General features: G+C 71.2%; 53 protein-coding genes and 2 pseudogenes (1 of these 55 running past the window's edge). 17 read left to right on the top strand and 38 right to left on the bottom strand.

The genetic code is table 11. The features are described 5' to 3' along the window. From ACWEN0_RS41140 to ACWEN0_RS41100, 9 genes are all read right to left on the bottom strand, one after another. A protein-coding gene (locus tag ACWEN0_RS41140; RefSeq protein ID WP_451985914.1) for a 3-isopropylmalate dehydratase large subunit crosses the window boundary here: on the bottom strand, positions 1-594 show its start. The gene continues 654 nt to the left of window position 1, outside the view; 594 of the gene's 1,248 nt are visible here — the first part of the coding sequence; its start codon is at positions 592-594; the stop codon falls past the left edge of the window. Between the two features lie 3 nt (positions 595-597). Further along, positions 598-1,470, bottom strand: coding sequence for an isocitrate lyase/PEP mutase family protein (locus ACWEN0_RS41135; RefSeq protein WP_451985912.1), 873 nt, complete (start codon positions 1,468-1,470; stop codon positions 598-600). Positions 1,471-1,487: 17 nt separating this feature from the next. After that, entirely contained in the window at positions 1,488-2,879 is a 1,392-nt protein-coding gene (locus tag ACWEN0_RS41130; RefSeq protein WP_451985910.1) for an MmgE/PrpD family protein, read from the bottom strand. Positions 2,880-3,382: 503 nt separating this feature from the next. Then, positions 3,383-4,315 carry a hypothetical protein gene (locus ACWEN0_RS41125; RefSeq protein WP_451985908.1) on the bottom strand — a complete coding sequence of 311 codons (933 nt, stop codon included), beginning with the start codon at positions 4,313-4,315 and terminating at the stop codon, positions 3,383-3,385. A 547-nt stretch (positions 4,316-4,862) separates the two neighbouring features. Continuing rightward, the gene (locus ACWEN0_RS41120) at positions 4,863-5,582 is read right to left on the bottom strand and encodes a hypothetical protein (protein WP_451985906.1); all 720 of its coding nucleotides are present in this window, start codon (positions 5,580-5,582) and stop codon (positions 4,863-4,865) included. After that, on the bottom strand, positions 5,579-5,932 hold the full coding sequence (locus tag ACWEN0_RS41115; protein ID WP_451985904.1) for a hypothetical protein: 354 nt from the start codon (positions 5,930-5,932) through the stop codon (positions 5,579-5,581). The genes ACWEN0_RS41120 and ACWEN0_RS41115 overlap by 4 nt, the downstream gene beginning before the upstream one ends. A 16-nt stretch (positions 5,933-5,948) precedes the next feature. Next, entirely contained in the window at positions 5,949-6,227 is a 279-nt protein-coding gene (locus tag ACWEN0_RS41110; RefSeq protein ID WP_451985902.1) for a YbaB/EbfC family nucleoid-associated protein, read from the bottom strand. A gap of 26 nt (positions 6,228-6,253) precedes the next feature. Continuing rightward, positions 6,254-6,583, bottom strand: a complete 330-nt coding sequence (locus ACWEN0_RS41105; RefSeq protein WP_451985900.1) for a YbaB/EbfC family nucleoid-associated protein — start codon at positions 6,581-6,583, stop codon at positions 6,254-6,256. Positions 6,584-6,660: 77 nt separating this feature from the next. Next, positions 6,661-9,525, bottom strand: coding sequence for a BTAD domain-containing putative transcriptional regulator (locus ACWEN0_RS41100; protein WP_451985898.1), 2,865 nt, complete (start codon positions 9,523-9,525; stop codon positions 6,661-6,663). Positions 9,526-9,669: 144 nt separating this feature from the next. On the opposite strand from ACWEN0_RS41100, the gene ACWEN0_RS41095 reads away from it, so the two are divergent. Then, positions 9,670-10,332, top strand: a complete 663-nt coding sequence (locus ACWEN0_RS41095; RefSeq protein WP_451985896.1) for a hypothetical protein — start codon at positions 9,670-9,672, stop codon at positions 10,330-10,332. A gap of 301 nt (positions 10,333-10,633) precedes the next feature. Continuing rightward, the gene (locus ACWEN0_RS41090; RefSeq protein ID WP_451985894.1) at positions 10,634-10,933 is read left to right on the top strand and encodes a hypothetical protein; all 300 of its coding nucleotides are present in this window, start codon (positions 10,634-10,636) and stop codon (positions 10,931-10,933) included. Between the two features lie 245 nt (positions 10,934-11,178). On the opposite strand, the gene ACWEN0_RS41085 is transcribed toward ACWEN0_RS41090, so the two are convergent. Then, complete coding sequence (locus ACWEN0_RS41085; protein WP_451985892.1) at positions 11,179-12,159, bottom strand: amidohydrolase family protein; 981 nt, start codon at positions 12,157-12,159, stop codon at positions 11,179-11,181. A 57-nt stretch (positions 12,160-12,216) separates the two neighbouring features. On the opposite strand from ACWEN0_RS41085, the gene ACWEN0_RS41080 reads away from it, so the two are divergent. Next, positions 12,217-12,888: a TetR/AcrR family transcriptional regulator gene (locus ACWEN0_RS41080; RefSeq protein WP_451985890.1), complete on the top strand. Its 672-nt coding sequence runs from the start codon at positions 12,217-12,219 to the stop codon at positions 12,886-12,888. Between the two features lie 438 nt (positions 12,889-13,326). Here ACWEN0_RS41080 and ACWEN0_RS41075 read toward each other — a convergent pair whose 3' ends face one another. The 3 genes from ACWEN0_RS41075 to ACWEN0_RS41065 all read right to left on the bottom strand — a co-directional run bounded on the left by ACWEN0_RS41075 (position 13,327) and on the right by ACWEN0_RS41065 (position 15,598). Then, a complete protein-coding gene (locus tag ACWEN0_RS41075; protein WP_451985888.1) occupies positions 13,327-13,773 on the bottom strand; it encodes a hypothetical protein in 447 nt (148 codons plus the stop codon). 513 nt (positions 13,774-14,286) lie between these two features. After that, positions 14,287-14,988 carry a nitroreductase family protein gene (locus ACWEN0_RS41070; RefSeq protein WP_451985886.1) on the bottom strand — a complete coding sequence of 234 codons (702 nt, stop codon included), beginning with the start codon at positions 14,986-14,988 and terminating at the stop codon, positions 14,287-14,289. Between the two features lie 31 nt (positions 14,989-15,019). Continuing rightward, positions 15,020-15,598, bottom strand: a complete 579-nt coding sequence (locus ACWEN0_RS41065; RefSeq protein ID WP_451985884.1) for a TetR family transcriptional regulator — start codon at positions 15,596-15,598, stop codon at positions 15,020-15,022. Positions 15,599-15,711: 113 nt separating this feature from the next. Between ACWEN0_RS41065 and ACWEN0_RS41060 the strand changes: the two genes are divergently transcribed. After that, on the top strand, positions 15,712-16,899 hold the full coding sequence (locus tag ACWEN0_RS41060; protein WP_451985882.1) for an acyl-CoA dehydrogenase family protein: 1,188 nt from the start codon (positions 15,712-15,714) through the stop codon (positions 16,897-16,899). Continuing rightward, a complete protein-coding gene (locus ACWEN0_RS41055) occupies positions 16,896-17,921 on the top strand; it encodes a phosphotransferase family protein (protein ID WP_451985880.1) in 1,026 nt (341 codons plus the stop codon). Before ACWEN0_RS41060 ends, ACWEN0_RS41055 begins: the two co-directional genes overlap by 4 nt. A 44-nt stretch (positions 17,922-17,965) precedes the next feature. Here ACWEN0_RS41055 and ACWEN0_RS41050 read toward each other — a convergent pair whose 3' ends face one another. The 16 genes from ACWEN0_RS41050 to ACWEN0_RS40975 form a co-directional block, all read right to left on the bottom strand. Beyond that, positions 17,966-19,003 carry an alcohol dehydrogenase catalytic domain-containing protein gene (locus ACWEN0_RS41050; RefSeq protein ID WP_451985878.1) on the bottom strand — a complete coding sequence of 346 codons (1,038 nt, stop codon included), beginning with the start codon at positions 19,001-19,003 and terminating at the stop codon, positions 17,966-17,968. After that, entirely contained in the window at positions 19,003-19,755 is a 753-nt protein-coding gene (locus ACWEN0_RS41045; RefSeq protein ID WP_451985876.1) for an enoyl-CoA hydratase-related protein, read from the bottom strand. Before ACWEN0_RS41045 ends, ACWEN0_RS41050 begins: the two co-directional genes overlap by 1 nt. Beyond that, positions 19,748-21,235, bottom strand: coding sequence for a class I adenylate-forming enzyme family protein (locus ACWEN0_RS41040; RefSeq protein ID WP_451985874.1), 1,488 nt, complete (start codon positions 21,233-21,235; stop codon positions 19,748-19,750). The genes ACWEN0_RS41045 and ACWEN0_RS41040 overlap by 8 nt, the downstream gene beginning before the upstream one ends. 10 nt (positions 21,236-21,245) lie before the next feature. Beyond that, complete coding sequence (locus ACWEN0_RS41035) at positions 21,246-21,566, bottom strand: EthD family reductase (RefSeq protein WP_451985872.1); 321 nt, start codon at positions 21,564-21,566, stop codon at positions 21,246-21,248. 26 nt (positions 21,567-21,592) lie between these two features. Beyond that, a complete protein-coding gene (locus ACWEN0_RS41030) occupies positions 21,593-21,964 on the bottom strand; it encodes a hypothetical protein (protein ID WP_451985870.1) in 372 nt (123 codons plus the stop codon). Next, positions 21,961-22,329 carry a nuclear transport factor 2 family protein gene (locus ACWEN0_RS41025; protein ID WP_451985868.1) on the bottom strand — a complete coding sequence of 123 codons (369 nt, stop codon included), beginning with the start codon at positions 22,327-22,329 and terminating at the stop codon, positions 21,961-21,963. Before ACWEN0_RS41025 ends, ACWEN0_RS41030 begins: the two co-directional genes overlap by 4 nt. A gap of 113 nt (positions 22,330-22,442) precedes the next feature. Beyond that, positions 22,443-23,084: a TetR family transcriptional regulator gene (locus ACWEN0_RS41020; protein WP_451985866.1), complete on the bottom strand. Its 642-nt coding sequence runs from the start codon at positions 23,082-23,084 to the stop codon at positions 22,443-22,445. 112 nt (positions 23,085-23,196) lie between these two features. Continuing rightward, entirely contained in the window at positions 23,197-24,273 is a 1,077-nt protein-coding gene (locus ACWEN0_RS41015; RefSeq protein ID WP_451985864.1) for an acyl-CoA dehydrogenase family protein, read from the bottom strand. Next, the gene (locus ACWEN0_RS41010; protein ID WP_451985862.1) at positions 24,270-25,559 is read right to left on the bottom strand and encodes an acyl-CoA dehydrogenase family protein; all 1,290 of its coding nucleotides are present in this window, start codon (positions 25,557-25,559) and stop codon (positions 24,270-24,272) included. Before ACWEN0_RS41010 ends, ACWEN0_RS41015 begins: the two co-directional genes overlap by 4 nt. Before the next feature lie 9 nt (positions 25,560-25,568). Next, positions 25,569-26,714, bottom strand: a complete 1,146-nt coding sequence (locus ACWEN0_RS41005; protein ID WP_451985860.1) for a thiolase family protein — start codon at positions 26,712-26,714, stop codon at positions 25,569-25,571. Beyond that, a complete protein-coding gene (locus tag ACWEN0_RS41000) occupies positions 26,707-27,120 on the bottom strand; it encodes a Zn-ribbon domain-containing OB-fold protein (RefSeq protein WP_451985858.1) in 414 nt (137 codons plus the stop codon). The genes ACWEN0_RS41005 and ACWEN0_RS41000 overlap by 8 nt, the downstream gene beginning before the upstream one ends. Next, a complete protein-coding gene (locus tag ACWEN0_RS40995) occupies positions 27,117-27,914 on the bottom strand; it encodes an SDR family NAD(P)-dependent oxidoreductase (protein WP_451985856.1) in 798 nt (265 codons plus the stop codon). The genes ACWEN0_RS41000 and ACWEN0_RS40995 overlap by 4 nt, the downstream gene beginning before the upstream one ends. Beyond that, positions 27,911-29,140, bottom strand: a complete 1,230-nt coding sequence (locus ACWEN0_RS40990; protein WP_451985854.1) for an acyl-CoA dehydrogenase family protein — start codon at positions 29,138-29,140, stop codon at positions 27,911-27,913. The genes ACWEN0_RS40995 and ACWEN0_RS40990 overlap by 4 nt, the downstream gene beginning before the upstream one ends. After that, entirely contained in the window at positions 29,137-29,904 is a 768-nt protein-coding gene (locus tag ACWEN0_RS40985) for an SDR family NAD(P)-dependent oxidoreductase (RefSeq protein WP_451985852.1), read from the bottom strand. The genes ACWEN0_RS40990 and ACWEN0_RS40985 overlap by 4 nt, the downstream gene beginning before the upstream one ends. Then, on the bottom strand, positions 29,901-30,908 hold the full coding sequence (locus ACWEN0_RS40980) for a phosphotransferase family protein (protein ID WP_451985850.1): 1,008 nt from the start codon (positions 30,906-30,908) through the stop codon (positions 29,901-29,903). The genes ACWEN0_RS40985 and ACWEN0_RS40980 overlap by 4 nt, the downstream gene beginning before the upstream one ends. Positions 30,909-30,923: 15 nt before the next feature. Next, on the bottom strand, positions 30,924-31,712 hold the full coding sequence (locus ACWEN0_RS40975) for an enoyl-CoA hydratase/isomerase family protein (RefSeq protein WP_451985848.1): 789 nt from the start codon (positions 31,710-31,712) through the stop codon (positions 30,924-30,926). Positions 31,713-31,931: 219 nt separating this feature from the next. Here ACWEN0_RS40975 and ACWEN0_RS40970 point away from each other — a divergent pair, with 219 nt between their 5' ends. Genes ACWEN0_RS40970 through ACWEN0_RS40960 form a run of 3 tightly spaced genes read left to right on the top strand, consistent with a single transcriptional unit; the run spans position 31,932 to position 35,036 of the window. Next, entirely contained in the window at positions 31,932-33,218 is a 1,287-nt protein-coding gene (locus ACWEN0_RS40970; protein ID WP_451985846.1) for an MFS transporter, read from the top strand. A gap of 34 nt (positions 33,219-33,252) precedes the next feature. Further along, positions 33,253-33,999 carry an SDR family NAD(P)-dependent oxidoreductase gene (locus ACWEN0_RS40965; protein ID WP_451985844.1) on the top strand — a complete coding sequence of 249 codons (747 nt, stop codon included), beginning with the start codon at positions 33,253-33,255 and terminating at the stop codon, positions 33,997-33,999. Further along, positions 33,996-35,036 (top strand): MBL fold metallo-hydrolase, encoded by a 1,041-nt coding sequence (locus tag ACWEN0_RS40960; RefSeq protein ID WP_451985842.1) that lies wholly within the window; start codon positions 33,996-33,998, stop codon positions 35,034-35,036. The genes ACWEN0_RS40965 and ACWEN0_RS40960 overlap by 4 nt, the downstream gene beginning before the upstream one ends. 78 nt (positions 35,037-35,114) lie before the next feature. Here the strand turns inward: ACWEN0_RS40960 and ACWEN0_RS40955 are convergent, their stop codons facing one another. From ACWEN0_RS40955 to ACWEN0_RS40945, 3 genes are all read right to left on the bottom strand, one after another. Then, on the bottom strand, positions 35,115-35,498 hold the full coding sequence (locus ACWEN0_RS40955; protein WP_451985940.1) for a trypsin-like serine protease: 384 nt from the start codon (positions 35,496-35,498) through the stop codon (positions 35,115-35,117). Next, the gene (locus tag ACWEN0_RS40950) at positions 35,486-36,265 is read right to left on the bottom strand and encodes an IS5 family transposase (protein WP_451985840.1); all 780 of its coding nucleotides are present in this window, start codon (positions 36,263-36,265) and stop codon (positions 35,486-35,488) included. Before ACWEN0_RS40950 ends, ACWEN0_RS40955 begins: the two co-directional genes overlap by 13 nt. A gap of 663 nt (positions 36,266-36,928) precedes the next feature. Beyond that, positions 36,929-37,963 (bottom strand): LCP family protein, encoded by a 1,035-nt coding sequence (locus ACWEN0_RS40945; RefSeq protein WP_451985938.1) that lies wholly within the window; start codon positions 37,961-37,963, stop codon positions 36,929-36,931. A gap of 918 nt (positions 37,964-38,881) precedes the next feature. Here ACWEN0_RS40945 and ACWEN0_RS40940 point away from each other — a divergent pair. Beyond that, a complete protein-coding gene (locus ACWEN0_RS40940; protein ID WP_451985838.1) occupies positions 38,882-39,277 on the top strand; it encodes a hypothetical protein in 396 nt (131 codons plus the stop codon). Between the two features lie 48 nt (positions 39,278-39,325). Here the strand turns inward: ACWEN0_RS40940 and ACWEN0_RS40935 are convergent, their stop codons facing one another. The 3 genes and pseudogenes from ACWEN0_RS40935 to ACWEN0_RS40925 all read right to left on the bottom strand — a co-directional run bounded on the left by ACWEN0_RS40935 (position 39,326) and on the right by ACWEN0_RS40925 (position 42,443). Next, a complete protein-coding gene (locus ACWEN0_RS40935; protein ID WP_451985836.1) occupies positions 39,326-40,762 on the bottom strand; it encodes an FtsW/RodA/SpoVE family cell cycle protein in 1,437 nt (478 codons plus the stop codon). Positions 40,763-41,722: 960 nt separating this feature from the next. After that, positions 41,723-41,860: pseudogene (locus ACWEN0_RS40930) on the bottom strand (cell division protein FtsW); the annotation flags it as partial. A gap of 223 nt (positions 41,861-42,083) precedes the next feature. Further along, the gene (locus tag ACWEN0_RS40925) at positions 42,084-42,443 is read right to left on the bottom strand and encodes an ArsR/SmtB family transcription factor (protein ID WP_451985834.1); all 360 of its coding nucleotides are present in this window, start codon (positions 42,441-42,443) and stop codon (positions 42,084-42,086) included. A 289-nt stretch (positions 42,444-42,732) separates the two neighbouring features. On the opposite strand from ACWEN0_RS40925, the gene mgtA reads away from it, so the two are divergent. From mgtA to ACWEN0_RS40900, 5 genes are all read left to right on the top strand, one after another. Next, the gene (gene mgtA, locus ACWEN0_RS40920; protein WP_451985832.1) at positions 42,733-45,315 is read left to right on the top strand and encodes a magnesium-translocating P-type ATPase; all 2,583 of its coding nucleotides are present in this window, start codon (positions 42,733-42,735) and stop codon (positions 45,313-45,315) included. A gap of 41 nt (positions 45,316-45,356) precedes the next feature. Beyond that, positions 45,357-46,076, top strand: coding sequence for an MgtC/SapB family protein (locus tag ACWEN0_RS40915; protein ID WP_451985830.1), 720 nt, complete (start codon positions 45,357-45,359; stop codon positions 46,074-46,076). Positions 46,077-46,080: 4 nt separating this feature from the next. Then, the gene (locus ACWEN0_RS40910; protein WP_451985828.1) at positions 46,081-47,820 is read left to right on the top strand and encodes an ABC transporter permease; all 1,740 of its coding nucleotides are present in this window, start codon (positions 46,081-46,083) and stop codon (positions 47,818-47,820) included. A 13-nt stretch (positions 47,821-47,833) separates the two neighbouring features. Further along, positions 47,834-49,159, top strand: coding sequence for an ABC transporter ATP-binding protein (locus tag ACWEN0_RS40905; RefSeq protein WP_451985826.1), 1,326 nt, complete (start codon positions 47,834-47,836; stop codon positions 49,157-49,159). A gap of 83 nt (positions 49,160-49,242) precedes the next feature. Beyond that, positions 49,243-49,779 carry a DUF3558 family protein gene (locus ACWEN0_RS40900; protein ID WP_451985824.1) on the top strand — a complete coding sequence of 179 codons (537 nt, stop codon included), beginning with the start codon at positions 49,243-49,245 and terminating at the stop codon, positions 49,777-49,779. A 21-nt stretch (positions 49,780-49,800) separates the two neighbouring features. Here ACWEN0_RS40900 and ACWEN0_RS40895 read toward each other — a convergent pair whose 3' ends face one another. Then, the gene (locus ACWEN0_RS40895; protein ID WP_451985822.1) at positions 49,801-50,151 is read right to left on the bottom strand and encodes a VIT1/CCC1 transporter family protein; all 351 of its coding nucleotides are present in this window, start codon (positions 50,149-50,151) and stop codon (positions 49,801-49,803) included. A 110-nt stretch (positions 50,152-50,261) separates the two neighbouring features. Then, a pseudogene (locus tag ACWEN0_RS40890) lies at positions 50,262-50,549 on the bottom strand (VIT1/CCC1 transporter family protein); the annotation flags it as partial. Positions 50,550-50,825: 276 nt separating this feature from the next. Here ACWEN0_RS40890 and ACWEN0_RS40885 point away from each other — a divergent pair. Both ACWEN0_RS40885 and ACWEN0_RS40880 read left to right on the top strand, forming a co-directional pair. Further along, positions 50,826-51,614, top strand: coding sequence for a BPL-N domain-containing protein (locus ACWEN0_RS40885; RefSeq protein WP_451985820.1), 789 nt, complete (start codon positions 50,826-50,828; stop codon positions 51,612-51,614). A gap of 61 nt (positions 51,615-51,675) precedes the next feature. Continuing rightward, positions 51,676-55,680 carry a Pls/PosA family non-ribosomal peptide synthetase gene (locus ACWEN0_RS40880; protein WP_451985818.1) on the top strand — a complete coding sequence of 1,335 codons (4,005 nt, stop codon included), beginning with the start codon at positions 51,676-51,678 and terminating at the stop codon, positions 55,678-55,680. Between the two features lie 261 nt (positions 55,681-55,941). Here ACWEN0_RS40880 and ACWEN0_RS40875 read toward each other — a convergent pair whose 3' ends face one another. After that, positions 55,942-56,268 (bottom strand): hypothetical protein, encoded by a 327-nt coding sequence (locus tag ACWEN0_RS40875; RefSeq protein WP_451985816.1) that lies wholly within the window; start codon positions 56,266-56,268, stop codon positions 55,942-55,944. Between ACWEN0_RS40875 and ACWEN0_RS40870 the strand changes: the two genes are divergently transcribed. Then, on the top strand, positions 56,245-56,538 hold the full coding sequence (locus tag ACWEN0_RS40870; RefSeq protein ID WP_451985814.1) for a hypothetical protein: 294 nt from the start codon (positions 56,245-56,247) through the stop codon (positions 56,536-56,538). The genes ACWEN0_RS40875 and ACWEN0_RS40870 overlap by 24 nt on opposite strands. Positions 56,539-56,585 lie beyond the last annotated feature (47 nt).

The raw sequence follows: 56,585 nt of genomic DNA, 5'->3' as shown, positions 1-56,585 counted from the left end.
GCTCGCGAGCCCGGGGCCGCCGTACTCGAGGTTCATGTTGGTGGCGTCGCCGTACCTGTCGGCGACGTAGAGGAAGATGTCCTTGCCGCTGACGGCGTCGGGTTTGCCGCCGGTGAGCTCGTAGCGGATGGTCGGTGCGACCTGGAACCAGGTCTTGCCGGTGCACATGATCGAGTACACCTCGGCCGGGCCGAGGCCGCGCGCGGCGGTGTTGTACGCGCCGGCCGCGCACGTGTGCGAGTCGGTGCACGCGAGCACTTCGCCGGGGCGGGCGAGGCCGTTCTCCGCGATCACCTGGTGGCAGATGCCGTGCCGGCCGACGTCGTAGAACCGCTCGATCCCGAAGTCGCGGGCGAACTTCCGGGCACGAGGACCGCCCTCGGCGTCCTTCAGCGACGGCGCGGGAACGGCGTGGTCCATGACCACGGCGACCTTGTCCGGGTCGTGGATCCGCGACGGGGGAAGCCACAGCGTGGCGAACTGCAGGTCGATCAGGACGCACATGTCGACGTCCACGGTGACCGTGTCGCCCGCTTTCACCTGCGTCAGCCCGGCTTTGCGGGCGAGCAGTTTCTCGATCATCGTCATGCCCATGGTTCAGGCTCCTTCCGCGACGCGGTGGCGGTCGCCGATCTCGGACCACTCGGCGAGGCCGACGAGGTTGAAGAATTCCGCAGGTTTTCCGGGAATCAGCGTCTTCGGATCTTCACCCGCCAAGTCTGCGAGGCTGTGGAGCATCGCGAAAGCCGCGGCCCCGAGGGCGACCGACGGGTGGATCGCGATCGCGAAACCCAGTTCCCGCAGGCGTTCCGAGGATTGCACGGGGGTCAGGCCGCCGATCACGAGGTTGAGCAGCAGCGGCGCCTCGACCTCGCGGGCGATGCGTTCGATCTCGTCTTCCCCCTGCGGCGCTTCGACGAAGATGACGTCCGCGCCCGCGGCCGCGTAGGCGTTGGCGCGTTCGATCGCGGCGTCGATGCCGAGCGGACCTCGGGCGTCGGTGCGCGCGACGAGCACGAGGTCGGGGTCCGTGCGGGCGTCGAGTGCCGCGCCGAGCCGGCGGGTGAAGTCCCCGGCCGGGATCAGCTCCTTGTCCGGCAGGTGCCCGCACTTCTTCGGGAACGCCTGGTCCTCCAGCTGGATCGCGGCGACGCCGGCGGCTTCGTACTCCCGGACCGTGCGCACGACGTTCAGCTCGGCGCCATAACCGGTGTCGGCGTCGGCGATCAGCGGAATGTCGCCGAGCACGCGCGCGACCATCCGGGCGCGTTCGGTCATCTCGGTCTGGGTGACGAGACCGATGTCAGGCAGCCCGAAGCCGGACGCCGCGACACCCGCACCCGTCAGGTACCCGGCCGCGAACCCGAGACGGGCCACCAGGTGTGCGGAGATCCCGTCGTACACCCCGGGTGCCACGATCAGCTCCCCGGAATCGAGCCTGCGGCGCAGGGCTTTACGTGCCGTGGTCATGGTTCTCGCAATCGGGATCAGTCGAGGACGCTCTGGACAGGCGCCGCGAGGAGGTCGAGCAGCTCGGTGAGATCGGCGGCTTCGTCGAGGCCCAGCACAGCGGCCTCGATGGCGGTGCGTCGCGCGGGTTCGACCGCGCGCTCGGTGAGGTGGTGGAACTTCGCGACGATCTCCTCGGCGGTGACCGGGTCGAACGGCGAGCCGTGCGGCATCGCGACGTGCCGCTCGAGGACGGTGCCGTCGGTCAGCGTCAGGCGCAGGTCGGTGGCGCCGCGCCTGGCCGGATCGTCGAACGCCGTCTCGTGCCGCACCCGGGTCTTGGCGACCAGGGCCCAGATGTCGTCGGCGTCGAGCCGCTCGGCCGTGAACTGCGGGGGCAGCACCTGCCCATCGCACAGCGCGGCGGCGACGGCGTAGCCGATGTTCATCTGCGCGCCGATCGGCGTCAGCGGGCGCTCGGGCTCCCACCAGCCGTGGTGGTACACGGTGTGGCCGACGGCGACCTCGATCTCCGCGACCTCCGCCGGGTCGACGCCGTGGTCCGCGCGGAGCTTCAGCGCGGCCTCGATGGCGCCGTGCAGCCCGCCCATCGCGGCGAACGACTTGACCATGATGAGCTCGGTGTCCCAGCGCTGCCCGAGTTCCGCGGTGATCTCTGCCGGGACCGGGTCGTGGCCTTCGCCGAACACGGCGAGGAAGCCGCCGTACTCCCGCTCGAAAACCGCCTTGATCCCGGTGTAACCGCCGGCGGCGAGGTGCGCGGCGTAGTAGCCGTTGCGCGCGGCGAACCCGTGCTGCATGCGCTTGGACATGGCCTCGTACTGCGCGGCCATCAGCCCTCCGGACTGCGTACCCGCCATGCCGAGCGCGTCCTCCAGCTCGGCCGCGGTCAGGCCGCACAGCTTGCCCGTGGTCATGGCCGTGGCGTGCGTACCGAAGACCGGCCCGGAGTGCCAGCCGCGCGAGAGCATCTGGGCGCCGTGCAGCGCGCGGCCGACGCGCGGGCCGACCTCGAACCCCGCGACCGCGGCGGTCACCGCGTCGATCCCGGTCACGACCTGGCCGCTCTGCGCGGTGGCGAGGATCGCCGGGATGATCAACGAGGTGCTGTGCAGCGGCGCGATCGGGTGGAAGTCGTCGAGCTCGAAGCCCTGGATGAAGGTGCTGTTCAGCAGTACGGCGGCGGGTGCGGCAGTGGTCTTGCCGGTGCCGACGACAACCGAGTCACCGCGGCCTTCGAAGGCCAGCACGGCATCGGTCGCGACGCGGGACCACGGCAGCCGGGCACCGACGAGCGCGGCCCCGAACCCGTCGAGCAGCAGGTGCTTCGCGCGGGCGCGTACCCGCTCGGGGACATCCTCGGCCCGCAGAGCCCGCACCCACTCCGCCAAGGCGGCCGTTGGTTTCACTATATGACTCCTCGATTCCATTATCTATCGAAGATAGTCACCGGCGCTCACCACGGTCAATGCTCGTGAGGCCATTTTTGTCACATTGTGGTTCTTGGGATTCACATAGTGAAACCAATGACAGTAGATGACGAAGACGTCGTCCTCCGAGCCGGACGGCCCACGCGGAAGTCGCCGGCCGACTCGGCCGTCTTGGACGGGTCAGCGACAGGCGGCTGCCCGCCAGCGCTCCGCAGCCGCGGCGCACCGGAGCCGGGAGCGCGACGTCGGGTTTGCGGGGCATGACGCCGGCGGATCACCACCGAGGTCCGGATCAGCGTGACCAGCAGGCGGCCGCCCTCCCCCCGTCCATCAGCGCGATCGACAGCCGCGGACCATCCGCCGCATGGAGGTCATTCAACGGCGGCAATCCCCTCGGGACAGAAAGCGGAGTCACGCGTGCCGGATCCGGCGAACTGATCCTCCCGGGACCTGTTCCCCGCGTCCACAGCCGGGCACAGGCGTCAGTAGTCGATGTGCGCGACGAGCAGGTTCGGGTCGAGGTGACTGAGCACCGCCCCGTCGCACACGTACAGGGTGCCGTTCCGCACTTTGACCGCGGTCGGACCGGAAAGGCCGTCGGCGGCGGTCAGCAGCGTGCGGACCCGGCCGTCCGGGTGCACGAGAACGACCTGATCAGCGAGGGGCAGCGCCATCAGCACGAGGTCGGTGCCGGGCACGAAGGTGAAGCTGTCGACGGCACCCAGCCCGCTTGCGACGGTCTGCACGGCTCCGGCACCGCCGCCGGGCCGCACCGGGATCCTCAGGATCGTGCCGTGGTCGGTGTTGCCGACCCACACGGCGCCACCGTGCAGGCTGATGCCGTTAGCGCCCAGGAACGAGGTTCTCGCCAGCGCCGGGTCGGTCGCCCAGGCCACGGGCGTTCCGCCGCCGATCGGGACGCGCCACACGGTCGCCAGCGTGGAGTCGGCGATGTACAACTGCCCGCGGAGCTGATCGAGGACCATGCCGTTCGGGAACCCGCTCGGCGGCAGCGCGGCGAGCTGGACGGGCGCCCGGCCGCGGCTGATCCGCCAGACGCCGGTGTTCGCGTCACCGGTGCAGTCGAGCACGTAGAGCACGCCGTCCGACGAGCGCGCGAGCCCCATGCTGCTGGGGGCGCCGGCCACCGGGCAGTTGCCCGTGCGCGGGAGCCGGTCCAGCACCTGGACCTGGCCGCCGAGCGTCACCCGGGCGACCTCGCCGGCAGCCGAGAACGAGATGTCCGCCGAGCCGTCGGGTTCGACCTCGACGGCTTCCGGCGTCTGCCCGGCGCCCTCGTCGAGGTGCGCCACTACGTGGGGGTTGGACACCGTCACATCACAGGCGGTGGCGGCGGTCGTACTGATGACGACGCCGGCCACGGCCGCGACGATGGCCATCGTGTGGAGTCGCATGATCCGAGTCCCTCCTCGTGCCTCTGGTCATTCACCTAGTGGACGAACGGAGAGAGCCGAGAAGGACAGCCGGATCGGCGGCATAACTCCTGCCATGACATCGGCATGCGAAAATCACCCGAACACGCGCCCTGACCAGGCATGACGTGGCCGTTGCTCTCGGCAGGAAAATTGATGGGAATGGCGCTGAGCCCGGCCGCCGGTGCGGCGACGGTGAACGGTCACGGCGCTCCGTGCCTAACAGCCTGACGCTGACGCACCTGAACTACAGCCAGCAGGTCCAGCAGAACGACGAATGGTGCTGGCCGCGGACGGCGCGTCAACGGGTTCCACGGCACCGGTTTCTCCGCCGACAGCGCCGCCGGTGTCCCGGCGCTGCGGCGATGATCGCCCGACGCCGCCACCGTGGCCGGAATTCCCTCGGCTGAACACTCGAAGCCGCCTGGTGATCCGGCACGTGCTCCCCGGATCGCCACGCGAGCCCAAGCCTCAGCAAGGGCCGTTGACACCCAGACCGCAGCCGACGGGTGGCGTGGTCCGGGGGGCGTCATTGCTGCTGCTGTGGTTCCCTCCACCACTTGTCCGGATCACCGAGCAGGGTGCCGGGCGGGGGCACCGCGGTGAAGCCGTTGTTGGCGGCGGCGGTCACCGTCACGCCCTGCGCCTTGTACACGCCGATCTGCTTCACCGCGTCCGCGACGAAACCGGCCACCGCGGTCACGAACGTGTCCAGCGCGCTGGACACCTTGTCGACCGCGTCGGCGTCGGCGATCTCGCCGATGATCGGCACGGGGGTCAGCATCAGGTCGGTCGCGATCCCGGCGAGCGCGCCGGCGCACTGGCCGATCGCGTTGATGGCGTTGCCATAGGTTTCGTACACCGCCGCCGCGCAGTTGCCCAGGGTGGTGCCGATGTCGGTCATGGCCGAGCCGTTGCTCTCGAACACCGACAACACGCCTCCGCCGTTCGAGCCGACCCAGGTGTTGAACGATTCCGCGGCCGGTCCCTGCCAGTAACCGGCGAGGTTGACCGTCGCGGTGGTGATGCTCTGCTTGTCCGCGGACATCACCGGGTTGGCCACCCACTGTTCGGCCAGGGCGTAGACCTGATCCGCGTTGCCGAACATTTCGTCGCGAATCCGGTCGAGCGTGCTGACCGCGTCGTCGTTGCCGATGAACCACATCTGTGCCCAGTTCCGGACGAGCTTGTCGTTGTCCACCGGGTATGGCTGCCGGACGAGCGCCGACGGCTGCGGGCCGCTGGTCATCTCCGTCCCCGCCCCTCGGGAATCGTGGTTCCCACCCGGGTGAGTTCCTCCTGCATCGAGCTTTCCGCCGCGGTGTACTTCCGGGCCGAGTGGAGCAGTTCGTCGGCGGCCTGGCGCAGGCTGGCCACGCCGTTCGCGGTCTTGCCCTGAACCACTGACAGCGCGGCGTTGTACTCCTGGACCACGCCCGCCTGCCGGCCGAGGAAGCCCAGCGCGTCGTCCGCCAGGGCCCAGCCCGACATGTCGATGTGCAACCGTCCCCAGTCGGCCGCCGCGTCCTCGAACGCGACCGCCGCGTTCTCCAGCTGATTGGCGGTGACCTCGAATCCGCCACCCGGCGCCTCGTGCATGCGCTGCTCCCTTCGGTCAGATGAACGTGTTTCCCCGCGCCCGTGCGAGTGCTTCGGCCCGATGATCCTTGCTGTCCTTTTCGGCCTGCCGGATGGCCGCGAGCACGGCCTCGCCGAGCGCGGCGGCGGTGGTGTAACGCACCGCGGCCGGGTCGAGATCCACGGCCAGCAACCGGCTTTCGCCGGACATGACGACCGTGCCCAGGTCCCGGCCGATCGGCGTGGTGAGCCGGACATCGGCGAAACCGGCGATCGTGGCGCGGCTGCGCGCCAACCCGTTCTCCAGCTCGGCCACCCGCGCGTACAACCGGTCGTACGGATTCACCACGCCTCCTCGTCGTGCAGGCCGGCGAACACGTCCGCGGCCGGCTCGGTCCGGGCGACCAGCCCGGCGGCGTGCTCGGCGGCGACCGCGCGGGCTCGCCCGACCGCCTCGACCACGCCCGGGCCGATCAGCTGCGGTTTCGGTCCCCGCGCCGCGTCCGCCGAGATGCGCACGTCCAGGAGCGCGCCGCGCCCGTCCACCACCGCGGTCACGCCCGCCTCGTCGGCACGCCCGGTATACCGGGCCTGGGCCAGCAGCGCCCCCAGCTCGATGGCGCGTGCCCGGTACCGGGCACGCACGTCCGTTCCGTCGGTTTCTCCGGTCATGAGGCAACAGCCTGGGCCACGCCGGTATCTCGCCGGTTCTCGCACGGTTCTTTCCGCGCAACAGCTTCCCGTTCGGCTTACGGCGCCCGGCCCAGGAGGGTTTCCAAGGTGGCGTTGGGAACGGTCGCCGACGCGCCGAGCAGCGCGGCGGCCGTGTGGTGGTGGGTCCCGGCCGCCGGCGAACCGAGCAGGCGCAGGGCCCTGGCGAGCTGGCGATGCGCCGCGCCGCGGCCGTAGGCGTCGCCGTGGTCGCCGAGGATTTCCAAGGCGCGGCGGGCGTCTTCGGCGGCGCCGTCCGGGTTTCCCCGCCGCAGCCGCACCTGGGCACGCGACAGGCGCGCTTCCCATTCGTCGCTTCGCTCGTGCGCTTGCAGGCAGACCGCGATGCACTCGCCGAGCGCGTTCTCGGCCGCCGCCAGGTCACCGAGGCCGTACTGGGCCTGGCCGAGCACCGCCAGGCCGTACGCCGCTCCGGTGACGTCGTCGTGGGCCCGGGAGCGCGCCAGGCTCTGCCCCGCGTAGCGGCTTGCCTCGGCGTAGCGGCCGGCTTGCAGGTGGACCTCCGCCATGCAGCACAGCGCGACCCGGGACGCGCCGGCCGGGCCGTGCCGTTCGACGAGCTCGATCGAGTCCGCCAGGCAGGCCACCGCCTCGTCCAGCCGGCCGAGCTCCTTCAGCACGATGCCGACGTTCGTCAGACCGCGGCCTTCGCCGAACAGGTCGCCGCGCCGGCGCCGGCTCTCGACCACGGCGAGGAATTCGGCGTGCGCCTGGTCGAGCCGGCCCACCCGGCGGTGGGCCGCGGCGCGGATGCCGGTCGCCCGCTCCGTCGCCTGGTCGGTGCCGACGTGGCGGGCGGCCGCGGTCGCGATGCGGCCCACTTCGAGCAGGTCGGCGCGCGCGTCCTGCTTCCACAGGTACGAATAGAGGCGTTCGGTGATGTCCAGGGCGTACGGGGCGAACTCGGGTGCATCGGCGGCCGAGCGCGCCGCGGCGATGAGGTTGTCGGTTTCGTCGTCCATCCACTGGACGCAGGCGGCGATGTCGGCGAACTCCCCGCTCGGCTCTTCCCGGTCCGTCAGCGCGGAGTACGCGTGGGGGCGCAGCCGGGCGTGCACCGCGGCCAGCCGCGTCCGGTAGTGCTCGTACGCGGCCCTCAGCGCCGCCGCCCGCGCGGCCGGCGATTCCTCGCGGGCGGCCTGTTCGGCGGCGAACAACCGGACGAGGTCGTGCAGCTGGTAACGACCGGGCTCCGGCACGTCGAGAAGCGTGGCGCGCACCAGCCGGTCCAGGGCGTCGTCGGCGCCGGCCGCGTCGGTGCCCAGCAGCGCCGCCACCACCGGCCCGCCCAGCCACGGCAGGTGGAGCAGGCCCAGCAGGCGGAACGCGCGGGCGGTCGGCGGATCGAGGTCCCGGTAGCCCAGTTCCACGCTCGAGCGCACGGCGAGATCGTCGAAGTGCAGCTCGTCGAGGCGATGCCGTTCGTCGGCCAGCCGCGCGGCGAGCGTCGCCGGGGTCCAGTCGGGACGGCTGGCCAGCCGCGCCGCGGCGATGCGCAGCGCCAGCGGCTGGTGGTCGCACGCCCGGGCGATCGCGGCCACGCTTTCCTTGTCGCCGTCCCGGATGTCGTCGACCGGACGGCCGGAGTAGCGGGCCAGCAGGTCGACGGCGTTCTCCTCGGGCAGCGGCTCCAGCGCGACGTGGCGGGCCTCCACGGTGGCCAGCAGCCGCCGGCTGGTCACCAGCGCGGCGGCACCCGGGGTGGCCGGCAGCAGGGGCCGGACCTGCCCGCTGTCGACCGCGTTGTCCAGCACGACCAGGACGCGGCGCCCGGCCAGCGCCGACCGGTAGACCGCGGCCGCCTCGGCCGGATCGTCCGGGATCGCGGGCAGCGGCAGGCCCAGCGCCCGCAGGAAGCGGCGCAGCACGTCCGCCGCGGTCGGCGGCACGGCGCCCGCGGTCCCGCCGAGCAGGTCCGCGTAGAGCTGCCCGTCCGGGAATTCTCCGGCCAGCCGGTGTGCGACGCGGACGACGAGCGCGGACTTGCCCTGCCCGCCGGGGCCGTGCACGACCACCGTCGCGGGCTCGTCGGCCGCCGGGTGCGCGATCGTCGTCAGCGCCGCGATCTCCGCTTCGCGGCCGACAAACCGGGTCAGCGGTGCGGGCAGCTGCCGGGGAACGGCGGGCGCGAGCGGCTCCGGCGGAGTCCCGGCGAGCACGGCGGCGTGCGCGGCGCACAACTCCGCACCCGGGTCGACGCCCAGCTCGTCGGCCAGGAGCCGCCGGCCCTCGTCGAACACCGCCAGTGCCTCGGCCTGCCGCCCCGCGGCGGACAGGGCCGACATCACCCGGGCGCGCAAGCTTTCCCGCAAGGGATGCGCGGCCAGGGTGTCCACCGCCCGGTCGATCGCGTCCTGCGGGCGCCCCGCGGCCACCGCGGCGTCGACGTGCGCCTCGACGGCCGCCAGTCGTTCGCCTTCGAGCGAAGCCGCAATCCGTTGCCCGGCAAGGGTTTCGCCGAACCGGCCGGACGGCGGTTCGCGCCACAGGTCCAGCGCCGAGCCGAGCAGGCCGAGCGCGTCCGCGGGCGGTGCGCTGCGCGCGGCGGCGACGCGGGCGCGGAACTCGGCCACGTCGACCGCGTCCGCCCGGACGTCGAGCCGGTACCCGGCGCGGCCGCCGATGATCGCGGCCGGGGTGCCCGCCAGCAGCGCCCGGAGCCGCGACAGCCGGACCTGCACCATCTTGCGCCCGGTCGCCGGAGCTTCGTCCGGCCACAGCACCGCCATCAGGGTGTCGACCGGCACCAGCCGGTTCGCGTTGACCAGCAGGACCCCGAGGAGCTGGGCCACCTGCCCCTCGGGCAGGGGCACCGGCACCCCGGCCCGCCGGACCTCGACCGGGCCGAGCACCCGGAACGCCATCGCCGCATCGGCCGCCATTTCATCCCCCCGTGACTCAGCCCGCCGAAAGTGATTCTAAAGCGCCCGGGCGTGCGGGGTTACCGAAAAGGAAACAGCCGGATACCGGCCACCGGCAAGCTTCCGGACCAAGCACCCAGCCGTACGAACCCGAGGAGTTCCGCCATGTCTCGCCGGATGCAGTCCTACACCGCGGCCGCAGCGGGCTTGCTGTTGCTGACCGCCTGCTCCAGCACCACCCAGGGGGCCGCGACCCCCGCACCGCAGCCGCTTCCCCCGTCGACCGCACCGGTCCCCACGTCGAGCACCGCGGCGCCGGCCACGACCGGCAGCACCGCCTCCGTCGGTTACGCACAGCCGGGCGCCAAGTTCCATTTCGGGCAAAAGGCCGATGTGCCTTTCAAGTCCGAAAACGTCACCGGCACCCTCGGCCTCGCGGTGACGGGGATCGACAAGGGCGCACCCTCCGACCTCGCGCCGCTCGAACTCGGCGACAAGGCGAACGACCTGACGCCGTACTACCTGCGGGTCACCGTGACGGACGACTCCGGCGGCAACTTCGCCTACACCTCCGCCCCGCCGGTGCGCGGCCTCCTCCCCGACGGTTCCGACGCCCAGGAGGTGGCGGTGTTCACCCATTTCGACAAATGCGACAACGCGGGCGCCGGTCGGGACTTCACCACAACCGGCGCGGGCTACCAAACCTGCGTCCTGGTGCTCGCTCCCGGCACGACCCCGGTCAGCGGCGCCGGCTATGACAACAGTGAGTACACCAGCGTCGCCCCCAACACCGACTACGGCAGCGCGCCACTCACCTGGCAGCCCTGACTCGCCACGCCGGCCCCGGCCCCGTGATGGAGATGGAGCGACCGGCAGTGGAGCCCGTGCAGTACAAAATGGACCTACAACCCGTACGGCGGCCAGGCTCTCGATGGACCGGCTTTTGCGCCGAATGCCGTCGAACTCGCATCGGCCGCTCCCCTCGTGACTTCCCCTGACCGGTATTTGCCCGCAGACGCCGGCCCGCGCGAGTCGTCGTGACCCGGATTCCCGAACACCGGTAACCGCACGGTAAGGATCACCGGTCGCGGTGCGTGTGAGACTGGAGTGATCCGACGAGGAGGACACCATGACCCGCAGTCAGTCACACCCGGCCTCGACCGGCAGCGTTGCCAAGAACCGGTGGACCCGCGCGGGAATCTCGATCGTCTTTGCCCTGATCGTCGCCGGTGGCGCGAAAGCCGCTTTCGACCTCAGCACCACCATGATGACGCACCTCGCCTTCGTCGGCGCCTGGATGATGTTCATGCTGGGCCTGGCTTACGGGGGCGTCCGGATTCGCCCCGGCCTGGGCGGCGCGCTCTTGACAGGCTTCGGAATCGGGGCGCTTCTGGTGCTGTTCTTCGGCGGCATGCAGATGTTCGCGTGACTGCCATCCCCGTACGGGCACGGGGAATCCACCGCCGGCGACACCTCGATGGCGAGGATGGACTCCAACGACGCGACCAGACCTGACGTGACGCTGGGCCGCCTGCGCTGATCTCGGCGGAGACGCGTACGCGGCGGAAGGGCCGGCACAAGAGCCCGTCGCACCAGTGACGGACGCGCGCGCTCAGCACGGGTAGCGCGACTGCCCTGCGCTGGGCGGCATGCCTCAGGCGGCCAGTCCCCGGATCAGGCGACGGCGGCGGGGTTGTCGGCGTGCCCCAGCCGACGGCTGACGCCCGGCAGCAGCCGCAAGGCCGTGGACCGCCCGACCCGGGCGCCGAGTTCGACGCCCAGAAGCTTGACCGGGTCGTGCTCGCCGGGCTCCGGGATGTCGAACACATCGTGCGAGTACGGCCAGTCCGTACCGAACAGCATCCGGTCGGCCCCGACGGCATCGACCATGGTGTTCACCATGACTGGGGCATCGGCCACGGCGATGTCGTAGTAGACCGAACGCAGGTACTCCGACATCGGACGCTTCCCGGCCGCGCGGTACTGCTCGTTGACCCGCGGCGCCGTCGCGAGCCGGCCACTGATGTACGGCACGGTCCCGCCTCCGTGGGACATGATCCAGTTGATCCCCGGATAGCGGTCGAGCACCCCGTTGAAGACCAGGGTCATGAACACCCGTGTCGTGTCGAAGACGTACTCGCCGATCCAGTGCTGCCACGGCAGGTCCGGGGTCTCCCGCGGCTCGACGGGATGCACGAGCACGGTCGCGTGACGGCGGTCGAGTTCGGCGTACAGCGGTTCCCACGCCGGGTCGCCCACGTAGGTACCCGCCACATTGGACACGAGGTAGACGCCGTCGAGACCGAGCTCGTCGTAGATGTGGTCGACCTCGGCCAGGGCGGCGTCGACGCTCGGCAACGGCAGGGCGCCGAAGATGCCGAAGCGCGTGGGGTGCGCGCGGACGATCTGCGCGCCGTAGTCGTTGACGTTGCGCGCCAGCTCGTTCGCTTCCTGCTGGTCGCCGAAGTACATCCCCGTCTCGGCCAGGCAGGACAGCACCCCGACTTCGATCCTCCACTCGTCCATGAACGCCAGATGCTTCTCCGGGGTCCAGGCACTCATCCCGACGCCGCCGGTCCAGTTGATGCCGTGGCGCTTGAGCGTCTCGACGTAGGAGTCCGGGAGGAAGTGGGTGTGGACGTCGATCTTCGTCATGAGGTCTCTCCTTCCGCGCCTTTCTGGAGCGCTCTCTCCAAACTACGCCCCGGTAGAATGGAGAAGCAACTCCAAAGTTGGCGGCAAGTCATCGACGACGAAGAAGGAAGCACCATGGAGACAGGGGCGTGGACGTCGAAGGGCGCGGCCACCCGGGCACGGATCATCGACGCCGCGGCGGCGCTGCTGTACGAGCGTGGTATCGATCAGGTGGGGATCAACGACATCCGCGAGGCCACCTCGACCAGCCACGGGCAGGTCTTCCACTACTTCCCCGGCGGACGCGCGCAGCTCCTGCAGGCAGTCGTCGAACGGCAGGCCCGGCAGGCGCTCGAGGACCAGCAGCCGCCGCTCGAAGAACTGGACACGTGGGAGTCCTGGCTCGCTTGGAAGGACCGGCTCCTTGCGGTGCACACCGAGCGCGGCGCGAGGGGCGGGTGCCCGCTCGGGTCACTGACCGCTCAGCTCGCCGAGGAAGATCCCGAAGCACGCCGCCTCATCGACGCCGGGTTCCACGAGTGGACCGGGTACCTGGCACGCGGCTTGAGCCGCATGCGGGAGAACGGGCACCTGCTGCCCGCCACGGATCCCACCGCCCTTGCCGAGAACATCCTCACCATCGTCCAGGGCGGATTCGTCTTCATGCAGGCCTCGCGCTCCATCCGGCGGCTGTCCGACGCACTCGATCTGGCCCTGCGGGTGCTGGCCGCCGCCATGCCACCGTCCTGACCGCCGGCCGGCGCCGCACCCGGGCCTCGTGACACCCGGAGGAGTTCGGCCGGCGGCTATCCGCGGACAAAGGGCGACCACTTACAGCCCAACATGGGTGATACGGGCGGCAATGCGGCCATTCGGGTGCAGGTCGACCCGACCTCGTCATCGGTGCAGGGCGACCGCGGTCCGCCCTCGACACCATGACACGCACAGTCTCCCCGCGCCGAGCAGATACCACGGGCGCGGCGTGATCGTGGCGGACTACTTCGACGACGGACGCTCACGCCGCCCGCCCTGGCGCGAACGCCCGGCCACAGCCCAGCTGAGCGCGGCCGCGAAACAGCCGAACGGTCCGTTCGACGCGGTCGTGATCGGAGAACACGAGCGAGTTCTACGGAGACCAGTTCGACGCCGTGCTGAGCACGCGGGCCGCATGCGGCCAATGGCCTCGAGTCAGGTCTGCTTGCGGCTCGCGTTCTCGTCGGCGAGCTGCCGGACACGGGCCGGGTCTGCGTCCCGGGCAAGAGCGACGTAGTGGTCCATGACGGCCGGTCGGTAGCGCACGGGCAACGTCTGTCCCGGGACGAGTCGGGTGAGCTCGGTGAGCGTGAGGTCTTCGTCTGCGATACCTCGGAACGTGCTGCCGTCGGAGGTCTCCACGTCGAACATCAGGAGCACGCGCGGATTGCTGTTGATCTCCCGCCAATCGACGAGAACGCCGAGCGCAAGCTCCCCGGTACGCAGTTCCGCGTTCCGCTTGCCTGCGTCGCGGCTCAGGAACGGGTTCGGGGTGACGCCTGGGAATTCGGGCCCGACGCCGAGCGATTCCCGAGTCAGGTCGGGCCTGAGCTGCGCCATCAGATCGTTCAGACCGTTGACCTTCCTCTTCCGACCGAACACTCTGCCCCCCTCTACCCGCCCGCCAGTGCTGCGACCTCGTCGTGGCGCTTCGTCCTTCTCGTGATCATACGTCGCGGTCATCCCCGACGTCCGCCGCTTCGTCCCGTCCCGACGGGTCGCCTCTGCGATAGCGGACAGGCTCGATCAGCACACCTGTCCGCCCGACCTGACCCTCGTGGGCTGGCGATCTTGCCCCGCGGCCCGACCGCGCGACGATCGGCGCGTTCATGACACCTGCCACCTGCACTATCCGCTGCCCGGCCGATTCGGTGCGCCGCGGCGCCTCGGTGGAGCCGGATGACTGGTAACTGATTTCCGGCGCCCAGGACTGCGGTGCGGTGGGGTGTGATCCGCTTGTGCCGGCCCCCGCAAGACGGTGGCGAAGTCCGGTCGCGGTCCAGGCTTTCTCATCAGGCAGGGCTTCGGTGTACGCCCGGCGTGAGTAGCCGTGGATCCGTCAGCCCGGGCCACGGACCACAACGCGCCGAAATCACGGCGTGGAGGGACCACCGGTCAGGAAGCAGGCGACGCGGCGATGCCGCCGAGCGGAGGCGCGGTGAGCTTGGCGGTGTCCCAGCCGTCCCAGTGGATGACCTCATCCGCTTCCGGCCGCTTGGCGGGACCGAACTTCTCCCCCCGGGTGAACGCGAGCGGGGTCAGGCAGACTTGCTGGACCCGCTCGTGCGGAATGCCCAGCACGTCGGCGACGTCCTTCTCCCGGGCCAGGTGCATCGTCGTCCAGCAGGTTCCGAGCCCGCGCGCCCGGGCGGCGAGCATGAAGCTCCACGTCGCCGGCAGCACACCGCCGAGCATCGACGCGCTGGTGAACGCGGAACTGCCGTCCAGCCGCACGCCGTCGAGGCACGCGATCACGATCGTTCCGACTTCGTGCAACGCCCGCTCCAGGGCGTCCGCCGACCGTGCCGTTCGCTGTTGTGCGCCGGCGGCCTCGTCGCCCGTCACCTCGACCCGGCCGATGTAGCCGGCCGAAGCACGGTAGGAGCCGAGGTAGATCTCGGAATAGATCTCCGCCACCGCCGCCCGCCGGCCCGGATCGCGGATCACCACGAACCTCGTCCGGGGCAGGTTGGACCCGGCCGGCGCCTGAAGAGCGAGGGCGACACACTCGCGGATGAGGCTCTCGGGGACGTCGCGGCCCGGGTCGAGCCGCTTGCGCACGGCGCGGGTGGTGGCCAGCATCTCGTCGGCGTCCATGAACTGAACCAAACTCAGTTTGGTGGGAATGTCAAGCACCGACCAGCCGTGACGCGAACTCGACGTACTCCCAGACCACTTCGTTTTCGGTGAGCTCACCGTCTTCGCGGTACCAGGTCGCCACGCCCATCCCCAGGTCGAGCAGCGCGTACGAAGCCAGCTTCACCGACCGCACGTGGAACCGGCCGGCCGTCACGCCGGCCTCGACCAGGCGCCGGAACGCCGACTCGTAGGCCGACCGGCGCGCGAGGATCCCGCTCCGGTGCGGCTCTTCCAAGCTGCGCAGCTCGCGGTTGCCGACGAAGGCTTCGAGACGGTGCCGCGCGTGGTACCGCACATGGGCCTCGACCGCCCGGCGCAGGCTCGCGCCGACATCGGTGATCCCGGCCGTCGCCCGCGCGTGCTCCGCCAGCAGCGCGTCCATCGTCCCGGCCATGATGCCCGCCAGCAGCTCCTGTTTGGACCCGACGTGCTTGTAGAGACTCGGGCCGCGGATGCCCACCCGCGCTCCGATGTCGGCCATCGTCGTCGCTTCGTACCCGAGTCGCGTGAACAACTCCAGCGCCGCTTCGCGAATCTCCGCCTGACGCGCCGTCATGCCGTCGGCCACGGCACCCCCTCGAGAAACTAGCGGCTTGTAGCCCAGCTCGGTCACATCATACTTGACATATCTGGAAGTAAACAGTTCCATCAGGCTAATGACTATTAGCCCCTGGAGTCCTGATGGCCGTTGACCTCACCCCCGAGCCGGCCGTCGCGGCCCTCGCCGAGCGCACCGCGGCGCTGGTGCGCGACGTCGTCATCCCGATCGAGGAGCGCGACGGCGGGGTCGTGCGCAGCGAGTCCACCCGGCTGGAACTCCAGCGGGCGGCCAAGGACGCCGCGGTCTTCGCACCCCACGTGGGCGAGGACTACGGCGGGCACGGGCTCGACATGCGATCGCGGGCGGTCGTGTTCGAAGAAGCCGGGTACTCCTTGCTCGGCCCGCTGGCGCTGAACATCGCGGCGCCCGACGAGGGCAACATGCACCTGCTCGAACGCATCGCGACCCCCGAGCAGAAGCAGTGCTACCTCGCTCCGCTCGCGGCCGGCGATATCCGCTCGTGTTTCGCGATGACCGAGCCCGCACCGGGTGCGGGCTCGGATCCCGCGGCGCTGACCACCTCGGCGACCAGGACCGAAGGCGGCTGGAAGATCAGCGGCCGCAAGTGGTTCATCACCGGCGCCGACGGCGCGGGGTTCGCCATCTGCATGGCCCGCACGTCGGGCTCCCCCGGCGACCAGAACGGCGCCACGATGTTCCTCGTCGACGCCGGCAACTCCGGCATGAAGCTGGTCCGGCACATCGAAACTCTCGACGAAAGCCTTTACGGCGGCCACATGGAGGTCCTGTTCGACGACTGCTTCGTGCCGGACGACGCGGTTCTCGGCGAGGTCGACGAGGGGTTCCGCTACGCACAGGTGCGGCTCGGGCCGGCGCGGATGACCCACTGCATGCGCTGGCTCGGCATCGCCCGCCGGGCCCAGGACATCGCGCTGCGGCGCGCCGGGGAACGCCGCCTCTTCGGTTCCCGGCTCGGCGATCTCGGCATGGTCCAGCAGATGATCGCCGACAGCGAGATCGACATCGCCGCCGCCCGGGGACTCGTGCTGCGAGCCTGCTGGGAGCTCGACCAAGGACGGTCGGGCAGCCAGGCGACCTCGATCGCCAAGACCTTCACCGCGGAAGCCGTGTGGCGCACCGTCGACCGGGCGCTGCAGATCTGCGGCGCGCTCGGCGTGTCCGGCGACGTCCTGCTGAGCCGGTTCCTCCGCGAGGTGCGCCCCTTCCGGATCTACGACGGATCTTCGGAAACGCACCGATGGTCCATCGCCCGCCGGGCCCTGCGGCACAGCGAAGCCGGCCGATGACCGGCTCGGCGGACCTCGACCTGCCCGCCCTGCAGCGGTATTTCGCGCGGCTGGTCCCCGAGGCGGGCGAACTCACCGCGACCCTGATCCACGGCGGCCGGTCCAACCTGACCTACCGGCTCACCGACGGAGACCGCTCCTGGGTGCTGCGCCGCCCACCGCTCGGCGGGCTGACCCCGTCCGCGCACGACGTGGCCCGCGAGTACCGCGTCGTCGCGGCCCTGTCCGGAACCGGCGTGCCCGTGCCCGCGGCGGTCGCGCTCGAAGAAAGCACCGACGTACTGGGATTCCCCTTCTCCATCGTGGAGTTCGTGCCCGGGCCGGTCATCCGGTCGCAGGACCAGCTGCACGAACTCGCGGACGCGGACATCCGGCGGTGTGCGTCCGGGCTGATCGACGTTCTCGGCCGCCTCCACGCCGTCGACGTCGACGACGTCGGGCTTGGGCAATTCGGCAGGCCACAGGGCTACCTCGTCCGGCAGCTGCGCCGGTGGCGGGATCAGTGGCAGCACGTGGCGACCAGGGACCTGCCGGACCTCGCCACGCTGCACCACCGGCTCGAGGACCGTTGCCCGGCCGAGAGCGGGGCTTCGATCGTGCACGGCGACTACCGCATCGACAACGCGATCCTCGCCGAGGGGAATCCCGGTGTCGTCAGGGCTCTGGTCGACTGGGAGATGGCGACGATCGGTGATCCGCTCGCCGATCTCGGGCTGCACGTCGCGTACTCGAACCCCGCGTTCGATCCCGTGCTGGGCGGGGCGGCGGCATCGACGAGCCCTCGGCTACCCGACGCCGTCGCCACTGTCGAACGCTACGCGAAGACGACCGGGCGCGAGCTTCCCGACATGGCGTTCTACCTGGGCCTGGGCTACTTCAAGGCCGCGGTGATCGCGGAAGGCATCCACGCCCGGCACCGCGGCGGGCTCACGGTGGGAACCGGGTTCGACAGCGTCGGCGACGCCGTACCGCGCCTCCTGGCCGCCGGGATCGGTGCGCTGTCGGATCCGGCCTGGTCCTGACCGCGCGGACCGGCCCGGGTGCTCGATCCTCACCCCCGGGCCGGTCAGCCGAGACGCGGATCGAGCACCGCGCGACCGACCACTTCTCCCGCGGCCAGCAGGTCGAACACCCGAGGTGCCTCCGACAGCGCGAACTCCTCGGTGCGCACCGGGAGCGCCCCTTGGCGAGCGAGGTCGACGACCTCGGCCAGCTCGTCTTTCGATCCCCAGTACGGCAGGCGTATCCGGGTGCCCGAGGGCAGTGGGCCCGGCTTGCTCACGGGCAGCACGCCTCCCCCGCTCCCCACGATCACGAGATCTCCGGCCTTGCGCAGCAACGACGGAGCCACTTCCGCGGTACTCGGCGCCGCGGCGAAATCGAACACGACGTCCGCGCCGCGGCCGCCGGTGACGGCGCGGACCACCTCGGGACAGCGGTCGATGGTCTCGGTGTGGTCGGCGCCCAGCGCGCGAGCCAGTTCGAGGGCCTGCTCCCGGATGTCCACCGCCACCACGGTCGCCGCGGTCCGGGCGCGCAGGATGCTCAGCGCGACGTGCCCCAGGCCGCCGACACCGATCACGACGGCCACCGCGTCCGGGTCGGACAAGCGCGAGAGCGACCCGGCGACGGCGTGGTAGGACGTCAGCCCGGCGTCGGCCAGGACAGCGGCGTGCGCGGGAGCAAGGCCCGCACTCGGCACCAGCCGGGCGGCATCGACCACGACGGCGTCCGCCATTCCACCGTCCAGGCCTAGGCCGAAACCGGCGACCCCGCTCTCGTGCCCGGTGTCGCAGTACTGGGTTTCGCCGCGGCCGCACCGGCGGCAGCGGCCGCAGCCGACCGGCGCGTGCACCACCACCTCCGTGCCGACCTCGACCCCATCCACGCCGGGACCGAGGGCAGTCACCCGGCCGCAGATCTCGTGGCCGAACGTGAACGGGACGGGATACCCGAGTGCCTGCACCCGATCGAGGACCGCCAGATCGGATCGGCACACCCCGGCCGCCAGGACGTCGAGCAGCACCTGCCCGGGCCCGGGTGCCGGGGTCTCGACCTCTTCCATCCGCGCGGATTTCGGTCCGGTCAACCGGAACGCCCGCATCACGGCCTCCCGGTGAACCGGGGCGGCCGGTGCGCGCGGAAGGCGGCCGCGCCTTCGCGATGGTCGCCGGTGGCGAAGAGCGCGGATTGCCCGGCCGCTTCCCGCTCCAGCGCGTCGTCGAGCCGGTCGAGCACGGCCGCGTTCATCGCCTTCTTCGCCTGCGCGTGGGCAAGCGCCGGGCCGTTCGCGAACCGCTCGGCGAACTCATCGACGAAGCCGGCGAACTGGTCGTCCGGGACCGCGCGGGCGATCATGCCCCACTCTTCGGCCAGGCGTGCGGGAATCCGGTCCTGGAGGAACATCATGCGGCCCGCTCTCGCGCGCCCGACCGCCGCCGGGAGCAGGGCCGTGGCCCCGCCGTCGGGCATGAGGCCGACGGTCGCGAACCCGAGCAGGAAGTACGCCGACGACGCCGCGACCGCGACGTCGGCCGCCAGCGCGAACGAGCAGGCGACGCCCACGGCCGGGCCGTTGACCGCGGCGACCACGACCTTCGGGCTGTGCACGATCGCCGACGTCAGCCGGTTCGCGGCCGCGATCGTGCGTTCGCCGGGTTCGGCGCCGAGGTCCGCGCCGGCGCTGAACGCCCGGCCGGCGCCGGTGAGCACGATGACCCGGGTGCCGCTCGCGGCCGTCTCGACGACGTCCGCGGCGTGGTCGAGCATCGACGTGGTCAGGGCGTTGAGCGCCTTCGGCCGGGAAAACGCGATCGTCGTCTTCGGACCGTCGACGACCACGGACACTTCATCCATCACGGTCCTCCGCACCACGCAGGCGATCCGCGATCGCCGCCGCATCGCGTCGCGCGAGCTTGCCGACCCGGTTCTGCGGCAGCGCGTCGACCCGGAAGACGTACTCGGGCCACTTTCCCTTCGCGAGCCCCTCGCCGTCGAGGTGCCGCTGCAGCGCCGGCACGTCGAGGTCCTCGCGCGCGGTGACCAGCAACGCCGCGACGCGCTCGCCCAGCACGTCGTCGGGGACCGGGACCACGCACACCTGGTCGATCTCCGGGTGCCGGGCGATCGCGCTCTCGACTTCGGTGATGTCGATGTTGCGGCCGCCGCGGATGACGATGTCCTTCTCGCGCCCCTTCACGCTCACCGAGCCGTCGGGCGCGATTTCCATCAGGTCACCGGTGGCCAGGAACCCGTCCTCGGTCAGCGGCGGGCGCTCGACCGTCCCTTGGCGTGCGTAGCCCAGGAACAGCGACGGACCCCGGACCTGGGCATGGCCCGTCACGCCGGTCCCCAGCGGTGCGCCCAGCTCGTCCACGACGCGCAGTTCGGTCCCGGGGAAGGGCCGGCCGTCGGTGCCGAGCCGCCGTTCCGCCGCGTCCGACGGTGACGACGTGGTGTGCCCCAGGCACTCGGACATGCCGAACACGCGCAGGAAACGCGTGCCCAGCCGGCGTTCGGCGCGCCCGAGCGCGCCGGCGTCCATCGGACCGCCACCCACCGTCATCGCCGTCATGGCCGTCAGCGCGCCGTCGGCGCCGTCGGCCGAGCCCATCTGCAGGGCCATGGTGGGCACGCACATCGTCCACCGCGCCGCGTGCTCGGCCATGAGCCGGACCGCCGTGCCCGGTTCCCACTTCGGCAGCAGGAGCATCGGCCCGCCCAGCATCAGGGGCAGGTAGAGGCCGAAGCAGATCGCCGCGGCGGAAGACAGGGGCACCAGCGCGCCGACCGGGTCACCGGGCCGCAGCCCCACCGCCTCGATCGTGCGGCGGCTCGCGTACCTGAGGGCGGCCTCGCTCTGCACCACGCCCTTGGCGCGGCCGGTCGAACCGGAGGTGAGCCCGATGACGACCCCATTCGCCCAGCGGTCCGGCGCGGAGCGTCCCGCGGCGGCGAGCCGCCAGCCTTCGAGGACCGTGCCGCCGTCAGGCTCGGTGTCCCAAGAGGACAGCACCTCCGCGGCCGCCACGACGGCATCGGGAGCGATGTCCTCGCGGGCGGCGGCGAACTCCTCGCGGGTGCTGTGCCGGCTGATCAGCGCGAGGGTTCCGCCCAGCCGGCCGACCGCCAGCGCGGCGACGACCGTGCGCCAGGTGTTGTCGGCCTGGACGAGCAGCGTGCTCCCCGGACCCGCCACCTCGGCCAGCACCTTCGCGAAGTCGTCAGCGGCGCCCAGGACGGCGGACAAGGTGTGCGCGCCATCGGCGTCGATCGCCACGACCGCGCCGGGTTCGGTGACCGCGCGGGCGTCGAGCTCCGCGACCAGTTCCCTCATCGCGGGCTCCTCATGCCGGGAACATCTCGCGTTCGTCGCCGAGCAGCGCGATCCGCTTGCCGCGCATGGCGCCGACGTGGCGGACGGCGGCGTCCCACTCGGGGCTGGCGAGCGCGGCACGGGCCGCGGCTTCGTCGTCGAAGCTCAGCACGGACAGTCCGTCCCAGCCTTCCGAGCGGGGTTCGAGCGCGCTGGACACGGCGGTGTGCCGCCAGGCTCGCAGGCCGGGCAGCGGATAGGTCAGTTCGGCGTGCTCGCCGCGCCACCACTCGATGAACCGGTCGTGGGTCCACTCGGGCGGGCGAGCGGCGAGCAGAACAAGGTTGAACATCACAGCCTCCTGCGGGTGCGGGTGGGTCAAACCGCGTCGAGATCCAGCTCCGGCGAGCGCCCGATCATCAGTGAGACGACGTTGCCGTCTTCGTCGAGCCTGGCGGCGGCGACGAAGGTGGACTCGAACTCGGCTCCGCGGCGGGTCAGGCCCAGGACCAGCTCGTCGCGGCCGGCCGTCGAGCCGGTCAGGACGTGGTGGGTGAGCACGCCCTTTTCCCGCTGGGCGAGGTATCCCTCCATGGCCTCGCGGCCGCCGGCGAAGTCAGTCGCCCGGCCGCCGCCGGTGCCGAACACGATCGAAAACCGGAACGCGGGAGCGATCAGGTCCAGGATGCCTTCGGGGTGGTCCGAGTCGATCGTGGTGAACCAGCGCTCCAGCGTCGGGGCGGCACTCACGCGGCACCTCCTCGCGGCAAGGGGAACAAGCTGAATTCGGGGTGGAAAAAGACCTGATAGCGCCGCACCCGTCCGGCGGGGGAAACCTCGGCGACCGCGGAGAACGAGCCGGTTCCCCGGCCGTCGCCTTCGGTGATGATCCCGTAGACCAGCTCCAGGTCGCCGTCCACGCCGCGGCGCCGGACGTGGTGCCGGCGCCCGACGGCGGGCCGGGCCGTGATGTAGTCCTTCAGATCGGCCGAACCGCTGCCTCGGATCTCGTTCCCCGGCAAGGCGATCAGGAACTCGACCTCCGGTTCGACCAGGTCGAGCGCGCTCAGCGGCTCGGGGCCGTCGAGCCGGGCGTAGTAGTCCTCGATGATCACTGCACCGTCCTCCTTGACGGACTCAAAACTGACATGAAGTCAGTTCGTCTTCACGGACTCTAAGCAGCCTCGAAGCGAAGAGCAAGAGCTTGTGGCGTCCTCGCGGGCCGGGCTCAGGGGGCCGGATCGGTCCCGGCGACCATGCGCACGCAGCACCCTTCGACGAACCCGGCGATGGCGTCGAGGTCCAGCGTTCCGCCGGGCCGGTACCACCGCCACACCCCGACGATCATCCCGAGGATGCTGCGCGCCATCAGCAGCGGATCACGGTCCGGGAACTCGCCGGTGGCGATCCCCCGCTCGAGCAGTTCCGCCCAGTTGTGTTCGATCTTCACGACCAGGGCGCGGCACGCCAGCCGCTCGGTCTCTTCGCGTTCCGACGCGCGCTCGTTGGCCAGCAACGCGATGTTGGCCTGCAGAATGCGGTTCTGCTGTACTTCCCACGGCGGGATCGCGCAGGCGGCTGCCACGGCCGCGCGCAGGGCCGCCACCGCGGTGGGGGTCTCCTTCGTCGCCTCGTGGAACGCGGTGTCGGAGTTGCGCAGCCCGAGCCGCATGATCGTGAGCAGGCAGTGCGCTTTGGACTCGAAGTAGTGGTACAGCGCCGTGTGCCCGATGCCGACCCGTTCGGCGATCTCCGACCACTTCGTGGCCTCGTAGCCGACCTCCCCGAAACGCTCGACGGCCACGGCCAGGATCGCCGGCCGCTTGGACCGCGGGCCGTCGTCGGACTCGGTCAATGACTCAATGCTCACACTGGGCTCCCTGGGCTGGTGACCACCACACTCTAAAGGTCACCTGAACCGGCTTCAGGTCATTCGCCGAACCGCGTGTTCCGCGACCGCCGGCCCGGGATCGCCGCCGGGGTCAGACCCCGATGGCGTCGAGGAGGGCATCACGACGACTCCCTTCGAAGAGGACCGCACTGCTGAGCGCGCGCCGGACGTGCAGGTGGGCGGAATGTTCCCAGGTAAACCCGATTCCGCCGTGGACCTGGACGTTCTCGTCGGCGACCCAGCGGTAGGCGTCCCCGCACACCAGCGCCGCCGTCGCGGTCGCGCGGGCCGCCTCGGCCGTGTCCCCGGCGATCTCGGCGGCCGCCCACAGCGACGCCGACCGGGCCGCCTCCACCTGGACGGCCATGTCGGCGCAGCGGTGCTTGATCGCCTGGAACGTGCCGATCGGCCGGCCGAACTGCAGCCGGTTCGCCGCGTGGTCCACGGCGCAGTCCATGGCCGCGGCGGCCCCGCCGGTCTGTTCGGCGGCGAGCGCGGCGGAGGCACGCAGCAGCACCCGCTCGAGTACCGGCGCGGCCTCGCCGGGGGCGCCCAGCAGGACGGCCGGCGCGCCGTCGAAGGCCACGCTCGCCGGCTGCCGGTTCGGATCGATGGCCCGGACAGGACGACGGCTGACTTCCGGGAGCGCGCCTTCGACGGCGAACAGCGACGGGCCCTCGGCGGTTTCCGCCGTGACGAACAGCAGATCCGCCGTCGCCCCTTCGAGCACCAGGACCTTCTCCCCGGAGACGAACCACTCCCCAAGCGCGTCCGCGACCGCACGGGTCTGGCTGTGCTCACGGTAGGCGAGGGTGGCCGTGACCGTGCCGTCGAGCAGTGCCGGGAGGAAGCCGTGCCGCCGGGTGCCGGTCGTGTGCAGCAGCACGCCGACCCCGAGCACGGCGGTGGTGAACCAGGGCAGCCTCGCCAGGGAACGCCCCAGCTCCTCCGCCACGACCGCGACCTCGCGGAAGCTCGCGCCGGCGCCGCCGTGCTCCTCGGGCGCATCGAGCCCGGCCACGCCCAGTTCCGCGGCGAACCGCCGCCAGATCGCGGGATCCCAACCCTGGTCCGGATCACGCGCCGGTCCGACGTGCTTGCCCAAGAACTCGCGCACGACCGCCCGCAGCTCTTCGGCCTCGGCGTCGGGGGTGATGCGCGGGCTCATGCCCCGGCCTCCAGGACGTCGGCGAACCGCAGCCGCGCATCGGCCTGCAGGTTCGGCCGGGTGTAGGGCGGGAACAGCCCGTCGTCGGGTTCGGTGCCGCGCAGCAGGGCCTGGGCCAGGTTGACCTTGTGGACCTCGGTGGCGCCGTCGGCCAGTCCCATGTGGAAGGACTCCATGACCCACTTGCCGAACGGCAGCTCCTGGGAGATCCCGAGCGAACCGTGGATCTGGATCGCGCGGCCGGCGATGTCGGCCAGCACCTTCGGCATCGCGGCCTTCACCGCGGAGATGTCGGCGCGGACCTTCTTGTAGTCGTTGAACCGGTCGATCCGCCACGCGGTCCGCAGGACGAGCAGCCGGAACTGTTCCAGCTGGATCCAGGAGTCGGCGATCATTTCCTGCACCAGCTGCTTGTCGGCGAGCTTGCCGTCCTTGGTGGTCCGGGAGACCGCGCGCCGCTTCATCATCTCGAAGGCGGTCTGCACCAGCCCGACGGTCCGCATGGCGTGGTGGATGCGGCCGCCGCCCAAGCGGGTCTGCGCGACCGCGAAGGCCTCACCGCGGCCGCCGAGCAGGTTCTCCGCGGGGATGCGGACGTCGGTGTAGCGCAGGTACTGGTGGGTGCCGACCGGCTCCTCGTGGCCCCACACCGAGACGTCGCGGACGCGCTCGACCCCCGGCGTACCGGCCGGGACGACGAACATCGACATCGACTTGTGCGCCGGCGCCTCCGGTTCGGTGACCGCCATGACGATGAGGAACTCGGCGAACAGGGCGTGGCTGGAAAACCACTTCTCGCCGTTGATCACCCAGGTGTCGCCGTCGAGGTGCGCGGTGGTGCGGAAGCCGGTCGGATCGGACCCGCCGTGCGGCTCGGTCATCGAGAAACACGACACGATCTCGCCGTCGACGAGCGGTTGCAAGTACGTCGCCTTCAGGTGCTCGCTGCCGTAGTGGGCCAGGATCTCGGCGTTGCCCGAGTCGGGTGCCTGGCAGCCGAACACCACCGGGCCGGAGTGGGTCCGGCCGAGCTTCTCGTTCAGCAACGCGAGCCGAAGCTGCCCGAAACCCTTGCCGCCGAGCTCCGGGCCGAGGTGGGCCGCCCACAGGTTCCGCTCCCGCACCCGCTGCTGCAACGGCTTGATGAGCGCGTTGCGCACCGGGTCGCGCGGGTTCCAGGCGTGCTCGACGACCTGGTCGACCGGCTCGACCTCGGACCGGACGAACTCCTCGACCCAGTCCAGCTCCTCCTGGACCTCGGGATCGTTCTCGAATCCCCAGCTCATGAACCGCTCCTAACGCGTCAGCACCGTGCAGGCGGAAATGCCCGGTGCGCCGTAGACGTGGGTGAACCCGACTCGCGGGTCGCCCGGGACCTGGTGCTCCCCGGCGTCGCCGCGCAGCTGGAGCACGTTCTCGAAGACCTGCCGCAGGCCGGAGGCGCCGATCGGCTCGCCGTTGGCGATGCACCCGCCGTCGGTGTTCACCGGCAACCGGCCGCCGATCTCGGTGACCCCGTCCCGGATCAGCGCCTCCTGCTCACCGTCGGCGCACAGCCCGGTTTCGGCCAGGTGCATCAGCTCCGCGCCGGCCTCGGTGTCCTGGATCTGCGCGATGTCCACATCGGACGGCGCGATCCCGGCGCTCTCGAACGCCGCGGCCGACGCCTCGACCGTCGGTGACGAGGCACGCTCGGCGGCGATCCACGGAGCGAACACCTCGAACGAGCCGTACTTCCGGCTGCGGAACTCCGCGGCGGTCAGGAAGACCGGGCGGGCGGTGTGGCTCCGGGCCCGGTCCGCCCGGCACAGCACCAGCGCCACCGCGCCTTCCCCGGGCGAGCAGTACATGTATTGCGTGAGCGGGTGCGAGATCATCGGCGCGGCCGCGATCTCCTCGGCGCTGATCTCCTTGCGGCGCCAGGCCATCGGGTTGCGGGCGCCGTTGCGGAAGGACTTCTCGGCGACCAACGCGAGCACCGCCGGGTCGATGTCGTGGTCGTGCAGGTAGCGCTGGATCTTCATGCCGAAGAACTGGGTGGTGACCATCAGCCCGGTCTCGCCGTACCAGGCGCCGATCCCGTGTTCGGCCGGGTCGGTGGTGAACGCGCCGCGGGGATGCTTGTCGAAGCCGATCACGATCCCGACGTCGTGCTTCCCGGACCGGATGGCGGCGTCGGCGGCGATCAGCGCGCTGCCGCCGGTCGCGCACCCGTTGGCGACGTTGACGAACGGCAACCCCGTCAGGCCGAGCTCGGAGACCAGCGTGTCCGCGTCTCCCGCGGAGTGCGAGCCGCCGAACCCGAACTGCATGTCGGAGAACTTCAGTCCGGCGTCCCGCAGTGCTTCACGCGCCGCGTGCACCGCCTGCGCCCGGCCGGACACCCCGTCCGTGCGGCCGAACCGGTGCATGCCGATCCCGACGATCGCGACCTCAGGCATGGTCCACCGCCACGAAACCGAACGTGTGGACGGGACGCCCGTCGGCGTCGTCGCGGAAGGGCACGAACATCAGCTCCATCTCGGTACCGATCGCGAGCTTCGCCGGGTCGGACTCGGCCAGCCGGGCCTCGACGATCAGCTGCCCGGGCAGGGCGATGTAGCCGATGCCGTAGGGCTCGTAGGCCGCGGACCCGGTGTACGGCGGTTTCGGGCGGAACCCCTGGACGGTCCACGACCAGAGCGTGCCCCGGCGGGCCAGCGCGACCTCGCGCATCGCCGTTCCCGTGCACCGGGGACAGCCGTCCTGCCGGGGGAACGTGTGGGCGCCGCAGTCCCCGCACTCGCTTCCCCGCAACGCGGGCCCTTCGGGCGTGTCGATCACGAGGGTGTCGTCGACGAAGTTCACGGCGCGGCCAGCCTTCCGCCGTCGACCGTCAGCAGCGAACCGGTCGTGTAGCTCGCGTGCGGCCCGCACAGGTAGAGGGCCGCGCCGACGATCTCGTCCGGTTCGCCGATCCGGCGCGACGGCCAGCTCCGGGCCATCTCGTCGACGGCGGCCATGTCCCACGCCTTGCTGATGTCGGTGCGGAAAGGTCCGGCAACGATGGTGTTGACCCGGACCGACGGGCCGTACTCCTGGGCGAAGCCGGCCGTGAGCGTGTTGAGCGCGGCCTTCGCGGCAGCGTAGGGCAGATCCTGTGCGGTCGGGCGCCCCGAGGCCATCGAGGAGATGTTCAGCATCACCCCGCCGCCGCGTTCCGCCATGCGCGAGCCCGCCAGGGCCATCAGGCGGAACGGCCCCTTGAGGTTCACGGCGACGACCTTGTCGAACAAGGTTTCGCCGACTTCGGCCAGGCTCGGGTAGAGCGGCGCCATCCCGGCGTTGTTGACCAGGACGTCGACGGGGGCCAGCGCCGCCTCGACCTCGTCGAGCAGGCCGCCGAGCCGGTCCCAGTCACCGACGTGCGCCGCGTGCGCGGTGACTTTCCGCCCGGTCTCCGCGGCGAGTTCCTCGGCGAGGGCGACGCAGCTGTCGAGTTTGCGGGAAACCACCGCGACGTCGGCACCGGCCGCCGCGAAGGCGATGGCGATCTCGCGGCCGAGGCCCCGCGAGCCACCGGTGACCAGTGCGGTCCGCCCGTCAAGGGGCTGCCCGTTTTCCCGCACCCGGGCTACGGCTTCCTTCACACTCGTGGTCATTTCGGGATGTCCTTCCAGGCGATGCCGCGATCGGCTCGGGGTTCCGGTGGCAGACCGAGCAGGCGCTCCGCGATGATCGTGCGCTGCACCTCGTCCGTGCCCCCGGCGATGCGATAGCCGGGTGCGCCCAGCACGTGCTCGGTCCAGCGGTAGCTGCCGTCGCCGAAATCGGCGACGAGCCGGGGACCCAGCACCGCCGCCGCGGCTTCGGAAACCAGCTTGAGCCGTTGCGCCCAGGCCAGTTTCCGCAGCGAGCCGAGTGGCCCCGGTTCACGCCCGGCCTGTCGCGACTCGCGATCGCGCTGGGCGGACACCGCGGCCACCTGCTCCGCCGCCCACACCTCGGCCAGCAGCCGGCGCACCTCCGGGTTGTGCACGCGACCGAGCCGGCGCGCGTCGTCGAGCAGCTCGGCGAACCCGCCGCCGAGATCCGCGTTGGCCCCGGAGTGGCCACGCTCGAACCCGAGGGTCGCGAGGGTCACCGCCCAGCCACCGCCGACGTCGCCGAGGCGCAGTGCGTCGGGGATGCGCACCCGGTCGAGGAAGACTTCGCAGAAGGACGAGCCGCCCGACATCTGCCGCAGCGGGCGCACCTCCACCCCGGGCGTGTCCATCGGCAGCAGGAACGCCGTCATGCCCCGGTGTTTCGGCACTTCGGGATCGGTGCGGGTGATCAGTTCCCCCCAGCCGGCGAACTGGGCGCCCGAACTCCAGACCTTTTGCCCGGTCACGACCCACTCGTCGCCCTCGCGTACCGCGCGGGTGCCCAGCCCTGCCAGATCGGAGCCGGCGGCGGGCTCGGAGAACAGCTGACAGGCCAGGGTGTCCCCCCGCAACAGCGGCCGCACGAGGCGCGCTTTCTGGTCCGCGGTGCCGAACATCCGCACGGTGGGCACGATCAGCGCGGTGCTCACCGAAGTCAGTTCGTGCTGCCCCGGTGTCTCGAATTCCCGCTCCACCTCGGCGAAGGCTTCTTCGTGCAGCGGCGTCAACCCGGCTCCGCCGTCTTCAACCGCCCACGACAGGGCGCCGTACCCGGCGTCGAACTTCGTGCGCTGCCAGTCCCGGATGCGGTCGATGAGGGCGCGCTCGTCGTCGTGGGCGAGGTCGTGGAACACCGCGACCGAACGGCGTGGCGCGCCGTCCCGGCGTGCCAGCCGTCCGGACAACCAGACGCGCGCGCTCTCGGCGAACTCTTCCAGTTCCTGCCTGGGAACTCCAGTCATCGTGCGGTCCACCCCCCGTCGACGGCCAGCACCTGTCCGGTGCAGTACGCGGACGCCGCCGAAGCGAGGAACAGCAGGGCACCGTCGAGCTCGTCCGGGTCGCCCGGCCGGCGCACCATGGTGTTCCGCTCGATCCACCGCAGAGACGTCTCGTCCTCGAACATCGCGTCGTTCATCTCCGTGCGGAACCACCCCGGTGCCAGGGCGTTGACCCGGACGCCGTTGCGGCCCCAATGCCCCGCGAGCTGCCGGGTCAGGCCGATGAGTCCGGCTTTGCCGGCCGCGTAGCTCGCGCCGCCTCGCGGTGCGGTCGAAACCACGCCGACGATGGAGCTCACGTTGACGATCGACACCGGCCGTCCGGCCGCCGTGGCGGCGACTAGCTGGGCGAGGTGGAAGGGCGCGACGAGGTTCGTCTCGAGCACGTCGGCGAACGCCTCCGGCGTCTCCTCGTGCGGACGTGCTTTGCTGCCGGTACCGGCGTTGTTGACCAGGATGTCGATGCGGCCGTGTTCGGCCACGACGCCCTGGACCAGCGCCGCGCGGTCGGTCGCCAGCGACACGTCGCACGGCGCCGCTCGCACACCGGGCACGTCGGCGGCCAGCCGGTCGAGCCGGTCCTTGCGCCGGGCGGACGCCCACACCGTCGCCCCCGCCGCGGCGAGGACGCGGGCGAACCGTTCCCCCAGCCCGGAGGACGCCCCCGTGACGATCGCGGTGCGTCCCGTCAGATCGAAGAGCTCACCCGGAGCGCGGACGGTCATCGCTCGCCTCCGGCCAGCAGTCCCCGGGCATCCGAGATCATCTTGGCGATCGTCGGCGGCAGCTGTTCCTGGACCGGATCGTGATGGGCTCCGGTGCGGTGCCGGACCAGGTTGTGCGCCATGATCGCCGCCATCTTCATCCGGCCGAACGCCGCGAACCACTCCCTCGCGGCAAGCACGTCGCCGCGGTGCCCGCACGCTTCGCGGTACGTTTCGGCCAGCAGGTCTCCGGTCGGCAGCCCGTCGACCGCGTGCCCGGCGCCGGGGAACAGCGTGCCGTCGGTGAACACCCCGAACCAGCCCAGGTCGACCCGCGGGTCGCCGATGCCCCAGATCTCCCAGTCGATCAGCGCGGTCGGCACGAGACCGTCGAACAGCACGTTCCCGAGGCGGAAGTCACCGTGCACGAGCACGGGCTCGAGCGCGTCCGGGATGTCGTCCGCCAGCACGCTGACCAGCTCGGCTCCGCCCGGCCGGAGGTCGTCCGGCACCGCGTGCATGGTCCGCGCCCACTTTTCGACCTCCGCGTCCAGCGGGGTCGCCTCCGGTGCCGCCGCGGCCAGCGATCGGCCGATGCTCGCCACGGGGATGGCGTGGAGGGCACCGAGCATCCGGGCGGCGGTGACCATGCGGGCGTGCGCCAGCTCGGGATCGACCGCCCGGCCTGGTTCCAGCACCGGCTCCACGGCCTCGCCGGCGGCGAGGTCCATCGCGAACCACGCGGGTTCTCCCCCGTCCACGGCTCGCACGGCGGGGACGGGCACCCCCGTCCCCGCCACCGCTTCGAGGATCGCGGCCTGGCGCAGCACGTCATGGCGCCCGGCGGCCCGCCGGCCCGGCGGCACCGCTTTGACGACGTACCCGGCTTCCGGGCCCCGGATGGCGTAGGTCAGGCCCGAGCGCCCGCCGTCCAAGACGGTCAACGGCCCGGTGAGCCCGAGCGCCGTGCGCACGCGGGCGCCGAGCTGCGGGTCGGCGTCCGTCTCCACTGTCGAAGTGCTCATCTCGTCTTCTCCGCGTCAGCGGCCGGTCCACTTCGGTTCGCGCTTTTCCAGGAACGCGGCGACGCCCTCGGCGGCGTCCTGCGAGTTCAGCGTGACGCCGACGGCGAGGTGCTCGAGGACCATGAGGGACGCGATGTCGGCGTCCAGGCCGCGGTCGACGGCCATCTTGGTCAGCTTCAGCTGGAACGGGCTCTTGTCCGTGAGGTGGCTGATGAACTCGTCGACCGTCGCGTCCAGTTCCGCGGCCGGCGCGCTGGCGTTGACCAGGTCGAACTCGTCCGCCTCCTTGCCCGAGAGGAGCTTGCCGGTGAGCATGAGCTCCTTCGTCTTGCGGATGCCCAGCATCCGCGGGAGCCGGTAGATCGGGCCCGCGCCGCCGAACAGCGCGCGGCGGATGTGGAAGTCGCCGATCTTCGCGTCCTCGTCGGCGATCGCGAAGTCGCACGAAATCATTACTTCGAACCCGCCCGCGGTGACGTACCCCTCGAGCACGGCCACCGACGGCTTGGACATGGTGTAGAGCCGATCGCAGACCTTCGCCGAGACGACCGCGACGTCCATCGCGGTGCTCGTGCCGATGAAGTCGGCCTGCAGGCTGTCGAGGTCGAACCCCGAAGAGAAGGTGTTTTCGCGCCCGCGCACGACCACGACGCGCAGCTCCGGGTCGGCTTCGATCTCGGTGATGATCTCGTCGAGGCGGTGGAGCATCGGGACGGTGATGCAGTTGCGCTTGTGCGGCCGGTTGAACCAGATCCGCGCGATGTGCCCGTCACGCTCGAACTGGATGTCGTCCTCGACTGCCATGAATCCTCCCAAACTGAACTGACTTCAGGTCACCTTGACACGCGAGCTCCGGCTTAGTCAAGAAATGAACTCGCCTACTTGAACTGACCTCAGTTCATGCCTACTGTGAGCTCCGTCGCGGCGGCTGACCCCGCGGCAGCCGATCTGCGAAAGCGCAAAGGAGCGCGGATGCCGACACCATCGCTTCCCGATCAGGATCGAGTCGCCAGACGAGCGGGCGTGGCCGCCGCCGTCGGGACCGCCATCGAGTACTACGACTTCGCGATCTACGGCTACCTCGCCGTCGTGCTGGCCCCGCTGTTCTTCCCCGGCCAGAACGGACTGCTCGGGGTGCTCAGCACGCTCGGGGTCGTCTCCAGCGGTTTCCTGGCCCGGCCGATCGGCGGGCTGATCTTCGGCCGGCTCGGCGACCGCCGCGGCCGCAAGACCGTCCTGATGACGACCGTGACCCTGATGGGCGTCGCCACCACGCTCACCGGGCTGCTCCCGACCTACGGCAGCGCCGGCATCGCGGCCCCCGTCCTGCTGACCGCGCTCCGCATCCTGCAGGGGCTCTCCGCCGGCGGCGAAATCGGCGGCGCCGCCTCGCTGTCCACGGAGTCGGCCCCCGCGCGCAGCCGGGGCCTGTTCGGCTCGGCCACCGCCATCGGCATCTCCCTCGGCCTCGCCACGGCCGCCGCGTCGGTGGGCGCGCTGAGCGCCTTCACCTCGGCGCAGCAGCTGAGCAGCTGGGGCTGGCGCATCCCCTTCCTCGTCGCCGCGCCGCTGCTGGTGGTGGCCGTGCTCTACCGCATGCGGGTGGAGGACTCGCCGCTCTTCCTGCAGATGGTGCGGGAACAGGCGCCTCCGAAGGCCCCGGTCACCGAAGTGCTGCGCCAGCACAAAGCCGGCCTCCTGCGCCTGGTCGGCATCGCCTACTCGACGCAGACGACTGGCGGCATCGCCTCGGTCTACCTCCTGGTCCACCTCTCCGCGGTGCTGCACTACCCGCTGACCGGCGCCCTGTGGCTGATCGTCCTCATCGTCCTGATGCCGTTGGCGCTGATCCCGTGGGCGGGTTCGCTGAGCGACCGCTTCGGCCGCCGTCGCGTGCTGACCGCCGCCATGGCGGGCTTCGTGGTGCTCGCCGTCCCCTGTTTCTGGGTGATGCAGCAGGGATCCCTGCCGCTGGCGATCGTCGCCGCACTGGTCCTGAACGTGCCGTTCAGCGTCCAGCAGGGCGTCGTCTACGCCCAGTACGCCGAATTCTTCCCGACCCGCGTGCGCTACACGGGCGTGTCCCTCGGCTTCAACATCGGTGGTGTGCTGGGCACCGGGATCGTGTCGCTGGTGACGACCTGGCTCGTCTCCACGACCGGGATCACCATCGCCCCGGCGTTCTACGTCATCTTCGCCGCTCTTGTCGGCCTGCTCGTGGTCGCGACCATGAAGGAGACCGCGTCCTCGAAACTGTCGGGCCGCCCCCGGGACGACAGCCCCGCGGAGAAGTCGGGGTCGCCGTCATGACCGGCGGAAACCACTTCACCACCGAGGAGACCGCGTGCGACGCTTCGACAACCGCCGGGTGCTGATCACCGGCGCCACCGGCGGGCTGGGCACGGCCATCGCCACCCGCCTCGCCGGCGAAGGCGCATCCCTCGCACTCAGCGACGTCGACAAGGACGCCTGCGCGGAACTGGCGGCCCGCCTCGACGCCGACACGCTGACGGTCACGCTCGACGTCGCCGACGAATCCGCTTGGCGGACCGCAGTGCTCGCGGTGCAGGAGCGCTGGGGAGCTCTCCACGTCCTCGTGAACAACGCCGGCATCGGCAGCACCGGCACGGTCGAAACCGAAGGGAAGGACCGCTGGGACCAGGTCGTGTCCGTCGACCAGGCGGGCACCTGGCTCGGCATGAAGCACGCCGGCCCCGCCATCGCCCGCGCGGGCGGCGGAGCGATCGTCAACGTCGGTTCGATCCTCGGGCACACCGGCGGCCTCGCGAACAGTTTTTCCTACGCCGCGGCGAAAGGCGCGGTGCGCTCGATGACCATGAACGCCGCCCTGCACTGGGCCACCGCCGGAGTCCGCGTCAACACCGTCGTCCCCGGCTTCATCGGCACCCGGCACCTGCTGGAGCGCTTCGAGAACACCGAGCGCCACGCCGCGATGCTGGCCAACACCCCGATGGGCCGGCTCGGACGGCCGGAAGAAGTCGCCGCGGCCGTTGCCTACCTCGCGAGCGACGACTCCGGCTACACCACCGGATCCGACCTGTACGTCGACGGCGGGTGGAGCGCCCGATGAGCACCCGCACACCAGTGCCGGACGGCGAAGATCCCGACTGGAGCGCCCCGGGCATCTACGAGGTGGCCGACGGCGTGTACCGGATTCCGCTGCCCCTGCCCGGCGACGGGCTCCGCGCGGTAAACGTCTACGCCGTCACCGACGGCAGCGAACTGGTCCTGATCGACTCCGGCTGGGCGCTGCCGGAGTCACGGAAACTGCTCGCCGACGCACTGGGCGCCCTCGGCGCGGGACTGGGCGACGTCCGGGAGTTCCTCGTCACCCACATCCACCGCGACCACTACACCCAGGCGGTCGCGCTCCGGCGCGAGTTCGGCACCAAGGTCTCCCTCGGGTCGGGCGAACGCCCCAGCCTGCGGATCGTCGCGGAAGCCGCCAAGGATCCGATCCGCACCCAGCTCGACCTGCTCCGCCTCGGCGGCGCCGAACACCTCATCCCCAGCCTGACGGCGGTCATGGACGACGAGGAGGTGGAAAGCTGGGAACAGCCCGACGAATGGCTCAATCCCGGCCACCGCCGCGTCCTCCCGAACCGGGAGTTCGCCGTCGTCGCCACTCCCGGCCACACCGAAGGCCACGTCGTCTTCGTCGACAGCACCGCCGATCTCCTGTTCTCCGGCGACCACATCCTGCCCCACATCACCCCGTCCATCGGGTTTCAGGCGGCCCCTCCCGACCTGCCGTTGAAGGACTACCTGGAGTCCCTGCGCGTGGTCCGCGCCATGCCCGACCGGCGCCTGCTACCGGCCCACGGCCCCGTTTCCGCCAGCGGCCACGCCCGGATCGACGAACTCCTGGCCCACCACCGGCAACGGCTCGACCTGATGCTCGCTCAGGTCCAGGCCGGAGCCGGCACGGCCTTCGAAGCGGCGACCCGCATGAGCTGGACCAAACGGAACCGCCGGCTCGCCACATTGGACCCGTTCAACCAGATGCTGGCCGTCCTGGAAACCGGCGCGCACCTCGACTTGCTCGCTCAACAGGAAAAGCTCAAGTTCGGCGACACCGGTGGCGTGCGCCGTTACGAGAGCATCTGATCCGGCTTTGGCCGGCCAGCATCTTCGGGTCGGTCCACGTCGCCACCGGCCCATCGGCCACGACCAGCGCCACCTCAGCTATGCCGCTGCCGGGACCCGCGCGTCGTAGAGCCAGCTCCGGAAGTCCGGTGACCTGGTGTAGACGGTCGGGGCCTCGCCGGGGGTCTGCGCCGCCGCCCGACTGCACGTACCGACGAGCTGCGGCACGGCGTCCGTCATCTTGACAGCCGGGCCGCCGGAGTCACCTCCGCCGGGACCGTCCGTGCCGTGCGGGTTGTCGGTGTAGATCTCCCCGGCGGGCTGCTGCGCGTCGGCGCACCTGGCCGCCGGAAGCACCTGCGTGTTGAGCTGCTGTAGCCGGGTCGGCAGGTTCGAGGTATCACCGTCGGGCTCGTCCGAGCCCCACCCGTACAGCGTCACCCGGTCACCCGGTCGCGCTGCGTGTCCGGCTAGGTCGTGTATGACAATGCCTTGGTCCAGGTGATCACCGCATGGAGAACATCAGCTGATCGGTAGACGATGGTGAGCTTGTCATAGCGAGTAGCCAGACCTCGCCATTGCTTGAGCAGGTTGAAGCGGCGTTCGACGACGTTGCGGCCGCGGTAGTCGAGCGCGTCGAAGGCCGGTGGACGTCCGCCGCGGGAACCACGCCGTTTGCGGTGCCCGATCTGATCGGCCGACTCGGGGATCACTGCGGTGACGTCGCGGTCACGCAGATGCCGGCGGATCGCCCGCAACGAATACGCTTTGTCGCCTCGAAGCCGATCAGGCCGGGTGCGGCCCGCCCGACGGATCGCCAGGTGCCGCATCAGGTGCGGGAACATCGGTGCGTCCCCGGCTTGGCCAGGCCCGACCAACGTCACCAGCGGCCGGCCGTTCCCGTCGACGATGTGGTACACCTTGGTGCTCCAGCCGCCGATCGCGTGATCAGGCGGCTCGGCAAGCAGGCCTGTGTAGTTCGACCCAGCCCCCTGTGGGGCGGGTGATGTTGGTGGCGTGCGATGCGCCCGCGCAATCGTGGAATCCACCGACACCGACCAATCCACCAAGCCCGCTGCATCCGCTTCGGCGTGCAAGCGCTGCAGGACGGTGTCCCAGGTGCCGTCGCCGGCCATCCGGCGGTGCCAGGTCCAGATCGTCCGCCACGGACCGAACACCTCCGGCACGTCCCGCCAGGCAATCCCGCACCGATACCCGGCAGATGATCCCTTCGACCATCGAGCAGGCATCGGAGAACGGTCGTCCTTGTTTCTCAGCCACCAGACGAAACCTTACTCCAGCCCACCTGCAGAAGTCGGCAGTTATCGGCGCGGACCGGCGTCGCATGGGGCGCCGGATATCCCCCAGTCGGGTGTTCATGATCTGCAATCTCGTCACGGACCGCCGTCGTGCAGGTTTCACCGGCGCGTGCGGTTGTCGGGACCGCGCGGGGACCGGAGTCCTCGCCGACGGCTGGGGAGCCGGAGGGCACCACCAGGGGATGCGGCGTGCCGGGCTCGCGTAGGGGGCGAGCCCGGCCCACCGCCTGGCGTGACGGCGACGAGCGCTCAGCACCGAGGATCTTGGGCGCACCGAGCGGGCACTCCCAGCATTGACCCGAGGTCGTAACAACCGGCAGCGCTCGGTCGACATCGGCTCTGCGGCATCCGTCGCGGGCCTGGGACCGGCGGCAGCTTTCCTCCCCCGAGACCGCCGCCGCCCCAGGCTCTTTCCGCAACCTCACCCCGACATCGCAGCGTGCCCGCGCGTGGGTACGACGCGAACGCGGGTTTCCAGGCACCGGGAAGTCCTGCGCGGTCGCCGTCCCCACTCGACAGCGGCGGCCGGCGAGCAAGGCAACAGCCGGCGACGAGCGCGAGGGCAAGGACACGCGCGAACCTCTTTCGGAGCGATCAGTTGACGCAGGGAATGCCGCTGCCGTCGACCGTGCCTCCCTGCGGCCCGGCGGCCGGGGGCGGCGCGGCCGGGGACGTCGGCACGGCTGCCGTCGCGGTGGCTGCGGGAGCGCCGGCTCCGTGCGGGCCGAGGGCTGCCGGCAAGCTGAACCCAGTGCCGAGGATGATCCGGAGGCGGCCCTGGGGAACGTGGGAGTCGGCGGTGACCGGCAGACCGCCCAGCAGTGACGCCGCGGTGGCCGCATCGTCCTTCGCTCCCGCGCCGTACGCGACCGACGATGCGGCGGCGGCGGAATTGGCCAGCTGTCCGGTGTGGAACCCGTACGGTGCCAGCGCCGTCGCGACGGTCGAGGCCAGCCCGGGCTTACCGGTGGTGTTGCGGACGTCGATCGTGGCCGATGCCTTGGGCTGCGGGGTCGCCGGCGGCGGCGCCGCGATGCCGAACGCGGCCCGGACCGCGGCGCGGACCTGCCCGGTGTCGACCCTGTTCACGTCCTGGCCGTCGACCTTGTCGTACCCGGCGATCGGCAGGGTGGTGAACTCGAGGTTGCCGCCGGTGAGGTTCTGCGCCTGCTGCGCGAACGCCAGAATGTCCCACCCCGACGAAATCACCACGTCCTTCTTCGCGGTGTCGATGAGGTCCTGCAGCTTGCCGAGGTCGGTGAACGTGCCGGCGCTGCGCAGCTTGTGCGCGGCCGAGGCGATGAACGCCTGCTGCCGGTGCGTGCGGTCCAGGTCCCCGTTGTCCAGACCGTGCCGCTGCCGCACGAACGACAGCGCCTGTGACCCGTTCAACGTCTGGTGGCCGGCCGGGAAGTCCGCGCCCGAGTAGCTGTCCTTCACCGGGTGGTTCAGGCACACTTCCACGCCGCCCAGGGCGGTGGCGAGGTCGTAGAAGCCGGCCAGATTGATTTCGGCGAACCGGTCGATCGGCACGTCCAGGAAGTTCCGGACCGTTTCGAGGGTTTTCTTGCGGCCGGCTTCGCGGCCCTTGTGTTCGAGGTCGGCGCCGGAGACGCCCTGCTTGGCCAGATTCTGTTCGGCGTAGAACTTCGCCAGCCCGTACGCCTCTTTGATCTTGGCGTGGGTGTGTAGCCGGGAATGCCCTGCACGGGCACGTAGTCGTCGCGAGGGATCGACACCGCGGAGACCTTGCCGCCGTCGCCGGGGATGTGCACGAGGATCAGCGTGTTGGTGTTGTAGCCGCCCTCGGCGCCGTCCCCGGCGTGCAGCTGGTCGAGGATGTCCTTGGGCAGCTGGTTGCCGTCCTGGTCCTTGCGGGAATCCAGACCGATCAACAGGATGTTCTGGTCGCTGCCGATGGACTTCGGGCCGTTGGCGTCGAGCGCGTCGGAGGTGTTGAGGCCGTTGACGAGGCTGGTCAGCATGGTCGAGGCCACCCCGGTGCCGGTCAGCACCAGCACCGACGCCAGCCCGACCGCGGCCCGGCCCACGACCAGGGCCGGACGCCGCCGGCGACGTGCCGCGGCCGTGGACACGGGAGCAACGCGGACCGTGCGGGCCTCCCGGGCCACGGGACGATCAGCCGCTGTGGGACGGGCGGTCGCCGAACGCTGCGGGGTGGGCCGGCGACGGGCGGACGGCGTCGATCGCTGCTCGTGATCCACCTGTCAACCCCCGTCGCCGCGCTCGGAGCCGACCTCCGGTCCTGTTGGGACACTCCAGTACGCCGCGCGCGGCGCCCCTGCCCGGGACCTGTGCCGCGCGCGGCGCTTCGCGACCGTACCCGGAACGTGCTGAGGGTTTGATGAGTGAACGCGCTGTGAATTCCGCGCTGTCTCGCAACCGATCCGGGCAACCGGAGCGTCTCAACGTCCTCTCAACGACTCGGTCGCACACTCGGTTCGAACACTCGCCCGCAGCGGACAGGAAACCTCCCGATGGTCGAACGCGACAGTCACGGGCCGGCCGAGGGCGGAAGGGGCTGTGGTGAATGAGTTCCGCCGATGCGCGGCGCTGTTGGTGGTCCCTGGGCTCACGATCAGCCTGCTCACCGGATGCGGTGCGACGCCCGGCACGGGCTCGGCCATCGTCCGCCGCGACTGCGGCGCCGACCCGCATCCGGCTCCGGTCGTCGTGCGGGTCGATCCTCCCCGGCCCGACCTGTGTTTCGCGGGCGGCGTCGGTGCCGTGGTCATTCCGGCCACCGTGGTCACGGTGTTCGAGTCCGGTGCCTACACCGCGTGCGTCGGCCGGGAATCCTGGAGTACCTGCCTGGACCCCGGGCACCGCGTCACGCTCGACACGACGATCACCGATGTCGGGATCTGCCCGGCCGGGGACTGGTCCGGCTGTCTTGACCGACTGCCCCCGGCCGGACGGTGAGCTCGCCGCCCTGGGGCAAGGCGCGACCGCGCTGCCGTGCGTGGGCGGTCACGGCCCGGGCGTCCCGTCCTCGGCGCGGCCGGACCAGGGGCCCTGTGGGGCGCTGACCAGCACGGTGTGCGCGTCGGCCAGCGGGGCCTGGCGTGGCCGGGACGCCGCCGGGACGGCCGCGGGCCGGCGGGCCGTGTCGGAAATCCGCATCAGCAGGGCCACGAGGATGTAGTTCGCCAGCAGCGACGAGCCACCCTTGGACAGGAACGGCGCGGTGATCCCCGTTTCCGGGATCAGCTTCGTGACCCCGCCGACGACGACGAAGATCTGCATCACGACGGCGAAGGACAAGCCGACACCGAGCAGCTTGCCGAACGTGTCCCGCACCGACAGGGCCGCCCGCACGCCACGCATCGCCAGAATCAAGTAGATCATCAGGATCGCCGCGAGACCGACGAACCCGAGTTCCTCGCCGATCGCGGCGGTGATGAAGTCGGTACTGGCCTCGGGCACCATGTCCGGCCGGCCCGCGCCGAGGCCGGTGCCGCCGACCCCGCCGGTCGCGATCCCGAACAGCCCCTGGGCCAGCTGGTAACCCCCGCCGGGCTGGTCGTAGGTGGCCAGCGGATCGATCCAGTTCATCACGCGCTGGCGGACGTGGTTGAACAGCAGGTACGCGAGCACGCAGCCGGCCGCGAACACGACGAGCCCGAGCCCGACCCAGATCCCGCGCTCGGTGGCGACGTAGATCAGCACGAGCACGATCCCGAAGAACAGCAGCGCGGCCCCGAGCTCCTTCTCGAACGCCAGGATCGCCATGCAGCCCAGCGCGGCGATCAGGATCGGGCCGAGGTCGCGGGCGCGCGGCAGTTCGACGCCGAACACCTTCTTGCCCGCCGACATGAACAGCTCGCGCTTCGTGACGAGGAACGACGCGAAGAACACCAGCAGCAGAATTTTGGCGAACTCGCCGGGCTGGATCGACAACGGGCCGAGCTTGATCCACACCTTCGCCCCGTTCACCTCCGAGATCGAGCTGGGCAGTACCGCCGGCAGCGCGACGGCGACGATCCCGGCCAGTCCGGCCGTATACCCGAACCGGGCCAGCCGCCGATGGTCCTTGACCACGATCAGCACGAGCAGGAACAGCGCCAGAGCGAGGACGGTCCACAGGACCTGCTTCGGTGCCTCGGCCGCGACGGTGTCGTTGTTCTGGGCGGCTTTCGCGGCCTGCGCCAGATCGATCCGGTAGATCATCACCAGCCCGATCCCGTTGAGCAGGGCCGTGCACGGCAGGATGAGCGGGTCCGCGTGGGGTGCCCACCGGCGGGCGGCGAAGTGGGCGATCGCGAAGATCGCGAAGTACCCGAGCCCGTACCACGCCACGGCCGCGGTGAGCTCGTGGTCCTGGTTGCTTTCCACGAGAACGAAAGCGCACACCACGATGACGGCGGCGAAGACGAGCATCAGCAGCTCGGTACCACGACGCGTCATGGACTGCCGGGACGGCGCTACGGGCGGGCTGCCCGTCACCGTCCTCTTCGGACGGGGAATCATCGATCCCGAGAACCTCACCGGAGCCAGCGGACGTGGTGTCCTGTGTGGACACACCTGAACGGCCCGGGCGCACCGGCATCGTCACGAAGAACACGGACAGCCGGAGCCGAGCTGGTTCCCGATCCTAGGCACCGTTCGCTGGCGAATCGCTGAGAAGCCGAGCGACGCCGCCGGATCAGATCTGCCTGCACGGGATGTCGGAGTTTCGCCGAGGTGATGAGAGGCGGTGATAGCCGTCGGCGGTCTCCTAGCCCGGCTGGCCGTGTCCGTGCACGAGCAGGACCGGCGAGAGGGCCTTGCGTCCAGCAGCTCCAGGCGGCCGGCCCGCAGGATGTCCGCGGCCTTGCAGGAAGAAGGATCGAGCGGATGCGGGCGGTGGTTCCGAGGCGCAGCGCGGTCAGCTCGGCGCGCCGACGCGTCGCGGTTCGGGGCACGGCGGGCCGGACACCGGCTGGACAGTGCCGGTCACGCCGCGACGCACTCGGCGAACATCGGCGGAGCCCCCGTGAGCGGCGCCGAGCACGAGCAATCCGAATACGCCGAGCACGACGTGGTCCGAGGCGAGGCAAACGACGCACAGCACCGCCCACACGACAAGCCTCATGCCCTGCGGTCCACTTCGGACATAACGCGCTCCTCACGGTGATCCCCGGGAACAACATCCGCGCGTGGGGGCGTCAGCGGTCCCGAGACGCGCGATCGTATCCGCCTGGTGCTGGCAAAACGCTGAGAATCCGAGCCGGCATCCCCCGGTCGGTGCGCACTACCTGGGCGGCCGCCCGCTGCCACGCTCGCCGGTCGGCACGACCGGACGACGATCGGTTCGCCCACGCCGCCGTTCGCATCGTGGCGGGTTGCGCGGTACCGAGAGCCCCGGGGCGGGCAGGCGCAGGAGCCGGCCGCGAGGAGCAATGCCGCGAACAGCCGCTTCGGCGCCCCGGCGAACCACAGCAGGGCCATCAGGACGATCCCGAGCGTGATCGTGCCGCCGAAGTTCGGCTGGGCCATCACCAGCGCGAACATCAGCAGGGCCGAGGACGCCGACAGCACCATCACCGCACCGAGCAACGTCAACAGCCCGCACAGGCACAACACCAGGTGGAACGACGTCGGCGGACGAGAAAGCCACCTGAACACAGCCGTGCACCCGGCCACCGCTCCCCTCGGCCACCACGTCCGCCGCCCGGCTGTCGATCGGTTCCCGTCGGACCGGCGTCGGGAGACTCTCAGATGTGTCCTGATAGGACACTGAGCGACCTCAGGCGCCCCGGGTACGGCGCGTCCGGGGTGAACCGGCGCGGAGTTCCTGCTGGTGCCGGACGGCGAGCTGGACGATGTCGGCGACCTGGGGGTCGTCGATGGAATGGATCTGGTGCTTGCCGTGGCGGCGGGCGCGGACCAGGCCGGCGAGCTTGAGCTTGCCGAGGTGGTGGCTGACGGTGGCGACGCTCTGGCCGGTTTCCTCGGCGAGGGTGCCGACGTCGCGTTCGCCGTGGGCGAGCAGCCACAGCAGGTGCAGCCGGACGGTGGCCGACAACAGGCCGAAGGTGACGGCGGCGTCCTGCAGGAGGTCCGGCGGCAGGGGGGCGGGTGGCGGGGGGTCGGCTGGCGCGGGCACGGGGTCATCCTTCCGGGTCTGCCCCGAGTCTGACGTAAGACCCGTCACTTCGACAAGTGTTTGACTGTTGTGGGCGGGGTGCGGTGTACTGGGTCCGGCCGTCGCCCGCCGGGCGATGCGGTCTGTCCAGGTGGAGGGGAGGTGAGCCGGGTGACCGGCGAAGGAAGTAGTCGCCGCGACCGCGGGGACGTCCGGCCCGCCCCGGCCACGCTGGGGTAGGCCCGGTGGTCCGCGTGGTCGCGCCGCTGTCGTCTCGCACAGCTGTGACCTCGATGGACAGGACCTCCCCATGACCCCTTTCCCCGGCGTGCCGCCCGAACTGGGCGACGCGCCCGTCATCACGGTCTTCCGCCGGCTCGAGAGCTCGCCGAAAGGCCTCACCGAAGCCGAGGCCGCGGATCGGCTGGGCCGCTACGGCGACAACCACCTCGATCCGGTCGTCCCGGCCGGGGCGGTGCGGCGCGCGTGGACCGCCGCACGCAGCCCGTTCGTGGCGCTGCTGGCCGGTCTCGGCGTGGTCTTCGCAGTGGTCGGCGACTGGCGTGGCGCGGTGACCGTGGCGGTCATGGTGGCGTTGAACGTGCTGCTGCGGTTCTGGCAGCAGGCGCGCTCCGAGCGGGCGGTCGGTGCGGTGCGGGCCCGGGTCACCACGACGGTCACCGTCCGGCGTCGCGCCGGCGCCGGGTTCCCCGGCACCGAGCGCGAGGTGCCGACGGCCGATCTCGTCCCCGGCGACGTCGTGCTGCTCGGCCCGGGCGACGTCGTGGCCGCGGACGTCCGGGTGGTCGCGGCCGCCGACCTGGTGGTGGACCAGTCGGCGTTGTCCGGCGAGGCGCTGCCGGTGGCGAAGCGGCTGCCCGCACCGCGTCGAGGACGACCGGCCTCGTCGCCGGATCTCGTGGACGCGCCGGCGGTCGTGTTCGCCGGCACGTCGGTGGTCGGCGGCACCGCGACCGCGGTCGTGGTCGCCACCGGCGCCGGGACCTGCTTCGGTTCCCTGGCCACGCAGGCCGCGGCCCCGCGCACGGAGTCCAGCTTCGACGCCGGGGTCCGCCGGGTGGGCTGGACGCTGGTGCGGTTCATGCTGGTGATGGTGCCGATCGTGCTGGTGGTCAACGGCACGGTGACCGGGAACTGGGCGCAGGCGGCGATGTTCGCGGTCGCCGTGGCGGTCGGGCTGACGCCGGAGATGCTGCCGGTGATCGTCACGACCAACCTGGCCCGCGGCGCGGCCGCGTTGTCGCGGCGGCAGGTGATCGTCAAGCGGCTCAACGCGATCCAGGACCTCGCCGCGATGGACGTGCTGTGCGTGGACAAGACCGGGACCCTCACCGAGGACCGGGTGGCCTTCGCGCACAGCATCGACCCCGACGGCCGCCCGGACGGCGAAGCCGCCGAGTACGCCGGTCTCGCCGTGCACTTCCAGGCCGACCAGCACGACCGGCTGGACGAAGCGATCGTCGCGCAGCTGGCCGAACCGGACGACGACCTGGTGACCGAAGCGCTGTTCACCAAGGTCGGCGAGCTCGGTTTCGACCACGCGCGCCGCCGCGCCACCGTGGTCGTCCGCCGCGCGGAGACCCACCTCCTGGTCACCAAGGGGGATCCGGACGAGGTCCTGCCCCGCTGCGGCCACGCCCGCCGCGCCGGCGACGTCGTCGAGCTGACCGGCGCCGCCCGCGCCGAGCTGGCGGATCTGGTCCGGGCCCACACCCAGCACGGCATGCGGCTGCTGGCCGTCGCGGCCCGCGAAACGCCGGCCCGGCCCGGCCGCTACACCGAGGACGACGAGACCGGGCTGGTCCTGGTCGGGTTCGTCGGGTTCGTCGACCCGGTGCGCGAGGACGCGGGCGAGGCCGTGGCGAGGCTGTCCGGGCACGGGATCGCGGTGAAGATCCTGACCGGCGACAACCGGCATGCCGCGGCGCGCGTGGCGGAGCAGGCCGGGGTCCCGGTCGGGGAGGTCGTGCTCGGCGGCGACGTCGAGTCGGCCGACGACGCCGATCTGCGCGCGCTCGCCGAGCGCACGACGGTGTTCGCCAAGCTCACCCCCGCGCACAAGGCGCGGATCGTGGCGGCGCTGCGGGCGAACGGCCACGCGGTCGGGTTCATCGGCGACGGCGTCAACGACGTCAGCGCGTTGCGGACCGCCGACGTCGGCATCGCCCCGGACACCGCGACCGACGCGGCGAAGGACGCCGCCGACCTGGTGCTGCTGGAACGCGACCTCGGCGTGCTCGCCTGCGGTGTCGCCGAGGGCCGGCGGACGCTGGGCAACACGCTGAAGTACGTCTACATCACCGCCGCCTCCAACTTCGGCAACGTGCTGACCGTGCTCGCGGCGAGCGCGTTCCTGCCCTTCCTCCCGATCCTGCCGATCCAGCTGGTGGTCGCGAACCTGCTCTACGACCTCGCCCAGCTCGCGCTGGCCTGGGACCGTGTCGACGAGGAGTACCTGAGCGCGCCGCGCCGGTGGGACGCGCGCGGGCTGACCCGCTTCATGCTCGTGTTCGGGCCGCTGTCCTCGGTGTTCGACCTGTCGACGTTCGCGGTGCTGTGGCAGGTGTTCGGCGCCGGCACCGACCCGTTGCTGTTCCAGACCGGCTGGTTCGTCGAAGGCCTGCTCTCGCAGCTGCTCGTCGTGCTGGTCCTGCGCGGCCGGGGCGCGCGCCCGGCACGTGTGGTCGTGGCCGCGGCGGCGGCCGCCGGGTTGATCGGTCTGCTGCTGCCGATGTCCCCGCTGTCCGGGCCGCTGCTGATGCGTCCGCTGCCGGGCGGCTACGGGCTGTGGCTGGTTCTCGTGCTCGCGACCTACGCCCTCGCCGCGCAGCTGGTCAAAAGGCGCTGTGCCCGCCGCCGCCCCGCCTGGTGACGAACCCCTTTCCTGCTTGACCAGAACGAGAGTGAGCGCAGATGACGACTGCGGAGATGCTGCTGCGCCTGGGAGCCGGTGTCGGCCTGGGCACGGTGATCGGGTTCGAGCGCCAGTACCGGGCCCGGATGGCCGGGTTGCGCACGAACGCGCTGGTCGCGGCCGGGGCGACGTTGTTCGTTCTGCTGTCCGCGCACGGGTTCACCGGCGCCGGCGCCGATCCGACGCGGGTCGCGGCGCAGATCGTGTCCGGGATCGGGTTCCTCGGCGCCGGGGTGATCCTGCGCGAGGGCCTGACCGTGCGGGGCCTGAACACCGCGGCGACCCTGTGGTGCTCGGCGGCGGTGGGATCACTCGCCGGCGCCGGGCTGTATGCCGCCGCACTGGCGGGCACGGCGGTGGTGGTGACGGTGAACGTGGCACTGCGCCCGCTCGGGCGCGTGGTCGACCGGCGCCCCGACACCCGCACCGAAACTCCCGCCACGTACACCTTCCGCGCGGTGACCCGCGACGACGCCGAGGCACACGTGCGCAACCTGCTCGTGCAGTCGTTGTCCCGCACGGACTTCGCGTTGCAGTCCATCGAGAGCCTCAACGCCGCCACCGACGGCCAGGTGGAGGTGCGGGCCGCGCTGTCGGCCGAGCAGCGCGACGACAAGCAGATGGAGTCCGCGGTCAGCCGGCTTTCCCTGGAGCCCTCGGTGACCAGCGTCCGCTGGCAGGTCACCACCCCCGACCACGACGACACCGAGGACAGGTGAACCGATGACCCTGCTCCGCACCTTCCCGACCGAAGGCGTGCTCGCGCGGCCGCGGCGCACGCTCGCCGACGTCGCCGTGTTCCTCGGCGCGGCCGCGTTGCTGTGGCTGGTCGTGCAGCTGGCCCACGGGACGGCGGTTCCGTGGACACCGGCGACCGCACCGTCCACAGTGTCCACCGATCCGGGTGAGCTCCCCTACTACGCCGGGCGTTCGCTGCTGCGGATGTTCGCCGCGCTGGTCTTGTCGATTCTCTTCACGTTCGCCTACGCCACCGCCGCGGCGCGGCTGCGGCGCGCGGAGAAGGTCCTGCTGCCGGTGCTGGACATCCTGCAGTCGGTGCCGATCCTCGGGTTCCTGTCGGTGACGATCACCGGGTTCATCGCCCTGTTCCCCGGCTCGGAACTCGGGCTGGAATGCGCGTCGGTCTTCGCGATCTTCACGTCCCAGGCCTGGAACATGACCTTCGCGTTCCACCACTCGCTCGTGTCGCAGCCCCGCGAACTGGACGAGGCCGCCCGCGACCTGCGCCTGTCCCGCTGGCAGCGGTTCTGGCGGGTGGACGTGCCGAGCGGGATGATCCCGCTGGTCTGGAACGGGATGATGAGCTTCGGCGGCGGCTGGTTCTTCCTCACCGCCTCCGAAGCCCTCAGCGTCAACAACCGCTCCTACGCGCTGCCCGGCATCGGTGCCTACGTCGCCGCCGCCTCCGACGAGGGAAACCTCGGCAGGGTCCTGCTCGCCATCGCCGTCATGATCGTCATGGTGGTCGGGGTGAACGCCCTGTTCTGGCGCCCGCTCACCGCCTGGTCCGAACGATTCCGCATCGAGCAGTCGGAAGCCGCGCACGCGCCCCGCAGCGTCACCCTCGACCTGCTGCGCCGCTCGCGCATCCCGGCACTGCTCGGCCGGGCCTTCGGGCCGCTGGTGGCTCCGCTCGACCGCATGATGGCCGTGTTCGGCCTGGCCGAACACCCGCTGCGGGTCTCCCCCGTGCGCCGCCGTACCGGCGACGTCGTCTTCGCCGTCGCGATCCTCGCCTTGATCACCTACGGCCTGGTCCAGGCCGTCGCCTTCATCGCGCACACCGCCGGATTCGGTGAGGTCGCGCACGCGTTGTTCCTCGGGCTGATCACCTTCGGCCGGGTGCTCGTGCTGGTGGCGGTCGCGACGGTGGTGTGGGTGCCGGTCGGGGTGTGGATCGGGCTCAACCCGAAGGTGTCCCGGCTCGCGCAGCCGGTGGTGCAGGTGCTCGCGAGCTTTCCGGCGAACTTCCTGTTCCCGCTCATCACCGCGGTGCTGGTGGCCACCGGGATTTCCCTGAACTGGGGCGGCATCCTGCTGATGGCGCTGGGCGCGCAGTGGTACATCCTGTTCAACGTCATCGCCGGGGCGTCGGCGATTCCGAACGATCTGCGCGAAGCCGCGGCCAACCTGCGGCTCCCGCGGAAGCTGTGGTGGCGCCGGCTGGTCCTGCCCGCGATCTTCCCCAGCTACGTCACCGGCGGCATCACCGCCGCCGGCGGGGCGTGGAACGCCTCCATCGTCGCCGAGATCGTCTCCTACGACGGGCTCACCCTCACCGCGACCGGGCTGGGCGCGTACATCAAGGACGCCACCAGCGCCGGGAACGCCGGACAGATCCTGATCGGTGTCGCCGTGATGAGCCTGTACGTCGTCGGCGTCAACCGGCTGTTCTGGCGGCGCCTGTATGCCCTGGCCGAACGCCGCTTCTCCTTGTCCTGAAACGAGGTTTCCCGTGTCCCGCTCCGAAGTTCTCGTCGCCGTCGAGAAGGTCAGCAAGAGTTTCACCGGTCCGGCCGGCGATGAGCTGCGCGTGCTCGACGGCATCACCCTCGACCTGCGCGCCGGTGAGATCGTCGCGTTGCTCGGCCGCTCCGGCTCCGGCAAGTCCACGCTGCTGCGGACCATCGCCGGGCTGATCGGCCCCACCACCGGCAGCGTCCGCTACCGCGGCACCGAGCTCAACGGCGCCAACCCCGGCACCGCCATGGTCTTCCAGACCTTCGCGCTCATGCCCTGGCTGACCGTCCAGGACAACGTCGAACTCGGCCTGACGGCCCAGGGGATCCCCCCGGCCCGGCGCCGGGAACGCGCGCTCAAAGCCATCGACATGATCGGCCTCGACGGGTTCGAATCCGCCTACCCCAAGGAACTCTCCGGGGGCATGCGCCAACGGGTCGGCTTCGCCCGCGCCCTCGTGCTCGAACCGGACCTGCTGCTCATGGACGAGCCGTTCTCCGCCCTCGACGTCCTCACCGCCGAAAACCTCCGCACCGAGCTCATGACGCTCTGGGCGCAGGACGGCTTCCCCACGAAGGCGATCTGCATCGTCACGCACAACATCGAAGAAGCCGTCCAGCTGGCCGACCGCGTCCTGGTCCTCGGCGCCAACCCCGGCCACCTCCGCGCCGAGGTCACCGTCGGCCTCGCCCGCCCCCGCGACCGCAAGGCCCCGGCGTTCGCCGCGCTCGTCGACCGGCTCTACGACCTGCTCACCGGCCGCGAACCCGGCGAGACCGTGCCCGAACCCACCCAGGCCACCCCCACCGCGCGCCCCCTGCCGGCCGCGTCCGTCGGCGGGCTGGCCGGGCTCGTCGAGATCGTCTACGCCCGCGGGGGCCGCGCGGACCTGCCCGACATCGCCGCCGAAATCGGCTTCGAAGTCGACGACCTGCTTCCCCTGGTCGACGCCGCGGCCATGCTCGACTTCCTGTTCGTCGCCGGCGGCGACCTGCACCTCACCCCTACCGGGGAAACGTTCACCACCGCCGACATCCAGGACAGCAAGAAGATCTTCGCCGAGCAGGCCCGCGATCGTGCTCCCCTGGTGCGCACCATCTACAAGGCACTGGCCGCCAGCGCCGACGGGAACCTGCGGGCCGGGTTCTTCCTCGACCTGCTCCGCCGCGGCTTCTCGCCCGAGGACGCCCAGCAGCAGCTCAACACCGCCATCGACTGGGGCCGCTACGCCGAGCTGTTCGACTACGACACCGACTCCGGGCAGATCACCCTCGACCCGGCCCACTGGGCGGCTCCGGCCGCACGTCGGGCGTCTGCGTGAGAACCGGACGGGCCGCCCGGAACCGGCACCGGGCGGCCCGCCGCCGTGCCATCCTGGATCCCGGACGTCGAGAGGAGACCGCCGTGCGGATCGTCACGACCACGCTCACCGCAGGCGTCCTGCTGGCCGCCGTCACGGCCTGCACCCCGGCTCCGTCCGGCCCGCAGCGCCTGTCCCCGGAGATCGTCGCCGACCCGATCGACCTCACCGGGTTCGTCACCGCGCCGTGCGGGCTGATGACCGCCCAGCTGCTCGCGCGGTACTACGTCACCACCCCCGGCACGGTGCAGGCCGGCGCCTGCCGGTGGATACCCGGTGACACCCGGAGCCTGACCTACCGGGCCGCCGTCGACACCACCAGCGGCGGGATCGAAGCCCTCTACCAGCACCGCGCGGCCATCACCGGATTCGAACCCACCACCGTGCACAGCTACCCCGGCATTCACCGCGACACCGGCACCGGCCACTGCACCACCCAGATCGGCGTCGCCAACGACACCCTCCTCGCGGTCACCGTCGACGCGACCGACCCGGCACTCAGCGCCCACACCGACCCCTGCGCCGAGGCCGACCGCTTCGCCGGGACTGTCGTCGGCTACCAGGGCCACCGCGCGCCCTGACCGCGGGGATCGGGGCCGACGTCAGGCCGCCGGGGCGCCGATGAGCTGGCCGATGCCGAAGGTCACAGCGACCGCCAGCCCGCCGAGGACGAGCTGGCGAAGCCCGGACCGCAGGAGCGGCCGGCCGGTGAGCTTGCCGACCGTCATCCCACCGGCCAGCAACGCGACCGCGGTGATGACCAGCGACGCGACGAGGGTCCGGCCGCCGAAGAGGTAGGGCAGCAGCGGCAGCAGCGCCCCGACCGAGAACGCGACGAACGACGCTCCGCCGGCCAGCAACCCGGACGGCAGGTCGTGGGGATCGACGCCGAGCTCTTCGCGCGTGTGCAGGCGCAGGGCCTGTTCCGGGTCGCGGGCGACCGCTTCGGCCATGGTCGAGGCGGTCCGGCGGTCCGGCGGTCGGCGCCGTAGGAGACGAAGCGGTCGACGAGCTCGTCGTGCTCCTGCTGCGGGAACCGGGCGTGCATGTCGGCCTCGAGGGCGACCTCGGCGTGCACGAGCTCGTTCTGGTTGGTGACCGAGACGTACTCGCCGGCGCCCATGGAGAACGCCCCGGCGACCAGCCCGGCCAGGCCGGTGAGCACGATCGTGTGCGGCGCGACCCCGCCGCCGCCGACGCCGGCGATCAGGGAGGCGTTGGTGACCAGCCCGTCGACGGCCCCGAACACGGTCGGCCGCAGCCAGCCGCCGGAGACGTCCCGGTGGCGGTGCGCCCAGCCCGATCCGGCCCCCGGCCTCGACGAGCGCGGGGCCGGGTCACGTTGAGTCATCACACCCGCGATTCTTGCCGAGCCCGCCGTGCCTCGCGCGCCGAGCCGCGGGCGCGAGGTTCCCGACAGTGAGCATTAAGACGACACGGACGATTCCCCCACAAATTTCCTTCATATTTCCGTACCTGTCACTTACGTCTCATAACCACAACTCTCTCAGTGTCCTCACAGCAGCTGATCCATAACCTGGCACCGCACGGAAAATCAGACCGAGGAGCAGGAAGCTTTGCCGCCCCACCAGTCCGGAAACGTCACGTGACGAGACCTTCTCGACCAATGGGAAATCTCACGCTGAAGCGCCGGCAGATCATCGCGGTCGCTTGCGCGCTGGGCGGGCTCCCCGCGGTGACCGGGTGCACCACGCCCGACGCCGAGCCGAAAACCCTTTCCACCAATGCGGAATCGGGCGCGCTCGCCCTGGTCTACCGCGGCCCCGCGACCGACGCGGACTGCGCCGACGCACTGGCCGGCCTCCTCCGCGATTCCCCGGTCGGACTCGACGTTCACTTCGCCGGTCCGGGGGAACGAATTCGCCTCTCCGAGGAAACGCTCGGCAAAGCCGGGCTCTACGCGCAGCCCGGGGGCGGTGACCTCGACGACGGTTACCGGCACATGCGGGTTTACCGCGACTTGATCCGCGCTTATGTCGAGGGTGGCGGGACATATCTCGGGATTTGCCTCGGCGGTTACCTCGCCGGCGCCGACCCCGGATTCGACCTGTTGCCGGTCCCGGTCGACCAGTACGTCACCTCCGAGGCGGCCACGGTGCACACCGAAGAGGACACCGTCGTGCAGGTCGACTGGAACGGCCGGCGGCAGTTCCTGTACTTCCAGGACGGACCGGCGTTCCTCCCCGGCGCCCCCGCGACGTCCGAGATCGTCGCCACGTACCCGAACGGCCTCGCCGCCGCGCTGATCGCGCGCTTCGGCCGCGGGCTGGTCGCCGTGTCCGGTCCGCACGTGGAGGCGACCGCCGACTGGTACCGGGCGTACGACCTCGACCAGCCCGACGGTGCGCTCCGAGCGCTCGGCTTCGACTTCGTGCGACGGCTGGTGCGGACCTGACCGCACGGGCCGCATCGCCCTTTCCCGACAGTTGCACCACCGCCACACAGAACGGAACCCAGTGAGCGAGGACCTCTCGACCTCCCTCGAGGACACCGCGCGCTTCGGCACGGTCCCCCTCGGCAGGCCACGACCGGGACGGCTGCACGAGTTCTTCGAGCGCGCGTGCGACGAAACACCGGACGCCGTCGCCCTGGAGTGCGGCACGCACCGGCTCACCTACCGCGAACTGGACGCGCACGCCAACCGGATGGCCCACGTGCTGATCCGCCGCGGCATCGGCCCCCACGCGCGAGTGGGCATCCTGGTACCCCGCTCGGTCCCGATGTACGTGACGCTGCTCGCGGCCCTGAAGACCGGCGCCACGTTCGTCCCGATCGATCCGGCGGCTCCCGCGGACCGCGTCGCCTACCTCGCGGCGGACGCGGCGCTCGACCTGCTGGTGGTCACCCCCGAGCTGGAAGCCGCCGCGCGCGGCGCCGGCTGCCCGGTGCTGCGGCCCGGCGACCTCGCCGCCGAGCTGCGCCAGGCCAGTGCCGCCCGGCCGAGGCTGTGGCCGGCCGGCGACGAGCCGTGCTACGTCATCTACACCTCCGGCTCCACCGGCCGCCCCAAGGGCGTCGCGGTCGGCCAAGCGAGCATCTGCAACTTCATCGATGTCGTCGCCGGTATCTACGGGGTTCGGCGGACCGACCGCGTGTACCAGGGCATGACGATCGCGTTCGACTTCTCGATCGAGGAGATCTGGCCGACCTGGGCCGCGGGGGCCACGCTGGTCGCCGGGCCGACGGGGGCCGACCGCATCGGCACCGGCCTCGCCACCTTCCTCGCCCGCGCCCGCGTCACGATCCTGTACTGCGTCCCCACGGTGCTGGCCACCGTCGACGCCGAGTTGCCCGGCATCCGCACCCTGCTGGTCGGCGGCGAGGCCTGCCCGGCCGAGCTGGTCCAGCGGTGGAGCCGGCCCGGCCGGCGGATGCTGAACACCTACGGACCCACCGAGGCCACCGTCACCGCGACCTGGTGCGAGCTGCGGCCCGGTCGCGCGGTGACGATCGGCCGGGCCCTCCCGACGTACCGGATCGTGCTGCTGGACGAGGACCTGCAGCGGGTCCCCGACGGCACGGTCGGCGAGATCTGCATCGGCGGCCCCGGCGTCGCGGCCGGCTACCTGAACCGGCCGGAGCTGACCGCCGAGCGGTTCCTCGACGACCCGCGGATCACCGGCGGCGGCCGGCTCTACCGCACCGGCGACCTCGGGCGGGTGCTCGCCGACGGCGAGATCGAGTACCTCGGCCGCGCCGACAGCGAGGTGAAGATCCGCGGCCACCGCATCGATCTGCAGGAGATCGAAAGCGTCCTGATGGAACACCCGCGGGTGGCGGTCGCGGCCGTCGCCCCGCATCCGGACGCGCCGACCGAAGACCTCGTGGCGTACCTGGGTCTCCCCCGCGCCGGACACGACCGCGACGCGATCATCGGCCGGCTGGGCGACACCCTGCGGCAGCGGCTGCCCCCGGCGATGGTGCCCGCCTACGTCGACACCCTCGACGAGCTCCCGATGATGCCCAGCGGCAAGGTCGACCGCGCCCGGCTGCCCCGCCCGTCCGGCGCCCGTTTCCACCGCGGCCGCGCATCGTCGGTGGCCGCGGCCACCCACGCCGAACGGGCTCTCGCCACGGTGTGGGCCGAGCTGTTCGGCACCGCCGACGTCTCGGTCACCGCCGACTTCTTCCTCGACCTGGGCGGGCATTCGCTGCTGGCCGCGCGGGCGGTGTCGATGCTGCGCGACCGTGGCGTGGCTCCCGGCGTGTCCGTGGCCGACATCTACGCACACCCCACCATCCGCACCCTCGCTTCCACCCTGCCCGAGCGGACGGCCCGGGCGCCGCGTCTTCCCGCGCCTCGCGTGGACCGGCGAACGACCACGACCCGCCTGTTCGGGTGCGGCGCGGCGCAGGTCGGCGCGCTCGGCGCGCTGCTCCTGCTGCTCGGTGCCCCGGTCGCGGTGGTGCTCGGGTCGTCGGCCGGGGTGCTGTCCCTCGGCACCATCTGGGCCACGATCGCGGCCGCGGCCACGACCTACGTCGTCGGGCGGTTCGGGCTCCCGGTGGTCGGAGTACGCCTGCTGTCGCGCCGGGTGCGCCCGGGTGACTATCCACTGTGGAGCGCCGCCTACCTCCGGGTGTGGCTCATCCAGACGCTCCTCGCGCTGGCCCCGCTCACCACGATGAGCGGGAGTCCACTGCTGCCGTGGTACCTGCGGCTGCTCGGCGCCCGAGTGGGGCACGGCTGCCAGCTCATGAGCGCGAACCTGTCACTGCCGTCGATGCTGACGATCGAGGACGACGTCAGCGTCGGCTACGGCGCGCACCTGCAGACGTACCGGGTGCTGGACAACCGGCTGCACATCGCGCCCGTGGTGCTCGAAGATCACGTCTTCGTCGGAGCGAACGCGGTCGCCGGGCCGGGCGCGGTGCTCGGCGCCGGCGCGGGTTTGGCCGAGATGTCCGCCGCCGCGGCCGGCCAGCGCATCCCGCCGGGGCAGTACTGGTCCGGTTCGCCCGCGCAACGCCGCGCGCAGGCCGACCCGCTGGTCGCCGCGTTGCGCTCACGCGTGAGCCGCGCCCCGTCCCGGCCGTTGCTGGCCGGATACGGCGCGGCGTGGCTGCTGGTCGAGCTGGTGCCGCTGCTCTTCCTCGCGCCGTCCGTCGCGCTCGGCAGCTGGGCCTACCTGACGGACGGCGTCGCGGGTGGCTGGTGGGCGTGCCTGCTGGCCGGCCCGGTGTCGGTGGGCACCACGTGCCTGGTGGTGTTCACCGGCAAGCGGCTGGTGCTGCCGACGACCCCGCCCGGCATCCACCCGGTGGCCTCGTCGTTCGGGGTGCGCAAGTGGATCGCGGACAAACTCCTGCAGGCGAGCCTCGCCGCGACGAACTCGCTCTACTCGACGCTGTACACACCAGGATGGCTGCGAGCGCTCGGGGCCCGCATCGGCCCGCGCGCGGAAGTCTCGACCGCCTCCCAGCTCGACCCCGGCCTGCTCACCCTCGGCGCGGAAAGCTTCGTCGCCGACATGGCCGCCGTCGGCTCCGCCACCTACTGCCACGGGCACGTGGCGCTGGCCGGCACCACCGTCGGCCGTCGCTCGTTCATCGGCAACGCCGCGTTCCTGCGTTCGGGCGCCGCCGTCGGGGACGGTTGCCTGATCGGCGTGCACACCCGCGCGCCGGAGGACGGCAGCCCGGACGGCACGTCGTGGCTGGGCACCCCGCCGATCCGGCTGCCCCGTCGCCAGGACAGCGGCTCGTTCGCCGACGAGCTCACCTTCCGGCCCACCCGGCTGCGCGTGCTCGAACGACTGGTGATCGAGTTCTTCCGCATCGTCGTGCCGGGCAGCCTGCTGGCCGCGGCGGGCTATTTCGTGCTGCTCGTGCAGCTCTGGGCGGCGCGCCTGGCGGGACCGGTCGCGGCGGTCGGCGCCACCCCCGTCGCGGGCCTGCTCGGCGGGTTCGGGGTGGTTCTCGCGGTCGTCGCCGTCAAATGGCTCGTCGTCGGTCGTTATCGGCCTCGGGTCGAGCCGCTGTGGAGCCGGTTCGTGAGACGCACCGAGTTCGTGACCGCGCTCTACGAGACGGCCGCCGTGCCCGCGTTGCTCTCGGCGCTGGCCGGTACGCCGCTGCTCGGCCCGGCGCTTCGGCTGTTCGGTGCCAAGATCGGCCAGCGGTGCTGGATCGCGACGACGTTCCTGACGGAGTTCGACCTCGTCCGGCTCGGAGCTGGTTCTTGTGTCGGCGCCGCGACGTCGTTGCAGACGCACCTCTTCGAAGACCGCGTGATGAAGATGTCCACTGTGGACGTGGGCGCCGGGGCGAGCATCGGCGCGCGCACAGTCGTGCTCTACGACAGCGAGGTCGGCAGCGACACCACCGTTGACGCGATGTCCTTGGTGATGAAGGGAGAGATGCTCCCGGCAAGCACGGCCTGGCGAGGCATTCCCGCCCGCGCGGACGCCGTGACGGGCAGGGAGGAAGTAGTCCACGAATCTGACTGCCGGTTCGAGTGACGCCGTGGGTCCGCCATCGGCGAGGCCCGCACGCCCTCCTCCAGTCGAGTACTCCGGCCCGGCACTGGGGCAAACCGGTTGAGTGGATGCTGCCCGGGTTGGCGTCCCGGGCCGGCCGACTCGCCGGTGAACCGCGGTCACGTCTGCCGGTGCGGACCGGAGGCAGATCCTCGATCAGGGCCCACTGATCGTTCCGGTCCGGTGGACGGGCGATCCACTCCGGCCACGACACTGTGATCACCTGCACCACAACAACATCGACTACCGGCCCGATGTGTCCCAGGCGGCCCGGATCGCTGCCGCCTCGCGTTCGGCTTGGCGCTTGCCGATGCCGAGAGCCTGGGCGGCGATCTTCGGGTCCAGCATGTTCACCGGCGGCTCGAGTTCGCTGAAGGCGGGCTCGATGGCGACCAGCCGGGTGTTTTCGCGCAACTGGGCCACTTCGGCGTCCGCCCTGATGTCCGTAGCGTCCCGAGTGCTGTCGACTACGTCATCGGGAGAACCGAGGGGATGGCAGGACACGATCACGAGAAGGTCGCTTGGCGGGGCCACCGTGGCATTCAGGTGGTTGAGGAGGCCGCCGTCCATGTAACGGACTCGGTTTATGGTCACCGGCGGGAACAGCTTTCGGAGCGGAACCTTCCGGCGACCGTTTTCCTGAAATTCACCCTGGACTGCGCTACCGGAGTTGAGGTCGCCGTCGACCCCGCCGGCTCGGCAGTGCTCGTTCGGCAGGCGGCCTCGCGCGATCAGCGCATCGCCGCGGCTCAGGTGCAGATCCTCAAGACTCCCAAGACTTTGCGCCTCACCCGACCCGACGGGACCGTGAGCACGCTCGCCGTCCGGCCGGGCGCCTGAACGGCTGATTACCGCTGTTCAGCCGGTCGACATCGACTGGCCGCCGC

The organism is Amycolatopsis sp. NPDC004378 (assembly GCF_053602455.1).
Note: the sequence above shows the minus strand (reverse complement) of the source record. Positions and strands in the feature narration are given on the sequence as shown.

Coding starts and splice junctions, on each gene's coding strand:
- ACWEN0_RS41135 (WP_451985912.1), bottom strand. CDS start 1,470: ATGACCACGGCACGTAAAGCCCTGCGCCGCAGGCTCGATTCCGGGGAG.
- ACWEN0_RS41125 (WP_451985908.1), bottom strand. CDS start 4,315: ATGCGACTCCACACGATGGCCATCGTCGCGGCCGTGGCCGGCGTCGTC.
- ACWEN0_RS41120 (WP_451985906.1), bottom strand. CDS start 5,582: ATGACCAGCGGCCCGCAGCCGTCGGCGCTCGTCCGGCAGCCATACCCG.
- ACWEN0_RS41115 (WP_451985904.1), bottom strand. CDS start 5,932: ATGCACGAGGCGCCGGGTGGCGGATTCGAGGTCACCGCCAATCAGCTG.
- ACWEN0_RS41105 (WP_451985900.1), bottom strand. CDS start 6,583: ATGACCGGAGAAACCGACGGAACGGACGTGCGTGCCCGGTACCGGGCA.
- ACWEN0_RS41100 (WP_451985898.1), bottom strand. CDS start 9,525: ATGGCGGCCGATGCGGCGATGGCGTTCCGGGTGCTCGGCCCGGTCGAG.
- ACWEN0_RS41095 (WP_451985896.1), top strand. CDS start 9,670: ATGTCTCGCCGGATGCAGTCCTACACCGCGGCCGCAGCGGGCTTGCTG.
- ACWEN0_RS41090 (WP_451985894.1), top strand. CDS start 10,634: ATGACCCGCAGTCAGTCACACCCGGCCTCGACCGGCAGCGTTGCCAAG.
- ACWEN0_RS41085 (WP_451985892.1), bottom strand. CDS start 12,159: ATGACGAAGATCGACGTCCACACCCACTTCCTCCCGGACTCCTACGTC.
- ACWEN0_RS41080 (WP_451985890.1), top strand. CDS start 12,217: ATGGAGAAGCAACTCCAAAGTTGGCGGCAAGTCATCGACGACGAAGAA.
- ACWEN0_RS41070 (WP_451985886.1), bottom strand. CDS start 14,988: ATGGACGCCGACGAGATGCTGGCCACCACCCGCGCCGTGCGCAAGCGG.
- ACWEN0_RS41060 (WP_451985882.1), top strand. CDS start 15,712: ATGGCCGTTGACCTCACCCCCGAGCCGGCCGTCGCGGCCCTCGCCGAG.
- ACWEN0_RS41055 (WP_451985880.1), top strand. CDS start 16,896: ATGACCGGCTCGGCGGACCTCGACCTGCCCGCCCTGCAGCGGTATTTC.
- ACWEN0_RS41050 (WP_451985878.1), bottom strand. CDS start 19,003: ATGCGGGCGTTCCGGTTGACCGGACCGAAATCCGCGCGGATGGAAGAG.
- ACWEN0_RS41045 (WP_451985876.1), bottom strand. CDS start 19,755: ATGGATGAAGTGTCCGTGGTCGTCGACGGTCCGAAGACGACGATCGCG.
- ACWEN0_RS41040 (WP_451985874.1), bottom strand. CDS start 21,235: ATGAGGGAACTGGTCGCGGAGCTCGACGCCCGCGCGGTCACCGAACCC.
- ACWEN0_RS41035 (WP_451985872.1), bottom strand. CDS start 21,566: ATGTTCAACCTTGTTCTGCTCGCCGCTCGCCCGCCCGAGTGGACCCAC.
- ACWEN0_RS41015 (WP_451985864.1), bottom strand. CDS start 24,273: ATGAGCCCGCGCATCACCCCCGACGCCGAGGCCGAAGAGCTGCGGGCG.
- ACWEN0_RS41010 (WP_451985862.1), bottom strand. CDS start 25,559: ATGAGCTGGGGATTCGAGAACGATCCCGAGGTCCAGGAGGAGCTGGAC.
- ACWEN0_RS41005 (WP_451985860.1), bottom strand. CDS start 26,714: ATGCCTGAGGTCGCGATCGTCGGGATCGGCATGCACCGGTTCGGCCGC.
- ACWEN0_RS40995 (WP_451985856.1), bottom strand. CDS start 27,914: ATGACCACGAGTGTGAAGGAAGCCGTAGCCCGGGTGCGGGAAAACGGG.
- ACWEN0_RS40990 (WP_451985854.1), bottom strand. CDS start 29,140: ATGACTGGAGTTCCCAGGCAGGAACTGGAAGAGTTCGCCGAGAGCGCG.
- ACWEN0_RS40985 (WP_451985852.1), bottom strand. CDS start 29,904: ATGACCGTCCGCGCTCCGGGTGAGCTCTTCGATCTGACGGGACGCACC.
- ACWEN0_RS40980 (WP_451985850.1), bottom strand. CDS start 30,908: ATGAGCACTTCGACAGTGGAGACGGACGCCGACCCGCAGCTCGGCGCC.
- ACWEN0_RS40975 (WP_451985848.1), bottom strand. CDS start 31,712: ATGGCAGTCGAGGACGACATCCAGTTCGAGCGTGACGGGCACATCGCG.
- ACWEN0_RS40960 (WP_451985842.1), top strand. CDS start 33,996: ATGAGCACCCGCACACCAGTGCCGGACGGCGAAGATCCCGACTGGAGC.
- ACWEN0_RS40950 (WP_451985840.1), bottom strand. CDS start 36,265: ATGCCTGCTCGATGGTCGAAGGGATCATCTGCCGGGTATCGGTGCGGG.
- ACWEN0_RS40935 (WP_451985836.1), bottom strand. CDS start 40,762: ATGACGCGTCGTGGTACCGAGCTGCTGATGCTCGTCTTCGCCGCCGTC.
- mgtA (WP_451985832.1), top strand. CDS start 42,733: ATGACCCCTTTCCCCGGCGTGCCGCCCGAACTGGGCGACGCGCCCGTC.
- ACWEN0_RS40915 (WP_451985830.1), top strand. CDS start 45,357: ATGACGACTGCGGAGATGCTGCTGCGCCTGGGAGCCGGTGTCGGCCTG.
- ACWEN0_RS40910 (WP_451985828.1), top strand. CDS start 46,081: ATGACCCTGCTCCGCACCTTCCCGACCGAAGGCGTGCTCGCGCGGCCG.
- ACWEN0_RS40895 (WP_451985822.1), bottom strand. CDS start 50,151: ATGGCCGAAGCGGTCGCCCGCGACCCGGAACAGGCCCTGCGCCTGCAC.
- ACWEN0_RS40885 (WP_451985820.1), top strand. CDS start 50,826: ATGGGAAATCTCACGCTGAAGCGCCGGCAGATCATCGCGGTCGCTTGC.
- ACWEN0_RS40875 (WP_451985816.1), bottom strand. CDS start 56,268: ATGGACGGCGGCCTCCTCAACCACCTGAATGCCACGGTGGCCCCGCCA.